The sequence below is a fragment of the Psychrobacter immobilis genome, from assembly GCF_904846225.1.
Lineage (GTDB): Bacteria > Pseudomonadota > Gammaproteobacteria > Pseudomonadales > Moraxellaceae > Psychrobacter > Psychrobacter immobilis_F.
In genome coordinates this window covers 1-57,671 of record NZ_CAJGZJ010000016.1, presented here as the reverse complement: position 1 = coordinate 57,671, position 57,671 = coordinate 1, and the positions used below count along the sequence as shown (strand labels likewise).

The following is a 57,671-nucleotide window of genomic DNA, read 5'->3' as shown; positions in this document are numbered from 1 at the left end:
AGCAAGGCCTTGATTTAGCACCGCAATCAAATGCACCTGAGTTAAATGGTGATTGAGGTGATATACCGATTGATAATTTGGATTGCGACAAGGCAAATACAGAGTAAAAGTGCTGCCTTTATCTATCGTACTTTTTAACTCGATAAAACCGCCCAGCAGTTGAGCGAAGCTATTGGCGTTATTTAGACCCATGCCTGTCGCCGTCATGCTTTGATCGGGCTGAGCATTGGCTTGACTATTATTTTGATGAAACTTAGTCAGTAGCTGGTTTTGTTTATCAACGGCTATACCAATTCCAGTATCTCTTATACTAAAACGTACCCAGTGAGCGCACTCTTCTGCCACTTTATTGTGACTAAAAGGAAGCAGATGATCGCCATTTATTTGTGTGATCTGCGCTTTGGTCACGCAATCGATAGTAAGGGCGACATAGCCTGAGGTGGTAAATTTTATGGCATTTTTTAATAAATCTAATAGTATTTGACGCAGACGAATGTCATCGGTGTCAATACAACGCGGAGAGTCTGGCGCAAAGAAGTAGATCAGCTCCAACCCTTGCTGTCTAGTATCGTTAATGAGTAAATGACTCATTTCTTGCCCAAGCTTATAAATATCAACAGGCTCAATATGAAGGCGAGTTTTTCTCACTTCTATTTCCCCTATATTTAGCGTGTCATTGAGCATCGTCAACATACTCTGGCTGGCTGTAATTAACGATTTTAAGACTTCACTACGCTCGGCAGTCAAGGTGGCAGGATCGATTGGTTCAAGTAAGTCAATCATCGTCTCTAGCGGTATGCGCAGCTGATATCCCATCAAAGAACGGACTTTGTTTAATTCGTCAAGTTTTTGCTTCATCTTTTGGTTTTTTTGCTGCAATTGCTCGGTTTGATTGGCAAGCTCATTGATATTATTAAGAAGTACCGTAAAACCATGAACTTGACCATGTTCACTAAACCACGGTGTGATATGAAGCTGATAAACCTGTTTGTTTTTTAATTCATAGACCGTTAAGGTTCGAGTGAGGCGTAAGTTTGATAGATTTTGCAGCAGTAGTTGAGTGGATTCATCTTTACCAACAAAAAAATCCGTCAATTCATAGTTGCTGTCTTTTTGAGAAAAAGAGATAAAAGCTTGCTCAAAACGTGGGTTAAAAAAGCTAATCTGACCATGACGCATAATCATTAGCATCGGTAACGGTGATTGGTTAACCAAACGCTCGATACGGTGTGTGAGGGTTTTGATACGGCGATAATCACTGTGCAGCTGATAACTAATACGGCTCAGCGCATAACCCAAATGCAAGAATTCCGTCGTAGACTTTTTATGCAAAAATGGCGGCGGCCTATAGGCTGCCTTAGCATGGCTACTCAAGTCATCGGTATAACGTAACAGCTGTTCCCAATTGGTGCGACGAGTGAGCATATAAATTAAAGCAATGAGAAAAAGTATCATTGCTGTCACTAATGGTAGCCAATAACGATAAGATATCCATTCAAACGCAATCGGTTTATGACGCAATATAATATAAATATGATGGCCACTTTTGAGCCTGATGGTGCCTGTCAAGTTGCGACTATTGATTGTATAAGCACTATGACTGTTGTCATTAAAGGACGAGGAGCCAATGATCGGAAAGTTAACGGTCGCAAAAGCAGACTCATTCGGACGCGCATAGCGATGGATATGGGTTTGCCCAGAAGGCATCATAAAAATCAGTTGATAGCTTATGCCCTCAAATATAGGCTTGTCTAAAATCTCTGTGATTTCAGTGTCCAGTGGCGCAGCATGTTTATTGATTTCATGTTGTAAGGAATAAAAAACGTCGATACTTTGTTGTTCACTGTTGTTTTTTATCTCGTAAAATAGGGTGAAATAATATAGCGATAGCATCACCAGCAACGTCAGTGCATGAAATAGGAGTAAGCGCTGTAAGGACTGAAACTGTTGCATGGAAGCAGGGTCCTATATCGATACAAGACAGAATAGTGAATAAACAATCAGTTTGGCATAGAATGGTTTGCTCACGCTATGCCAATATTTACGTCCTGCTTTTATGCTGTAATTGGTTCAAAATAAAAGAAATCTAATTGGAAGGCTATTTTTAGGGTGGATTTCTCTCGCCTGTTTTTATTATAAAGATAAATCGTGTCATTAGTCACGTCCGATTGCCACTATTACAATCATGGCACAACATCGCAAACTCCCCTATAATGAGCAAATCAACCATATATAATGCATCATTATGACTACAATTGCTTCGAACGCCAATCTATCTATGCCTTCTACTGCTAATAATGAACAATCGAGCCAGCGTTTAAGGGTGGTGTTTGCTGGTACGCCTGAGTTTGCTGGTATTAGTCTAGAGTCACTTATCGTTCAGCAAGACGCATTGAATATAGATATCGTCGCTGTGTACACGCAGCCGGATCGTAAAGCAGGTCGAGGTCAAAAACTGTCTGCTTCGGCGGTCAAACAAGTCGCATTAAACCATGACATTGCCGTTGAGCAACCAGCCACCTTCAAAAAATCGAGCATGGAGGGCATGGCGGCACGGCAAACATTGCGTACCTATCAACCAGACGTCATGGTTGTCGCTGCTTACGGACTGATTTTGCCGATCGGTGTATTGACCACGCCCACTCATGGCTGCCTAAATATTCATGGCTCGTTATTGCCACGCTGGCGCGGTGCAGCGCCTATCCATCGCGCGCTATTAGCTGGCGATGCTGAGACAGGCATTACTATTATGCAAATGGATAAGGGCTTGGATACGGGCGATATGCTTTATAAAGTCAGCTGCGCTATTGAAGCAGAAGAGACAGCGACAAGCCTGCATGATAAATTGGCGAAACTTGGCGCGGCGGCCATCACCACTGTGCTAAAAGATTTACCCCATTATCAAGCGCAGGCGAGTGCTCAAGATGACAGACAAGCAAATTACGCAGAAAAGCTCGTAAAAACCGAAGGCGAAATTGACTGGACGCAACCTGCTACTACTATTGAACGTCAGATTCGCGGATTGACACCATGGCCAGGTGCTTACACTTTTTTAAAAGGGCAGCGTGTCAAAATATTGGCCAGCTTGCCAGTGAATACATCGCAGCAAACTCACGAGCCAGCTGGCACCGTCATCAGCGTCGGTCGTAAAGCAATCTTGGTAGCTTGTGGTAAACCAGATGATACCAAACAAGAGCGTAAAGCAGAAAACTCTGAGCAATCAGCCAGTACATTAGCTATCATGCATTTGCAGTTTGCGGGTGGTAAACCGATGACCGCTGAGCAAATTTGCCAAGGTAATCAGCTAAACGATGGCGATCAATTTACTGGCGAAACAAACTAATTTAACTGAACTGAACTGAACCTCATTTAATAATGAGTCACTTATCTATAAATATTCTATTGATAAATACCCTAACTTGCACAAGACGCTATCGATGATGCGTCAAGGAAATAAAACTTAATGAGACAAACCAGCACTGCGCCAAGAAACAATAAGCTCAAACCGTCAAGTAACCTCATCATGAACGGCAGCGTACGCGTGCGTGTGATTCGTACCTTATTAGCGATTCAGAATGGTCAATCGCTCTCAAGCGTTCTTGACCCACTATTGAATAGCCTGCATGACGGTGATAAAGGTTTTGCTCATGCGTTGCTACTAACGACCTTGCGCCAATGGTATGCCCTTGAGCGCCTACTGGATAGTCTGGCTGATAACTCCATTGATGAAAAAGAAGTACGTACGACTATTCAAGTAGGCTTGGTACAGTTGTTGTATTTGGAAGTGGCCGATCATGCGGCGATTCACGAAACGGTTGAAGCGGCCAAAGAAATTGAGTTCGCACATGCGACTGGTTTAATCAACGCGATCTTGCGCAAAGTCGCTAAGAACCCAAGTAAGTTTCGTAAGAAATGTGATAAAAAGCACAGCTTACCCAATTGGCTTGCTTATCAGCTTAAGCAAGATTGGAGTGAAGAGTATGACGATCTGATGCAGGGTTTACGTCAACCTGCACCGATGTTTTTACGCGTAAATACAGCGGTTACCTCGATAGAAGATTATCAACAAGCCTTGAATGAGGCGGAGATTGAAGCCGATTTGGTTGAGCTTACGAGTGGCTTACAACTTGAGAACTCGTCGGATACAGCGACATCTAATAGTATATTAACCAAAGGACTAAGATTACATCAAAGCACCGCAGTAAATGCCTTACCGCAATTCGCTGAAGGGGCTGCTAGTGTACAAGATATGCACGCTCAGCTTGCAGCGCCGCTTATTCATAACGCGCTACTCAATAAGTTGAGCGTTAAAAACGATGATGTAGACCTTGATACAGACACGAATAACAATAATAGTAACAACGAAGTCCGCATTTTAGATGCTTGTGCAGCGCCGGGTGGTAAGCTTGCACATTGGTTAGAATTAATTAGTTCAAATGAATATTCGCTGTTTCACGTGAAACAAAACGATGAATCCGTTTCTATGGTTTCGAAAGTGAAGCTAACTGCGATTGATAATGAAGCGCCACGTATCGAGCGTATTCATACTAATTTACAGCGCTTGAATTTAAGTCAGCACGACTTGCAGCAAGCTGAAAAAAATATTGAGCTTAACATTGTCTGTGCGGATGCAACCACATGGCAAGGGGCTGGTAAGAAAAAGAGCAAACTCGTATTTGACGCTATATTGCTAGATTCTCCTTGTACAGCGACGGGTGTGATTCGTCGTCATCCCGATATCAGTATCTTGCGTACTGAAGAAGACATCGAGCAAACGGCACTGTTGCAAGCCGATATATTGCATAATCTATGGCCACAGCTTAAAGTTGGTGGTTATCTGTTGTATGTCACGTGCTCTATCTTAAAGCAAGAAAACGTCGAGCAAATGCAGGATTTCATGACTCACTATACTAATGTAGCAGCCGTTGAATTTAGCGACGATTGCAATTGGGGTATCGAACAAGCGATCGGTCGTCAGTGCTTGCCGATTGATAGCGAGAGCGGCGACGGCTTTTATTATGCGTTGCTACAAAAAACTGCTGAATAAACTGTTTTAATTAATCATCTCATTGTAGACAGGACACTCAAATGAAATATATCAGTACCCGTGGTCAAACTGAGCCGATGGATTTTAGTGATGTGCTTTTGATGGGTCTGGCACCAGATGGCGGGTTGATGCTGCCTGAGCATTATCCAAACATTGATAGCACTGTACTCGATGAATGGCGCACGCTTAGCTATCCAAAACTTGCGATGGCAATCATGCAACGCTTTGCGACCGATATTCCTGCGGCTGATTTGCAAGATATCATTGAGCGTACTTACACCGCTGATGTTTTCGGTTCTGATGAGATTGTGCCTGTCCGCAAGCTTGAAGATGACTTATATATTTTAGGATTGTCAAACGGTCCAACGCTGGCGTTTAAAGACGTTGCCATGCAGTTTTTGGGCAATGCTTTTGAATACGTGCTCAAAAGAAAAGACGCGCGTATCACCATTATCGGTGCAACCAGTGGTGACACGGGTAGTGCGGCAGAGTATGCACTGCGCGGCAAAGAAAATATCGAAGTCTTTATGCTGTCACCGCATGGCAAAATGAGCGAGTTCCAGCGCGCGCAGATGTATAGCTTGACTGACGACAATATCCATAATATCGCGATTGATGGCATGTTTGATGATTGTCAGGATATTGTCAAAGCGCTACAGCAAGACGCGACGTTCAAAGCGTCTTATAATCTAGGCACTGTGAATTCTATCAACTGGGGTCGCATACTGGCGCAGATTGTTTATTACTTCAAAGCTTACTTTGCCGTCACCAGCAGTAATGATGAAAAAGTCAGTTTTAGTATACCGTCAGGCAATTTTGGTAATATTTGCGCCGGTCACATCGCCCGTGAAATGGGCTTGCCAATTCAGCGTTTAATCGTTGCCACCAACGAAAACGACGTGCTCAATGACTTCTTTAACCAAGGCGCGTATCAGCCACGCCCGACTGCAAAAACCTATATCACCTCAAGCCCGTCAATGGATATCTCCAAGGCTTCTAACTTTGAGCGTTTTGTTTATCTATTGCTAGAAAAAGACAGCGCCCGCGTTCATGAGTTATTTGAAGGCGTCAAATCAGGTCAAGGTTTTGATTTAGCGGATTTGATGGAGGCGGTCAACACGCGTTATGGTTTTGCAGCAGGCAAATCTACCCACAGTGACCGTTTACAGACCATTAAAGCGCTGTATGAGCAGCATGGTGAGTTGGTTGATCCACATACCGCTGATGGCATTAAAGTCGCTAAAGCATTACAGTTAGAGAATGAGATTATCATTTGTGCAGAGACGGCATTGCCCGTTAAATTCGCCGATACGATCGTTGAAGCCATCGGTCACATCGATATCGCTCGTCCTGCGCATACCGAAGGATTGGAGAGCTTACCGCAGCACGTCGTGATATTGGACAACAATGCTGAGCTAGTCGCTGAGCAAATACGTCAGCATGTCACGGCAAACCCAGCGTGAATAACATAGGGTTATAAAGTCCTTTCTTAAAAAAATCTCAAAGAAAGTATCCACATAAAGGTTACACTATTGTAATAAATTGTTTATGATTGTGTTATGGTAGATATGATTGTAATATTAGAAACAGCGTCGGCAAGTCATCATTGTGCTAGACGCTTTTTTAGCACTACCACCAGCCAAAATAGCCGTATATATTGTGGATATAATAATGAAGATGCGCTTAAAAAAGATAGTAAAAGCCCTGCTAATCACAACATTTAGCAGTGCAATGCTGATGACTACTGCCTATGCTAACAATCCACCACCAGCTATCAAAGCGGATGCGCCCAATCGCTATATCGTCAAAAAGGGCGATACATTGTGGGACATCTCAGGTCGTTATTTGGACAGTCCATGGCGCTGGAAAGAAATTTGGGCGACCAACAAACAAATCAAAAACCCCAATCTTATTTATCCCAATGACATTCTGATCTTGTGTGTAATCCAAGGAAAGACGCTCATTGGTGTGGATACTGGTGAAGGCTGCGCTGGGATTGAAAAACAATTAGTAGGTAATGTGGTTGCTAGTTCAGTGACGGTAACTTCCACTGCTAACAGCATTCCACCTATCCCATTGTCTGCTATTCAGCATTGGCTAGATAAGACAATCATCGTCAATCCACAAGATTTCAACACCACACCTTATATTTTAGCGTCCAAAAACCGCAACTTAATTACGGCTGCTGGTGATAAAGTTTATGCCAAAGGCGTGCCCCTTATCGTCGGTCAGCGCTATGGCATCTACCGTGAGGGTGAGCGCTATGTCGATCCCAAAACGCAAGCAGTTATCGGTTTAGAAGTCTCGCAAGTGGCAACAGGATTGGTTACTTCGACAGAAACCAATGGTGTCACTAGTTTGCAGCTCACGGACAGTTATGGTAAAGAAGTGCGCGAAGGTGATCGCGTATTTGTAGAGCTAAATAACTCTATCCCGCCCGTGTTTTATCCAGCCCCTGCCTCTGTCAGTCGCGGTGGCTTGATTGTGCGGATAATGGACTCAATCAGTTCAGCGGCAAAGGGCAGTGTGGTCGCTATTAATCTAGGTAGTGAACAAGGTGCTAAACCTGGTGATGTGTTAACGGTCTATCAAAAAGGGCCGTTGGTACGCGACACCAGAGACAATGACACGCCTGTGCGTTTGCCAAATGAGCCAAGCGGTATGGTTATGGTGTTCAACACTTTTGAGCATATTAGCTACGCTTATGTGTTAGATTCTGAGCTACCGATGAATGTCGGTGATCAGTTACTACCGCCGCCTTATCTATAATATATATAGTCACCAAAAGTATCATAACCTTTTAAGGTCTTTTAACTATAGCGGTTTCATTAAATGAGCCAGTCTACATCCGCCTATCGAGATAACTATTTATGACGGCAGTCTCCTCTTTATTAACCGATGATCAGCGCGCCGTATTGGCACTGTGGTATGAGGTGAATGCGTCATTATCGGCTTATCATAAGCTCATTACCTCTTTTGGCCATGCACAGCTTGCTTGGCAGGCCAAAGTAGAGGCTTGGCGGCAGCTGGGTATTCATCATACTCATCTTAAACGTCATGAGCAGCCCGAGCAAACGAACGCTGATATCGATAAAATTCAACAGGCATTAATAGCAGGAAGCTATGGGCTACTATTCGATGATCAGCCTGACTATCCTGCCCAGCTCCTACATATTTATGATGCGCCGCCTTTGTTATTTTACCGTGGTAATAGTGCACGGTTGCAGCAGGCACAAATCGCTATCGTCGGTAGTCGAAAACCCACCGCCCATGCGCAAAAAACCACTTTTGATATGGCGCAATATTTAGCGCAGGCAGGTTATATTGTCACCAGTGGGCTTGCGATGGGGGTTGATAAACGTGCCCATTTGGGCGCTTTGGCACAGTCGGACGTCGAGTATAAAGGCCGTACGGTTGGTGTGATGGGGACGGGTATCGACATCAATTACCCCAATCATCATGATAAATTGTTTAGCCAGATTATCGAGCAAGGTGGTTGTATTATTAGTGAGTTATTGCCGCATACCCAGCCGCACAAGCATACTTTTCCTCGCCGTAATCGCTTGGTTGCTGGACTGAGTCTTGCGACGATCGTGACAGAAGCAGCGGTTCGAAGCGGTTCGCTGATTACTGCGCGTCTGACCTCTGAGCAGGGCAAGCAAGTCTTTGCGATTCCCAGCCATATCGACAATAGCAACGCAGAAGGTTGTCACCATTTGATTCGTGAGGGCGCGACGTTAATTTATCATCCTCAACAAGTCATCGATGATGTGAATAGCCAGTTGATTCATAATAATTACTCGTATCAATCAGCAAATGACTCTGAAAGCCATGTAGCCAATCACGATGACAGCCAATCAGGTATTCATCAGCCATCTCGTGCGACAGACACCGATAAAGCGATTACACCAAGCACGCCATCTAATATCAATTCGCAGCGCAGCGCTATCGCCGTACCTGAACATTTAACGGTGATTTATCAGCAGCTTGATTGGCATGGGCAGGATTTAGACGCGCTTATCAGTGCCACTGAACTGACCGCGCCGCATCTGATAGGACAGTTGATGGAGCTTGAATTATTAGGCATTGTCAACGTACAGGGTGGACGTTATTTACGCGCTTAACGTTATAATTTTTGCCAAAAATATAATGCTTAGTTTGTCTTATCCACTTTTAATGACTGCTAGCTGAGTCAATGATCCGGCTGTGCTATTATTGACGCTGATTTTTACACCATCACGACTTATTCATACTATGAACCCATCTACTCCTACGACTACCACTTCTGTGATTCAAGCAGCCAACTGTCTAAAAGCTGGGCAACTGCTTGCTTACCCAACCGAGAGCGTGTGGGGAATAGGTTGTGACCCCTATGACGAAGAAGCCGTTCAGCGCATTTTAGCCATCAAACAGCGGCCACAAGCCAAAGGTATGATTGTCATTACTGACAGTGTAGAACGCTTGGCATCTTTGCTAGTAGCGTTAGATGAGGCGCAGCGTGACTCTATTTTAAAGAGCTGGCAAACAGACAGTAAAAATGTAGATTTGCAATATAAGCAAGCCCATACTTGGCTAATCGCTATTCCGCAGACACTGGCTATCACTATTCCGCCTTGGATTACAGGGCAGCATCAGACGGTCGCGGTGAGGGTGATTGCTCATCCTATTATCCGTGAGCTTTGCCAACAGCTGGTCAGCGTCCATAACCCATTTGGATTACTGGTTTCTACCAGTTGTAACCCGTCAGGACAACCGCCTGCCAGTACATTTTCTGAAGCCTATAATTATTTCGGTGAGCAAATCAGCTACTTGCAAGCTGAAACATTAGGCTATACGTTGCCCAGTCAAATTTGTGATGCGAAAACAGGATCAATTATCCGTTAACACTGATTGTCCGCTAGAGAAGTCATATTTTTTAATAACTGATTTTATATTTATTTCTGTATTGACAGAAATTAAAGAATAGCGCAAGATGGTTTAAACAGTAAATTAAATATTCAGTTGATAATTAGCCAATCGAAATTTTATAAATAATTAAATGGGTAGCAATTATGAAACTTAATCCCGTCACCGAAAAATTTATCTTACATTGGGGTGAAATGGGTTCGCAGTGGGGCGTTAACCGCACTATGTCACAGATTCACGCGTTGTTATTTATTATCGGTAAACCACTAAATGCTGAGGAAATTACCGACACGCTGGGAGTGGCGCGTTCTAACGTTTCAAACAGTATCAAAGAGCTACAGCACTGGGGTTTGGTACAAAAGGTTTCAATATTGGGTGATCGTCGCGACCACTTTACGACCAATACCGATGTTTGGGAATTGGCACGTATTATTGTGGTAGAGCGTCAGAAGCGCGAACTTGAGCCAACCGTTCAGTTTTTACAGGAGCTGATGGACAGTCCTGAGTTTGCACACGAAAACAATGAGGTAAAAGCTCGTATCCGTGACACACAAGAGTTCGTTGAAACGCTTACCACTTGGTCATCTGAGATGCTCAAACTACCCACAAGCATCCTTAAAAAAGTCCTCAAATTGGGCGCTAGTATCAAAAAGGTTTTACGCTAGTAACAAGAGTTATTAATTGAAAATAAGAAATTTAAGTAGTAATTTCTGTTTAAACAGAAATTTATGTAATGAAGATAATCATCAACTGAGATTTATTACTGACTATAAAAAACGGATGTGTAATATGAAAGCGAATAACACACAGGGTAATAAAAACATAGCGATGAAAAATACGATCAGCGTAGTGGATTGGCAAGACTTGCGCCAGTTAACGCGCCGTCAAATCGCTTATAACGTTATGTTGCCTTATCCATTTTTATTGTTGTCGTGGTGGTTTGCCAGTCAATCATGGTATGTCTTAGCATGCGGCGCTTCTTATTTATTTTTTGCGGCCGCTTTCCGCCAAGCACACGATGGTTACCATCATAGTTTGGGTACAGGTAAACGTACGATTACCGCGTTATTATTACTGCTTAGTGTGTTATTGATGACCAGTTTGCACAACATTCGAGCCACTCACATGGAACATCATCGTAACCCGTTAGGCGATAGCGATGTTGAGGGCAGTCTGGCAAAAGTGTCGTGGTGGCGCGCGATGTTAGGTGGCGTGAGCTATCGATTGGATATCTATCGTCAAGGATTACGCCTAAGTAGCCGTCGTAATCAACGTATCATTTGGTTAGAGTTTGGTTTGATTGCTTTGGTCATTATCGTCGCAATCATATTGACCGTGTTTCCTGTCTCTGCTCTTGCGATGACAGCGCAAGTACTGGTCTATCATATATCGACGATGATGTTGGCAAATGCCAGTGTCGGTATTATCGCAGTGTGGGGCGTGCATCATGATTGTGATGAAACGATTGCTCGAACTGAGCGCAACCCATTGGTCAACTTGCTGACGTTTAACTTACTCTATCACGTAGAGCATCATCTATTTCCTGCTGTACCATCCAATCATTTACCGGAGCTGGCCAAGCGTTTAGATACGGTAGCGCCGCACCTGACCAAAGCACATGTATTGCCAACCATAGCTAACATCATGGATTTTATAAATAATCGTTGGAATAATATAAAAAATAACTATCGCTATAATCACGATGAAAATGACTGTCCTATTCGTAAGCATTTTGTCTAATAGTTATGCTAAATAACATTGAGACACTTATCCACCAATTATCCACAGCAAATTCATTGGCTTTACTAACGCCCTATTTATACTTAATTAACGATAAATGTTAATAGGATAAATATCATGAAAACGAATAATAATGTCGCTGCTTACCCTTATTTATCAGTGATTATTTTGTTTGCAGGTCTGGGCAGTGTGGTTGGTGGATTGATTGCAGAGCTGGCTTTATTGTTTGTTTTTAGGCATGCAGATTTTGCTCAGATTGGTTATCAACCATTACTATACGTTGGTTTATTGGGTTTTATCCCCGCATTATTAACGGGCTTTATCGTCTCCTTTAAAAATATATGGCGGGGTAATCATAAAAGTATAAGCACAACCTTTGTAATTGGCTTTATAACCTCAGCAGGTTACATGGGTGCAATTATCTTATATTTAGGCATCAACTCATGGTTAGAAGTGGGCGTGCTACTGGCCTTTATGATGGGTGTCGGGTTATTTGGCGCGATCAATTCAGCTATCGCCAGCTGCATAGCTTTACCAAAACCATGTAAAAGTCGTTTTGATATATGCGCTAAAAAAGCAGACGATGGCTATAACAGGTTAATTTTTACCGAATGATAATTATGAAAAATAATGTACATAGGGAGTAGGGCATGAACATTTTAATCAGTGGCGGCTCAGGATTTTTAGGAAGTGCATTCAGCCAAGAGATTATGGCGCGTTACCGTGCAGAAAATAAAACGGTGCATATTACTTGGCTGACGCGTGATAGCAGTCAGGCGCATCCTAACGATATTGACATGATGACTTATGATGAGCTGACAAACTCCGATAAACGCTTCGATGTGATTTTAAATCTAGCAGGTGCAGGTATTGCTGACGCACGTTGGAGCGATGCGCGCAAAGAGCAACTGCTTGCCAGCCGTGTTAAGCCCACCGAAGCATTATTGGCGTTTATCGCTCGTACGATTACTAAGCCCACGCTAATGGTCAGTGGATCTGCCATTGGTTGGTATGGTACTCAAGGTGATAAACCATTGACCGAGAGCAGTGACTTCCAAACGGATTTTTCTCATCAATTATGTGATAAATGGGAAAAATTGGCGTTAACCGCAACCAAATATGGTGTACCTGTGGCTATCGTGCGCACTGGCGTGGTGATGCACCCTGAAGGCGGTATGCTCGGCAAACTATTAACGCCCTTTAAAATGGGTGTCGGTGGTCAATTGGGTGATGGCAAACAAATCATGAGCTGGGTCAGCCGTGAGGATTGGGTAGGGGCGGCGATATTCATTATTGAGCAGCATCTTGCTGGTAAAGCTAGCATTGAACAAGTTGAGACTACGCACGTTGAGCGCGCCAGCATAGATGAAAACACCTTGCAGACGGCAAATGACAAATCAGCGGTCATCTACAACCTCACTGCACCCAATCCTGTGACCAATCACACGTTTACCAAAACCCTAGGCGCATGGCTACACCGTCCAACATTTTTTACTTTACCAGATTTTTTACTCAAGCTAATGTTTGGTGAGATGTCTACATTACTCATTGATGGACAAAAAGTATTGCCGCAAGCACTACAGGACGCAGGCTATGAATTTAAACAGCCAACGCTTAAACAAGCATTAGAAGAGCAGAAATCGTAAATGATGCCGTTATCAATGTACTGATTGTTTCATGTGAAACTTCGTTCTTATTTATATGGTACTTTGTTTCATGTGAAACCTAAATGGAGCTGGTTATGAATAATCTAGATAGAGATATCGTTGCTAATAAGTATAGTCAGTCCTAAATAAAATAAGATCAAATCTGATCACGCGCTACTGGGACGAACTTTCCTTACTTGCTGTGTCTGCACAAATAGAGGCAACGCAAAACTTATCCCAGTAGCACTTTGCTTGTTTTATAGTGGATTGGCTAGGGCTTGAAGACATCGCCGTATAACCTATGCAGGATCAATCACATGACTATTCAAAATCATATCAATAGCAGTATAGAACACAAATAAGATTTAACTTTTAATTTCACTTTTGACAGAAATAAAGTAAACTAAAATCATTGTTACTGAACAAGCGGTTGCTTAATCTGAGTCGCTACTGCTTATAACAAAGCAAGGAGAACCCCATGCGTCATCCTTCGTTAGCCAATATTGAATGGCAAGATTTGCGTCAGCTCAAGCCCACTGAGACCGTTTACAATATCTTTTTATCATTACCTTTTTTATTGTTGTCATGGTGGAGCGCGTGGCAGGGGTTTTGGCTACTTGCTCTTGTTGCGACTTTTTTCTTTTTTACCGCAGCGCTCAGACAGGCGCATGATTGCTATCACCGCACTTTAGGTGTGAGTAAAGTCACCACAGAGCTAATGCTATTTATGCTGAGTATCACTATGCTTTGTAGTACGCATGCCATTCGGCACACTCATCTCAATCATCACCGCGATCCGCTGGGAGACAGCGATGTTGAGGGTAATTGGGCACGCCTGCCGTGGTATCAAGCGATATTGGGCGGTGGGCTATTTTCAATGGCAATTCAGTGGTTTGGCTTAACGCATGGTAGTCGCCGCAATCATATTTTCGTTGCCTTTGATATGCTGCTTATTTTTGCAGTGATTGCCAGCGCTTTTATTACGATGCATCCAGTATTGATGTATCACGTATTGGTAATGATATTGGCCAATACGATGGTGGGATTTTTTGCAGTATGGAGCGTCCATCATGGTTGTGATGATGTGGTATATGCCCGCAGTGAGCGTCATCCATTGATTAATTTACTGACCTTTAACTTGCTCTATCACATCGAGCATCATCTGTTTCCAGCGGTGCCGACCAACCATCTACCGATACTGGCCAAGCGTTTAGATGCTAGCGCTCCGCAGTGGACGCAGCAGCCAGTAATTCCTCTTTTATCCTCAGTCAATCAGTATCAACAATCTAGAGTGACTGAAAAATCCCATTCCCATCACCTTGATATTTAGCTATTACTCAAAAAGGAGTCGTAAGATGATTATTCAAAATCATATCAACAGCTATAGAGAAGAAGCGCATTTATCCATCACCATGTACTACGATGATGCTTGCGTCATATGCAGTACTGAGGCGCATAATATGCAACTGCGCCAGCCGCAGAGGATACACCTAGTTCCTGTGGACGAGGGGCTTGATAAGTTGGCCGCCGCAGGGTTCAGTCGTGAGGATGCGATGACTTATATGTGTGTGCAAGACAGCTACGATAACTGGTATACGCACATGGATGCCGTGCGACTGCTGTATAAGACAAGCGGTGTCAAATGGTCATCGTTATTGTTCTTGCCAGTGGTTAAACAAATGGGTGATTTTGTGTATCCGTATGTCGCACGCAATCGTTATAGAATTCCGAACTGGGTGACCAAACTGGTTTATGGCAAAGCAATAATGCAAGCTTGCGAAAATGGTGTTTGCAAAATTGCTCCTGACAAACGTTAAATACTTTTTATTATGGGTACTTATTCGTAGTTGATACTATTTTATTTGGCTTTGCGACACTATAGTCAGTGAAAAATTAAATCGATACATTAGTAATGAGCACTACGACAGTAAATCAGAGTAAATAAAACTGATAGATTTTCATTAATGAAGTTTTTGTGGAAAAGAAGGCCCCCTGTTCAGAGCATTAGGTTTTTAACGTAAGATAGCGTTATCTTTATCTGATTAGACTTTTTTATGTGGTCCTTTATCGTTTTCACTCAGTTGCTGGCTATTATGACCAGCGTTCTTTTCTGGTGGTTAATAAAACCAAAAACGACTGCTGCAAAAATCGCGCTGATAGCGACTGTCTTTGTTATCAATAATGTTGCTCTCATTTATGGCTTGAGTGAGTTTTGGGGCGAGCGCTTTCATGTCTATTTGGTCGTTAGTATTTTGCAAGGGTTTATGCTTTATGCTGGCCTGATAGCTGCTGGGGTTGCACTAATTGTCTATCAGCTCTTTAAGCGAAAACCTCGTCCAATACTTTTGCGCGTATTTGCTATCGTTACTTATATCGCTATTGTTAGCTTAGCGGTATTTAATGCCTACTCGCCCATCGTACATCATCTGACAGTTACGATTGATAAGCCGCTAGATAAGCCAATGAACATCGCACTTGTCTCCGATACGCATTTGGGTAGATGGTTTGGCAATCGGCAGATAAAGAAAATGGTGAACCTCATCGATGCAGAGCACCCCGATGTGGTGGTTATCGCTGGTGACATTATGAATGACACGACGATTGCTTATGATAATACAAATATGCATGAGCAATTATCGAAGCTAACAGCACCGCTTGGCGTCTATGCGACTTTGGGCAATCACGATTATTTCGGTTATGACAAGCAGATCACTCAGGCGGTGGAAGCAGCAGGTATCAACGCCCTTGATAACGAGAGTGTGCTATTAGATGACTCAGTATGGCTGGTGGGACGCTCTGATGACATCGATCGTACCAGACTATCAGCGGATGAGTTATTGACGCAAGTGGAGACAGACAAACCAATTATATTTTTGGAACACCGTCCTAGCGCCATGGATGAGATTGGTGCTCTACCCGTTGATTTGCATCTGTCTGGTCATACCCATGGCGGGCAGATATTCCCGTTAACGATATTAATGGATTGGTTGACACCGCTAAACTATGGCACCAAAAAAATAGCCGATACGCAGTTTTTGGTAACCTCTGGTTATGGTATTGGGGCAGTGCCGTTTAGACTGGGTACGCGTTCTGAGATTTGGATAATTACGTTACAATCTAGTGTATGAGTCATTTAAATAAATAATATCATCCCTATGATAAAGCCTCTACCATATCTAAATGGTAGAGGTTTTTATTTGCTGTTAGGCTGATTAATAGATGCTTTGCTCGTCTTGTTAGCTGAAAACATACTGCATTGACGCCATCATACTCAAGGATTCTTCATGCGCTATACCTTTTTTATCACCATTTTTGCGCTGTTGCAGCTTTTTAGTTTTGGCGCTGCGCTAAGCTTGCAATGGTGGTTACAGCCTTGGCAGACAGCAGCGCTACGAATTACCGTATGGATCGCCGTATTCGTCATTACTAACGGCTTGCTATTATTGAGTGTCAAAAGAGCCTTTGCCAATAGCTATCGCTGGATCAGTGGTTGGATGTTGGTCATGCATTTTATGTTATTGACCGCTTTAATAACCAGTCTGCTATATGGCGGGTATTGGTTAACTCTTTCGCTAATGGGCGGTGTCGCAAACACTTCCTCAATCGATCTTGGGTTGCGCGTGCTGGCATTGGTGATATTTGCAGGACTGTTCGTCTACGCGCTATATAGCGCTTACGTTCCTGTCGTACGCAAATTATCGATTCACATCGACAAGCCATTGGCTAAGCCGCTACGTATTGCAATAGCCAGTGATTTACACCTAGGGCGATTGTTTGGTAGTGGGGCGATAGATAGGTTGCAACGTCTTGTCGTGCAGCATAAAGCAGACATACTGCTAATGCCGGGCGATATTATGGATGACAACACGCAAGCATTTGCTGATTATCAGATGGCAGGAAACTTGGCTAAGTTATGTAAAAGCTTACCGTATGGCGTCTATGCGACGTTGGGCAATCATGATTTATATGGTCACGAGCAGCCGATTAGTGAAGCGCTAATTGATGCCGGTGTCCGTTTATTAAATGATGACGTATGGTGTATAGATCATGAGGGTACGTCCATTTGGCTGGTTGGTCGCTTTGATAATCACAAGCAGCAGCGCGTTCAGACCACTGAGCTGTTGGCGCAGGTGGATATAGAAAAGCCCGTTATATTGATGGATCATAGACCGAGTGATATCACGGCACACAGTCAGTTGCCAATCGATTTACAAGTATCAGGACATACGCATAATGGCCAAGTATTTCCCGCCAATTTTGTCGTAAGCGCCATTAATCGATTGGGTTACGGTTATGAAGCCATTGGAAAAGGTCACTTTGTGGTGTCCTCCGGTTATGGCTTTTGGGGTATTCCATTTCGTTTAGGCTCGCGCTCAGAGGTTTGGTTCATTAGTCTGACGGGTAACTAAAACCGTCAGCAAAAACCTCCGAGATACTGGCAACCTAAGGCACTGGCAACCTAAGGTACTGATAAACTAAGTCACTAACAAATACCTATGCGGCTAACTGGGATTGCGCCTCAATAATGTTATGTACGAAATAAACAAATTCATCAATCATATCTCTTGTTTCTTGACCAAGACCTTCGTGAATATTCATAAAATGAATAAAACCATGCGGTGCACCCAGTACCGTATTTGTTCTAACTAAAACACCATGATTTTTTAGCTGCTCTGCATAAGCAAACGCTTCATCGCGCAACACGTCCAATTCAGAAACGACAATATAAGTCGGGCATACCTGACTGTTATCACCCAGCATAGGTGAACTAAGCACATGCTGGCGTGGCAATGGGCTGTTTTGGAAACAAGCGGCATCAAAGACTGCCACATCGGCATGATCTAATAGCAAACCTTCACCATACAAATCCCAGCTTGGATAATTTGTCTCGACATCAGTCACCGGATACAAAGGCATTTGTGCCAATGGCTTGGGTAAGCCTTGTAACAAATCAAAAATCTTCTGACCATCGATACCCAAATCCAACCATGCATTTTCGGTGGGGGCAGTGATTTGCTGCGTCACCAGCGCGCACAATCCACCACCCGCACTATCACCTGCTAGGACAATACGTGACGGTGAAGCCTTTAGCGTGTGGCAATGCTCAGCCAGCCAAGCATAAGCAGTGATACAATCTCTCAATGCAGTCGGAGCAGGGTTCTCAGGCGCTAAGCGATAATCAACGCTGACGACTGGCCAGCCCGTTTGCTCGCAGATGGCATGGCAAAACTCATGGTGAGTGTCGACATCACCAAGACAAAATCCGCCCCCGTGAAAGAACAACAACACCATTTCATCAGGATTATGAGTATGGCGTTTATTAAGACCAATGTGCTTAAAACCAAGTTGATTTGAGCCAACGCTTGCTTGATAGCAGCGAATGGTCATGTCGCCCTCGTCAGCATTGGCAATCACTTCATCTTCCCAGCGAACAGGTCTCTCGCCTTTTTTGGTAAAACGTTTGATATTGCTGAGCATGGTGTCACTGGCTTGCTTCCATACTTTTGGCGCTTGCATTGCCACTGCATCGACGGCAAATCTTTTACGCAGCTCAGGCATTGGCGTGAGCTCTAACGGCGATTTGAACTTACTATTGACAGCGAGTATCAAACGCAGATGAGCATCAGCATACAGATACTGTTTTGACGTAGCGCCTTTTAAATAACCGACCAACCTCTCTAATATAGGGTTTGGCAGATAGCCCACGCTTTTCATCGCATAATGCAAGGTATGGGGTTGACGACTGGCGATTGGCTTGTAGCTAAATATTTTTTCTTTCACACTCAGACGCTTTTCGTGATTGTCATTTTCACTGTCACTTTTTTCGACGTCATTATCTACTTGGTCTGTCGATACCAGTTTTAACGTCATCAATGCTTTGTTCATTAAAGTATTGATTGATAATGGGGTTGAATTAGACATAATAATTCTCATAAATGATGGTCAGTATTCGCCATCCTGCATTGGCGTTTACTTCAATGTGCTTAAGCTATTGATAACCATCATAAAGTAAGCCCACATAATAATAAGTGTTTCTTTAGTAAGGCTTCGACTACTAATGGTAAGTCATTTGCAATCGATCACGTTTTTTAATGGATTTTACTATTAATTTTCGTACAAGGTTTAACGGCAAATATCACGAGCCAACCGCAAAGATAATAGGCGTTGTGGGCAAAGAAAAGTGTCTTTTACGCCTTTTCATTCGTATTTAGCCTGCATTTGTTGTAAATGAGAAAAATTCCTACGATTTAGGCTTGAAATTTATCCTTGTCACCTTTATCAAGCAGCTAGTAAAGCGCATTAATAAAAACAATGAGTAACAACGGTTAAGTAGCCAATAAATCAGAGCGCAGTCTCAGCATAAATAGCGACTAGCGGATTTATGTTGTGCTATATCAATCGTCATTATTAACATTCTAAGGAGCCATCATGAGCGAGCAAAATACCAACAACGAATCCCCTGAGCAAAATCTGGCACATGATAATGTTGAACACAGTGCCAGTATTTTAGAAGAAACCATCAATGAGTTTGATCCACAACATAACTCAGGTGAAGATTTGACCATCGATACTGAAATCGATCTTGATACTTTTAAAGCGCGTATTGCTGAGCTAGAAGGTGAAGTCAAGCAAGCAAAAGAAGGTACAGCTCGTGCCAATGCAGAAGCTTACAACGCCCAAAAACGTATGGAACAAGAAGCCGACAAGAGCAAAAAGTTCGCCCTGCAAAAATTCGCTAAAGAGTTACTAGAGATCGTTGATAACTTAGAGCGTGCCATTGAAAATGCGGATGCCAATGATCCAGTCGCTGAAGGTGTACAACTGACTCATAAAGCATTAGTGGCCGTATTGAATAAAAATGGTGTAGAAACAGTTGATCCACAAGGCGAAAAGTTCAACGCTGATTTGCATGAAGCAGTCGGTATTGACGAAGAAGCGGAAGCAGATACAGTCGGTACGGTATTGCAAAAAGGCTATAGTCTGAATGGTCGTTTATTGCGCCCAGCCATGGTACGTGTTGGACAGTAGTTTTTAGATCAGCAATATTTTTGAGGTGATAAACCCTACTAATATTAAGGTTTTTCACAAAAAGTCACATGAAACACCGTTTTTGCTTGGTTATTGACTTGAAAAATTAATAAGCAAACCGATATAAAGCAACAAGTGACCGACTATGGTCCGAACATTTATATTTAAAACAATTAGGAGCAATTAATTATGGGTAAAGTAATTGGTATTGATCTAGGTACAACCAACTCATGTGTCGCAGTAATGGAAGGTGACAAAGTTAAAGTCATCGAGAATGCTGAAGGTACTCGTACCACGCCATCAATCGTGGCGTATAAGAATGATGAAATTTTGGTTGGACAATCAGCCAAGCGTCAAGCAGTCACCAACCCAAACAATACGTTATTTGCTATCAAGCGTTTGATCGGTCGTCGTTTTGATGACAAAGTCGTGCAAAAAGATATTGGCATGGTTCCTTACAAGATTGCCAAAGCTGACAACGGTGATGCTTGGGTAGAAATCAACGGCAAAAAACTAGCGCCACCACAGGTTTCTGCTGAAATCTTGAAAAAAATGAAAAAAACAGCAGAAGATTATCTTGGTGAAAGCGTCACAGAAGCTGTTGTAACGGTACCTGCTTACTTCAATGACTCACAGCGCCAAGCAACCAAAGATGCGGGTAAAATTGCGGGTCTTGATGTAAAACGTATCATCAACGAGCCAACTGCCGCCGCCCTTGCCTATGGCATGGACAAAAAGAAAGGCGATAGCACCGTTGCTGTTTATGACTTGGGCGGTGGTACCTTTGATATCTCAATCATCGAAATCGCTGATGTTGATGGCGAGCAGCAATTTGAAGTATTGGCGACCAATGGCGATACATTCCTTGGTGGTGAAGATTTCGACTCAGCGTTGATTGATTTCTTAGTAGACGAGTTTAAGAAAGACCAAGACGTTAACCTAAAAGGTGACTCATTGGCGATGCAGCGTCTAAAAGAAGCGGCAGAAAAAGCGAAAATTGAGTTATCAAGCGCGCAAAGTACTGAAGTGAACTTGCCATATATCACCGCTGACAGCAGTGGTCCTAAGCATTTGGTTGTGACTATCAGTCGCTCAAAATTAGAAAGTTTAACCGAAGCATTGGTACAACGCACCATGGGTCCTTGTAAAATTGCCCTTGAAGATGCTGGCCTAAAAATCGGCGATATCGATGACGTCATCTTAGTTGGTGGTCAGACTCGTATGCCACTTGTACAACAAAACGTACAAGAATTCTTCGGTCAAGAGCCACGTAAAGACGTGAACCCTGACGAAGCAGTAGCAGCAGGTGCCGCGATTCAAGGGGCAGTATTGTCTGGTGAAAAAACCGACGTATTATTACTTGACGTGACACCATTGACACTAGGTATCGAAACGATGGGCGGTGTCATGACGCCAGTTATCGAGAAAAACACCATGATTCCTACCAAGAAATCACAGGTATTCTCAACAGCTGAAGACAACCAGCCAGCCGTGACCATTCAGGTTTATCAAGGTGAGCGTAAAATCGCTAACCAAAACAAACAGCTTGGTCGTTTTGATTTGACGGATATTCCACCAGCACCACGTGGCCTACCACAGATCGAAGTATCTTTTGACATCAATGCTGATGGTATTATGAACATTTCAGCTACCGATAAGGGCACTGGTAAAGCACAAAGTATCCAGATTAAAGCAGATTCTGGTTTGTCGGACGAAGAAGTTGAACAAATGGTTCGTGATGCTGAAGCGAATGCGGCAGAAGATGAAAAATTCGCTAATCTTGCGCAAGTACGTAACGAAGCAGATGGCCGTATCCATGCAGTACAAAAAGCGTTGAAAGAAGCCGCAGATAAAGTGACTGACGAAGAAAAAGCAACGGTAGAAACGGCTATCACTGAGCTTGAGACAGCAGCTAAAGAAGACGATCACGAAGACATCAAAGCCAAGCTTGAAGCGTTAGACAATGCTTTCTTACCCGTTAGCCAAAAGATTTATGCGGATAGCGGCGCTGGTGCAGAAGGTATGGATCCGAGCCAGTTCCAACAAGGCGCGGATGCAGCAGAGAGCAACCAAGCTGATGATGATGTCGTTGATGCTGAGTTCACTGAAGTAGACGAAGACAAAAAATAATACCAAACTCAAAAGCGCGATTAGCTGTGTTAAACTCGCTTAGTCTACTAACTAGTAGTACTTACGCTCGTTTTCCTTCCTAATCAAGCTTTTGAAAATGGTAAAAACGATAAGTAGTTAAGTTAGAAAAACGCACCTTTCGAGGTGCGTTTTTTTATGGCTGATGGTTTTGTATAGTTAGTAAAAAGTAATGTCGATACATCGTGCACTGCTGATATCAATTTTCTTGCTTGCTGTGCCTGCGCAGACAGAGGCTGTAAAAATTGATATCAGCAGTACTGTGGCGCTTTTAAGATATTTTATAAGCGTCGATGATCAGTACTTCATAGGTTAGATAGACACAAGGCTGTCCATTGTCATCTTTTCCTGAAAACTGTTCCCAGTATGCGCGCTCAAACTGTTGCAAACGCGCCTTTGTCCAAGTAAAAGGTGCTGTGCTTTGATCGCTTCCTATGTTTTGCAATTGAGTTTGATTGGTCGATACGCCCGTTAATTTCATATGTTTTAGCACATCATAGGGTCGCGCAAACGGGATATCAAAGCGCTGAGTAGACAGCTGAATTCGATTGAGTTTGGCCTCATCTAATGCTGATTGCCACGCTACAATCTCTGGATAATGTAATCCTTGTCCAGTGAGTGCTTTGATTTGCAAAAAATTATTAGATGTAAAAGTGCTGAGTAGTAGCTGTCCGCCTGCTGTTAGCCGCGTTGCTGACTGCGATATAAACTGTAGAGGATTATCAAACCACTGTATGGCATTGGCGCTAATAATTAAGCTATGGTTTGCATCCAAATCCATTGTTTCTGCATCGCCAATACGCACTTGAGCCGTTGGCAGTATAGACTGTAAATTCGTCTTTTGCTGCGTGCACAGCTCGTTAACGATCCAGCGTTTGCTTTGTAGCGTTGCCGCTAGTAACTGGGTCATTTGCCCAGTACCTGCGCCCACTTCAAGCACGCTATCTTGGGATTGATGCGCGATACAATTGAGCAGGCGCTGACAGATATGTTGTTGGATATGAGCATGCTGAGCATAGTCGTTGGCTTGTGCAAAATGACGGGCGATGGTCTGCTTTCGAGTGCTCAGATCAGACAGTGAAGTAGGATTTTTCATAACGTTTTCTTTAATCCAAAATATCTTAAGTATGTGCGTGAGCTATATTAATGAAACGTTTTTTAGGGCACGTTCTCATTGTTAGTCCATTTATATAGGATCGCTTGAATTGAGGACACGCCCTAGTATAAGTGCTCCATCAAACGTTGACAGTCAGCCTCACTTATACGGGCATTCATTACCAATCGAATACGGGCAGTATTGGCAGGAACGGTCGGCGGTCTGATGGGTAAAGCATAAAATCCAGCGGCCTGTAGCTGCGCCGCTTTGGCAATGGTTCGGGCATTATCACCCAATATATAAGGCACGATAGGTGATTGATAAGCCATCTCTTGTGATTCTGATGGAACGCGATGCACGGGGCTGATGGCTTGGCTAAGCTGTAATGATATCTGTGCCAAATGTTGTCTACGCGACTGCAATTCTGGCATTTTTGCCAAAATAAAACGTGTCCATGCATGGTTCAGTGGCGGTAAAGCGGTACTAAAAATAAGAGGTCGCATGTGATTGACCAGCCATGACTTAACCGTATCATCGCACAAAACATAGGCGCCGATTGAGGCAAACGCTTTACCTAACGTCCCCACCAGATAATCGATATCAGCAAGGGTTTGTGTTTCTTCTGCCAGCCCGCAACCTTGATGACCAAGTACGCCGACCGCATGCGCTTCATCCACATAGAGCTCGATACGACTATCTAGTACTTTTAGGCGTACTAAGGTAGGTAAATCTGCGCGGTCGCCATCCATACTAAAAATACTTTCGGTGATGATAATAATACGCTCAACGTTATCTTCAACTTGCGCCAATAACGTTGCCAAATGCTCATAATCATTATGACGATACCGACGATAAGCGCACCATTTATTTTGGCTGAGGCGAATACCATCAATGATACTGGCATGTACCAGTTTATCTGCCAACATAAGGGTTTTAACAGGTAAGGCCGTTAGGGCAGGTAACAGACCAATATTGGCATGATAGCCACTGTTCATGACTAACGCTGATTTTGGCGCGGTGCTGTTTTTTTCGCCTGCCGCCATTTGATACCAGTGTTGTAATTCATCTTCGAGCATTTGTAGTTGGGCATCATTCCCTGTCAAAAGACGCGAAGAGGCGGCACTCATTTTGGGCAGCTGCGCTGTCGGTAGCTGTTGCATCTGCTCAAAAAACTCATATTGTAGTGCTGTGTCACTACTTAATCCAAGATAGTCATTACTAGCGATATTCAGTAGAGTTTTGCTCTTACTAATCACGTAGCGTCCTTGATGTTCAATATCTGGTAGTTGACGGTATTGCTGCTTGTCTTTTAATTGGACAAGTTCTGCTTGTAATCGTTTATGGATGGACGTGGATATCATGAATTATCCTTCAACCTATTTTAAATTGATGAGGGTAGGGGGTATAGCGAGTAGGAAGTATTGCACAAAATCAAGAGATGTAACAGAAAGTTTCATATCTCGGTCTTTGTTACCCACACGCTGATAAATACTTTCAAATCTTAACTGTCATACCATCAAACACTGACAGATCCCTTGAAATAGTTTGTTACTATATCCTCATCGTTAGCAAACAAGGCGATCGGGCCAAAAGGCCAACATAAAATACATAACTTGTTTGTCCATATATCCTCTAAGGAGCTAATAATGAAAACTCTACAAAAAACTCTACTTGCCCTAGCAGCAGGTTCTTTATTAACAGTAACTGCTCAAGCAGCTGTTGGTTATGGTAACGGTTATACAGGTCAGCCATACGTTGGTGCAAAAGTCGGTCAATTCGATTTAGACATTGATGGCGCTGATGATCCAACTGCTTATGGTGTCTATGCTGGCTATAACTTTGATCCTAACTTCGGTATCGAAGCCGAATATGTCGGTTCAGATGATGCTGACTATAGAGGCGGTGACATCGATGCCAAAACTTATGGCGCTTATGGTACTTACCATTATGCCTTCCCAAACACTGGCTTATATGCCAAAGGTAAGTTAGGTGTTGCTAAAACTGAAGTAGAAGCTGATTACAATGTTGGGGCGCTCAAAGTGTCACGTTCAGACGACGATACCAGTCTTGCTGGTGGTGTAGGTCTTGGCTATAACGTCAACCCTAACTTCGGCGTTGAAGCAGAATATGACATGCTAGGTAGCGACACAGACCTAATGACTGTTGGTGCTAACTTAAAATTCTAAATAGCTAATTAGGTATTTGTTAAATAAAAAACGATCGCTTCGGCGGTCGTTTTTTTTGCTTTAAATTTTAGTAAATTTTCTTAAGCCTGTCTAATGTAGATATACCCTATACTGATGATTTTTAAGAAATTATAAAGTCTAAAAGTGTGTTACATTAAAACTATGATCTTAAAGAATAAGAGGGGAGGTAGCAATTATGGAGACGCTATGGATGATTGAACCTTGGCATTGGCTAGTATTAGGGTTTGCGCTGATGATTGCCGAAATATTCATTCCCACTTTTGCTAGTTTATGGTTTGGTGCTGCCGCTATTATTGTTGCGGCTATAGCATGGCTATTACCGGTTCCTATCTTATTCCAAGTATTGATTTGGCTGACCCTATCCGTACTCTTTATGTTTGCTTGGGTCAAGTATATCAAGCCGCTATCGATAGACCGTACCAAAGCCGGACTCGGCGGCAGCGTGATCATTGGCGAGACGGGTATGATCATAATTAAGCCGCAAGGTAGCGCGCTTGGGCTTGTACGTTTTAGCGTACCGATCGTTGGCGCTGATGAATGGTCTTGTCGTACCCAAGGTGACGTCGTTGAAATAGGTGATAGAGTCGTCGTCACAGATATCGTTGGTAATGAGCTGATTGTTGCCTTGACTAAACGTATTGCTGCCCCTAGCGCTACAGTTGCTCAATCAGATATTACTCCTACTATCGAGAGTCGTCCTGTCACGCATGATATTAAGAACAATCGATTAAATCTTAATAAACCCAATTTAGATAGAGTTCGCCTCAAAAACAAGTTCACTGATAAGTAACTTGCTGAAGCTTCATTTAGCTTAGTAGCGACTTGTAGTATCCCCTCAAGTAATAAAGCGTAAACACATACGACATTGCTGCACCATTGAAAGCAATGGCTCAAGGAGAGCGTTATGAACAGCATCTTAAATAGCCTGAATGGCGTTAGTATCGTTATGTTGGTACTAATAGCATTGATTGCTTTCACTGTATTCAAAGGGGTGCGCATCGTCCCTCAAGGTTATAAATGGATCGTCCAGCGTCTCGGTAAATATAATCAAACGCTTGAGCCTGGCTTGAGCCTAATTATTCCTTTTATCGATACCGTTGCTTATAAAATCACGACCAAAGACATCGTACTTGATATTCCCTCGCAAGAGGTCATTACTCGCGATAACGTAGTCATCATTGCCAATGCCGTTGCCTATATCAGTATCGTTCGTCCTGATAAGGCGGTTTATGGTATTGAAGACTATGAATATGGTATTCGTAATTTAGTACAGACGTCATTGCGCTCGATCATCGGTGAGATGGATCTGGATAGTGCCTTATCTAGCCGCGATGAGATCAAAGCCAAGCTCAAACACGCGATTTCAGAAGATATTGCGGATTGGGGTATTACTCTAAAAACCGTTGAGATTCAAGACATCAATCCATCGCAAACCATGCAAATGGCGATGGAAGAGCAGGCTGCTGCTGAGCGTCAACGTCGTGCGACAGTGACTCGCGCCGATGGTCAAAAACAAGCCGCTATCTTGGAGGCTGATGGTCGTCTAGAAGCTTCGCGCCGCGATGCTGAAGCGCAAGTGGTGCTTGCCAAAGGTTCAGAAGAGTCTATTCGTCTGATCACGGGCGCTATGGGTACTGAAGAGATGCCGATCGTCTACTTACTAGGTGAGCAGTACATTAAAGCGATTCGTCAGCTAGCAGAGTCTGACAATTCTAAAATGGTGGTTTTACCGGCTGATATTCTGAGTACTGTGAAAGGTATGGTTGGTGATAAGCTAAAGGTTTAAATATAGATAGGGTTTATCACGTTATATAAAAAAGACCTCGCTTGAGGTCTTTTTTATGGTGAATTACTGTCTTAGATACTCATCGCTCTAGATAATTTTATTATTAGATATAGTCAGTGAAAAATTAAATCGATACATCAATAGTCAGATACTACTGGTATCAATTTTTGTGTGGCTTTTCTAAATACGTATCAAACACCATGGCGACGTTGCGCCCGAGTAAGCGGCCTCTCGGTAAGACCCGAATACCTGCCGCATCCATATCGATGAGCTTGTCATTCTGCATCTCTCCCAGCTGTTGAATCTCCTCAATAAAATAAGTAATTGTGTCGATACCGAATTTTTGATTGACGTCTTTGAAGTCAATATAGTCGTGGCACAGTAAATTCATAATCACATATTCACGTAAGCGATCTTTGATTGAGGTTTTGATGTATTTAACCGCAGGCATGACCGTAGTATTGATTTGTGCAGCATCGATATTGGCCTGATAGGCTGATAAGTCCGTGTTGTTTTGGAGGATGTAACGCGTATTGTAATTGGCAATTTGACTGATAGATGACACGCCGAAGCCCAGTAAATCACAGTCTCCCATGATGGTATAACCCTGAGGATTACGATATAGCTTGCCGTCGCGTTGTGCGATGGACATCTCATCATCGGGCTTCGCAAAATGATCAATGCCGATATATTGATAGCCAGCTTCTGTCAGCGCATTGATGGTATTACCGAGCATCGTAAGCTTAGCCGCTGAATTTGGTAAGTCTTCCTTCTGGATTTGATGCTGGGTTTTGAAACGCTCAGGCAGATCCGCGTAATTAAACACTGATAGACGATCTGGCGACATCTCAACGAGGCGGCGCACCATATCATCCAAGGTCGTCAGCGTTTGATGCGGCAGACCATAAATCAGATCAATATTGATAGAATGAAAGCCAAGTTCACGTGCCTCATTTATTACACTTTCGATCAATTCTATTGAATGAACATGGTCGTCGGCGATTTGTACTTTATCATCTAAGTCTTGTACGTTTAAACTGATACGATTAAAACCCAGATTACGTAGCGTTTTTAGTGTGTCATTGCTCAGCTCGCGCGGGTCAATTTCAATAGAATAATCGCCTTGGTCTTCAGGTAAAAATGTAAACTGCGTCTGCAAAAAATTCCACAGCTGAACTATTTCTTCATCACGTAAAAACGTGGGTATAGCACCGCCTAAGTGTAGCTGTTTCACTAAAGGGTTGCTGCTGTCCTCAGACGTAGATAAGAAGCGACGCTTTTGCTTAACCTCGGTGATTAAATGCTGCAAATATTCGCCTGAATCACCATTACTTGGAGCAGTCGTTTCATGATTGGTGTAAATATGATGACAGAATGGAACCTGAAAATATAAGGACAATGGCGCGCGGGCTTCGCGGTTTTGAAGAATTTTTGTCTCAAGACCAGCTGTTCCAAGACTGTCAGGAATTGGCACGAACTCCATCGCCGTCGGATAAGAAGTGTAACGTGGGGCTGAACGATTATACTTACGGATCATGGCTTCGTTAAACGCGGGCAGCTGTTTACTGGTGATACTACCGCGGGTACTGGCATAAGGGCTTTCTGTCTGCATAACAGGGCGTGTGGTCGTCGGCTGCTCTTCGGCACGATTATAGGGCTGCGGATTGTTCTGTTCTGAATTCTCTGTCATGCGGTGTTCCTTGTGTTGATCCTAAGTATTGCTGCTGTTTATAGTCGATTCACTTTAAAAGTGGTACAGGGCGACTGAGAGTGCATATTTTTAGAATAACAGTTTCGTAGCCTCTGTATTAGCAGCAAGCCAGTAAAATTCATAGCAGTAGCGTATTTAAGCTCGTATAACCGTTTTACTTTCGGCTGACTATAGCTCAATTTATAGAAGCCAGTATAGCAAATCCTTATTGGCGGTTAGGTGGTCGGTTAGTTTTCTGCTCTATTTTTTACTGACTAAATTTAAAAGGGCTGATTGCATAAAGCAAAAAACCCCAGAGTATATCTGAGGTTTTTGGTACAACTGATTAGATTCAAATAATAACTATAGTTACTCTCTCAATTCGATCTTATTACCGACTGCTTTGTTAGCCACTTCGCCAGCATTGAAAGGCAAGCGTATCCAATCTTTAGCAGAGTAACGACGGGTCTGATCACGATGGAAAGGACGAGTGGTATCACCCGCTTGCGAGAAGGCCAATAGCGCTTCTACCACAGGGCCTTTACTATCAAACGTTACTGATTGCATGTAGGTTGGACCGTTGGTCACTGGGCCATAAGTGCCATCGCTGTTTTGACTTGAGCTTGCGACATTGAAAACGCCTTCACCACCAAAGCCACCGTGCATAGGGATTTTTTCACCGTTTTTACCCGCGTCAATAACGAACTGCACGCTGCCTAGTGTTGCATCTAAGGCAATATTTTTACTATTGTAATAGGTAATCGAGTCACCTAATGCTCTACGCGTGTTCTCATTAATGATCAGATCACGTGGTGTATTAACTGGATCAGCTTCATTAAAAGGAGTGCTGAATCCTGCATTGGTAAATCCACTGACATTATTAACACCTCCAGAAGGATTAAGGTTAGTCCAGAATTTTCTAAAGACATGAGCGCCTTTGCTATCGAGGTTATCACGACGATCCCAAGTAGCTAAAACATTACAGGCTTGAGTCCCATCGATAGTACTACCACCAGTTACAGGCAATGTCGGTTTGACTTTACAATCTTTTAGGACGTCATCAAGGACCAGTTCAGCCGCATAACTACGATTACCATAAACAACTTGCTGCATATTTTTTAGGTTAAAAGTAGTACCACCTAAACCATCTTTATTATCTAATCGATCCAAGATTTGCGTAAATGCCATGCGAGTTCGCAATGATAATGGAGTGGCTTCAGGCGTTGAGACTCCAGCGAAAGATACTAAATTACGTTGTAGTAGTGGTGAGAATCCAGTTAATGGTTGTTTTGCATTACTGAGCCAATAACTATCGTTAGAATTAAGAGCATAATCATCACGTATTATAAACGGCAAGTTTGAACCACCAAAAATTCCCGCTTGCGGTGAGTCAGCATCATTGCCCCATTCACAGGCAGCACTACTACCATTAAGTGCAGGTAAATCTGAGGCAATTAAAGCACCAAGAGCAGGTCCAAAAGATGGACTACTACAGGCTGCTAACTTTTCTTTAGTGACATTAGGTACAGTTGAAATATCAGCATAAAGCGCTTTACCATTACGGTCGGTAGCGATGGTATTAACAAAGCCAAGGCCTAGAATTTTTTGCATTCTATCGACCAGATCCTCAACGCTAGTGGCCATATTCATACTGCGCCATTGATTGAGCGCGCGTGGATTTTCAGAGGCAGCATCACGGATAGTATAAGCTACATTGTTAGCATCACCCCATGCTGGCAAGCCAGGATTAAGTAGCTGAGCATTTAATATTGGTCCATATTGTGAAACATAGATGTTTCGAACTATGGACGGTTTATTATTTGGCATTTTAACAGTAACTGGAACCGTTTCAATGTCACGTTGTTCAACCACACCCGCGTTGTTTACATAGTTGTATTTAAAAGGATTACCTTTGACTAGGCTAAGCTGATAAAGGGTAAAACGCTTAGCAGTCGATACGGTATGACTCCAAGCCACATCTTTATTAAAGCCGATATTGATAAAAGGTTGCCCTTGCTGAGCGGAACCCATTACATCAAGCTCACCTGGTATCGTTGTATGGAACTCATAAAAACGCTGAACCCCTTCCCATGGTTCATGTGGATTGCCATACATGACGCCACTATCAGTACCTGTTACCTCACTACCGAAGGCATAAGCGTTACTACCGCCATCTAATACATTGATAGTCGTCATATCGAATTTTTCATCTGACTCTGCTATAGGTTCAGGGCTACTCATTCTAGAGCTACCCATAACGATATCTGACACTGGAGGAGTCGCTGCTACGATTTGTCTGACGAAGTTAGAGAGCCCACCACGTAAGTTGGCTTTGCCATAGACCGTCAACAAATCATCTAGTGTGATCTCACGCACCCATTCAGCATTGGCACAAGTAGGATCGATATTAGCCACACCTTTATCACGTAAATATCGACTATAACCCGCCGCATAACCTGTGACTGCATCAATAGTTTCAGGGTCTTGAGCCGCCAAGAACTCAGCTTTTCTCTCAGGCGAGTTGTACCACGTGTAAAAAACGTCACTTCCTTCGTTACCTTGAGCACCTAAATAAAGCATGCTTTCACCTCTAGCAACGACCACTTCACGCGCTAGTGAACATAAATTATCTTCGGCAAAAGCATAGCCGACACCATAGCCCAGCCCTTTATAATCCTTCGCAGTAATATGAGGTATACCAAACTCGGTACGTTGAATATCTGCGGAGTAAGTCTGTTTAGGAGTAGACGAGCTATTGTCGTCGTCTCCGAAACAACCAGACAGTCCTACTGAGACTGCCACCGTCAGTAGCGCGAGCCGAGGCACACGCCGATTAAGCATTTTGATGCTCATAAGCTTATCCATCCATGGTTAATTGGGGTTACATAAAGCCATATGAAAACAGCACTCATTGAGCTTTATATGATCAATAAAATCCTTTTATTGCCAATGCTCTTGCTGATCTTGTGTGTCTTATAATGAGGCTGTATTAATGAGTCACCACATAAGACTGAAAGTAAAAGCATCGGTTTATCATATAACAATTTTTGATATTTATGCCAGTAAATAAACGGCATAATAAAAACACGACATTTGCGCACTGATTGATAATACTTTATCATCAGGCCCTACCTATATTAGGAAGCAATAATGTCGTTTGCCCAAGTCTATACCCGTTCGGTCGTCGGTCTGCATGCACCCAAAGTAATTATTGAGGTACATTTATCACAAGGTTTGCCTGCATTGACCATTGTCGGCTTGCCTGAGGCGGCGGTGCGAGAAAGCAAAGACCGTGTACGTTCCGCGATTCTTAACTCAGGTTTCCAGTTTCCCAATCGGCGTCTGACGATTAATTTAGCGCCTGCGGATTTGCCAAAAGATGGTGCGCGTCTTGATTTGCCTATTGCGATAGGCATATTGGCCGCAAGCGGACAGCTCGAACCAGATGTGCTATCGGGGTTTGAGTTTATTGGTGAGTTGGCGCTCAATGGCGAGCTTAGGCAGGTGACAGGTAGCCTAGCAGTCGCACGAGCAATCAAAGCTGAAGGATTGGCGCTAAAGATATCTCAGGCAGTAGAGGATAGTGGACGAGAACTAAGTGATCAATCATCTGCACCGCAGTCTACTCCGCAACTAATCGTACCCATCAAGAACGGTGCTGAGGCCAGTCGTGTGGAAGGCGTGACGATATTAGCCGCCCAAAGCCTAAAGAGCGTTTGTAATCACTTGCAGTCACTGGCAGATTCTGGTGATATAGAGGCACGTTTAGAGGTTGTGCAGCCCAGTCCTGCCCCGCAGCAGATTGGTTATCAAGTGGATTTGGCGGATGTTAAAGGTCAGCATCATGCGAGGCGTGCGCTGGAGATTGCCGCAGCGGGTGGTCATTCGTTATTATTTACTGGGCCGCCCGGTTCTGGCAAGACGTTAATGGCCTCGCGACTGCCGACTATTTTGCCAGACTTGAGCGCTGAGGATGCGTTAGAAGTTGCCAGTACATATTCGGTGGCAGACAGTGATTATGATTATGGCACACGGCCTTTTAGACAAGTGCATCACACCATATCAGCGGTGGCATTGGTCGGTGGTGGCTGTCAATTCCAACAATTAATGTCAAATTCCAAGAATAGATGTCAAAAACGTATCTTCATCTTTCTTGTCTCACTCAAAATACCTCTCAAAAAAATAGCTGACTCGCTACCTAGATTAAGTATTCTGGGGGTGAGTTATGTTTGATGCATTGTTCGATGCTAACGGCAAAAAAGTTAAGTTCATGGGTATGGTTGATATCCGAAAATACTTTAAGGCATGTTTGAGGGGCAGTTATAAGCCAAAGACTGAGTATGTCGTACTGTGGTATGGGCCAATACGCTATCGTAATAGACGTAGGGTTGTTCAAGTGCATTTCTTAGACTCTGATACTAAATATCAGGTTGTAGTTGAAGTATCAATCAAATTAATACCAAGGTTACCCATAGGGTCAATTTGGGTCAACGGGAAGTGCGAAGAAAAGTACGAATTTGAAATCTTATATACCACATTAGATGCGCATGACGATAATAAAGACGAGCGCCCAAACCTTACCTATACTAGCCATTATAGTATCTCAGAGAAAAAGGGTGAGTATATTCTTAAGCCTGATAGCTATCCCGTTAATAAAATCAAGACAGACGCTAATAGCAATCTCGTTGTACAGACTGATGCCACTAGAATAATCATCCCAGCGGTTTTATTTTTTGTTGCACACTATGGGGTGTCTAAAGAGATCAATACAGCCCTTATTAGTTGGCATAAGCAGGAAGTCGAAAAGAGACTTAATCTAAATGATGATTGTGGTGGTCTAATTACCATTCCTGATCGATGCGTGATCGCCGACGCTGTATTTTTATGGCATCTAAAAATAGACTCTTATACCAAAAAAGTAGTTTGGGAGCTTAATAGGAAAATGCTTAGGAGTAACCTAGCTTATCTTCCTTTAAGAGCCGAGCCTTATCACAAGCAAGAAATCCACCTTAAAATAGCAGGTTTGAGAATTGATGAGCAGACCTTGCTTTGTACCGAAATTTTAGGTATCTCTATGCCGCAAGGACAGCCAATAGAATACAGGATAGACAAACCTAATTCTGCCACATACGGCGATGGTACCATCCCTCATACCTCAAGAATCAAACCCCTCTATAACACCGTTGAGTCTGATGAGATTTTACTAGAGGCTGAAAGGGACGCTAACAACATAGTTACCGCTGTAATCAGGCATAGAGTAGAGCAGATAGGCACTATACGGGCGCTCATAAAGGGTGAGAATTTGACTTTGGACGAGGTTGTAGATAGATGTAACACGGTCATACGGCTGCCTCAAAACGAGCCTGACGCTTTTGCAGATGGGGAGGGCGGTAATTCTAATGGCGACATTGGCAGGATACAAACAGTATTGGATAGCGATGCAGCCACCTCCCTACAGAATAACTTTGAACGTCTTTTACGCTATGCTCAAGACCTTAAGGTCACTTTGGGTTATGCTCCCGTAGTCATAGACTGCGTAAACCTTGCTGGCGAAAATATATTTATCGGTGAGACAGTGCGTGGTATGCGCAGTAGACAACGTGATCTTAGTGTAGAGGTGATATTCGTCATGCGCCTGATTACTAATCTTGGACTTTTTTATTTATTTGATTGCAAGAAAGAGGGCGCCCAAACCAGCGGTCTTGTTATAAAAGTAATAGATCAAGATGCTTTGACAGCAGACGTTATAAGACAAGTTGTAGGTCAGTTATTTAGGGGTAATGGTCGTCTGTCTGATGTAAGCGCAATATCTAAATTTGGCATCATCCAATACTTTAAACACACCAACGGTGAGGGTGTTAATTGGGTTAAGACAGCTATAGATAATCTGAAAAATGGGGTTTCAGATGAGTAAATTAATAGCAAGTTTAACTTTATTGTTAATAACAGCTTGTGCCCCTGCAACACCAGAATACGATGAATACTATGGTGCAGGTTACATCGGCGTAAATGAAGCGTTGTGGCCTACTGAGTACACAACACCTTATCCATTCACTGTGCCCTATGGTGAGATTTCATGCGGATCTCATCCTGCCTTTGGGCGTGAGGTATATTTTGAGCCTAAAGGGTATACCGATGAGTCTTATATCGGTACGCCGCTCAATAAGTCAGCGGTAGACTCTTTAAGGCAAAGCAATATGATCTCAAACGTACCCTATAGTATTAAGGAGGGTGCCGATCTTAATGAGGCTATAGAGGTAGGTTTGAGGGTATGTGATGAGTATCAAGAAAAGCTAGATTTCAATAATAACCTTTAGCCTTAGTAACTCATAATTAATGTATATATAAAATAGTTCTTATTGTATTACGATATTAAGCTAAACTAATGTAAATTTACAACTAAAGGAGTTTGCAAAATGATTAAATTAACTAACAGTCATATGAGTAGTAAGTTTCAACCTTTTAAAGACCAAGTTATTAGTCATTTTAGGGTAAAGCCAGTAGTACAAGATATTGATTTAATTAAGATTTCTGAAAACAATATAAGTCAGCTAATTGAAGTAAAAAAATCTAAAAAGACAAATTACATTTGGAAACCATTTACTAAAAGAAATTATCCAAATCTTGGTTATGATCGTCTCGATGATTATAATTATAAAGCCTTATACGCTTTAGGCGAGGCGTTAGATGTTAAGGTATGGGTATACCACTACACACAAGACCACTTGGTTGATGAGGGTATAAACTTTTATAGAATATTAGACTCTAGCTTAAATATGACTGACCGCCTTACATGCTCTTTACAGGATTTTGAGTCCAAAATTCTAGGTAATCAATCTTCCAAATGTGAGCAAAGAAATAGTAATAAGGTAAAAGATTTTGATAATCCCAACATAGCTGCTAATCAGAACAATTTATTTTATGTTTTTCAAACAAATCAGGTTTTAAAAAACCATTATTATGTAGAGTATGGTGGTATCTGGACTATGCTTGTATCTAACCCTAGGACATATCAACCCTTATGGCTTTATATTGAGGTTGATATAGAGGCTAGCGGTATTGATCTAGACCAGATAATATTGAAAGATGAGTTTTATCCTCAAATTGAGATACATGAAAAAACCAATACGCCTCTATCCATAATTTCTTATAACCATGATATGACTAAATTTATAGTATATGAATATAATAATGACAGGTTCAATAGGATGGAAATGGACTCTAGTGAAATAAAAAACTACTACGGTTCATATATTCAGTTATTAAATTAATCACTGTGACACTGTATACTTATTATATTAGATCGAAAATTTAATATAGTAAGTACACATTACTAACTCATGGTTTTGACGTTATTTTCAATAAAGCTTATGTCCGTGACATCTAAGTTGTATTTTAAGTATAGCTGCTTGTCGATATCTGAGATACTTGCTGTCCAGTCAATATCGGAACTAGGCGTGAAGTCTTGTAGAGGTATCTTTGACCATGTTTCTTTTGTGGCATTATCTTGGGTTATTTTCTTGATACTAAGTAATAAACGTAAGAATTTACTCTTTAGATACTTCAACAGAGCTTCAGCTTCCCCTTCAGTTTCAAATTTACCAAAAGAAATAAATGTTTGTGTATGACCAGTTTTTGGCGGTGCTACTACAGGTGTACTTAATACTTCACCTACTTTACCTCCACCATTCGTCTTTGGAAGAAAGACCTTCCATCCGTTAAGGTTACCACCATCCTTAACATAGTCAGCATCGATATATTTATAAACTCGCTCATTGTTTTCTCTACCAAATATCTGTACTTGTTGATCGCTTTTTTTATGATCAGAAAAAACTTCAGGATATCTATCAAATATGTTGGAGCCCATCGATAATGCTTCGCTTTGCTTTGCCCGACCTTTTAAATTAGGGTGCTCCTCAAGTAGTTTTGGCATAAGTTTATAGGAACTACGTACATAAATAATCTCACCTAACTCTACAAAACCATTAAAGTTAATTACTTTACGCATAATACTGTCTAGCTCTGGAAGGCTAACGAATGTTTTGATAGCACCAAAATCTTTATCTTCGTCACGATATAAAACGGATACCCCTCCTTTAAAGCCAGTATCAGGAAAAACTCTAGATGCTTCTGGATTATAATAAACAACTTTTACATGCTTATCATTCAGGATTTTTTTGTTCCATTCTTTCGGGGTCTGTCCTGCATTAAACAAGAATCTTGCTGGAGAAATTAAACAGTAAGTGAAGCTACATTTTTCTGCTAAATCATAAAAATTTTGATAAATTGGGGTACTACGATTATTGTTAGAGTTATCCTCTTGATAAGGTGGATTACCAACTACAACATCAAATTTCATTATTTCTTATCTCCAAATAGTTCATTGCACTTACTCTTGAAATCATCATCACCTTTAGCATATGGAGTTGTATCTAAGCAAACGATATGCGAGCTATTGATAACTTTGGCTGACTCATCAAAACCAAAAACAAAATTGCGGGCAATATTGTAAATTATTTCACTAGGGGCGAAACCATAAATTTGGTTTTCTAAGATGTGCTTGAGGCGTACATTATCATCTGGAATCTCATTTGCTAGACCAACATATAAACGCCTTACAATTTCCGTCAGGTATAGACCAGACTTAACATACAGATCAGCAAAGGTTTTGCTAGAGTCACTAAAAATATCTGGATTTTCTTCTTCCAATATATCCACCATCATTTTTACGACTTTCCTTGGAGTGAATATCTGATTGGTTTGTTGAGGAGGAATATAATCAAATATATCCTCATCTTGACTTTCATCAAAGTAATTGGCAAGTTGAGTGCGTTTTTTTAAAAACTCTTGCACAGATTCGTTAAATACTGTTTCATCAAAAAAGTTAAATTTATCTCGCAGAGTTCTAAATTGATCTAAGGTAATACCAGTCACTTCTTTAAAAACATTTTCGCTGATGCGCTTATCAAAATTCTCAATTACAGTGTCAATTTCACCATACGCCATTAAGAATGAGGGTATGGTACGAGCAAAGCCACGTAAACGGGCACGCACATCATCTTCAACGGTATTTTTCTTTTTATCCTCAGCTTTTTGCAAAATAGCATGGTTTGACGCTTGTATTTGCTCTTGTGTCTTAGCGGCAACTTTAGCTGCTACCTCTTTTTGATAGTCCTCTTGTATTTGTATTTGTTTTGCTTCATAAGCCGCTTTAGCATCAGCTATTTTCACTTCATCAAGATGAGACCTTGATACTTCTTGCTCGTACTCAACTTCCGCTTCTTTTTGTTTGATATCAGTTTGTCTTTGTGAAATCTCAACCTCACGAGCGACTGCTTTGGCTGCATTATTCACAATATTTTCAGCAAAATTTTGAGTAACACCATTGTCTTTAGCAGCCTCTTTGATACCCTGTGCCACATTATCAATAAAGCTTTTTTCAATTGCCTTCGCATGGTTGTCTTGAGATTGTTCGCTAAAGGTGTCTACTGTACTTTGAATATTAGCATAAGTCTTTTCACCAAAGCGTGCTTCGGTTTCTGAGATCACAATATCTGCATCGACTTGAGCCTCACCTTCACTATCAACTGTAACATCTTGCGTATCAATGGGGTCTTGAGTTTTTCGAAGAACATTTTTACCAACCTCTACAGGATTAAGGTTTTCAAGGATTTCTCGCACTTCTTGTGACGCAAAAATACCGGACACATTCTTAAAGAGTAGGTTTGACATAAAGCCACGACGTACCACCTCTTGAGCCTTGATAGCTTTTGGTATAGTCAATACTTGAGTAGCATCAAGCTCAACCATACTGCCATCACTATCCTCTGCAATGACTGGGAAGAAGTTTAAAAGGTGCTTAATATTCTCTTTACGATCATCGCTTGTACCGCCACCGTTTACCGTCCTACGAGATAAATCGTTAGCAAACTCTTCATAGATGATTAATGTGCGTTCAGGTGCAAAATCAAACACGTAGGCATTTTCTTTTTGATATACCTGATCATCTATCTTATACTCCCAAGGATTTTGCGCACGGAAGGCGGCTTGCATATACAGGCTAGGTGACTTTATGTTTGATAACATCAATACCGCTGTCCATTCAGGAATAGTGATGCCTGTGGTTAGCTGACCCACAGATAGCGTAATGGTTTTATCGTGTGATTGAACAGCCTCTCTTACTCGAACAAGCGATTTATCACTAATAATTTCGGCGCTATCATGACCTTGACCATCCCCTGCGGCAAGGATGATCTCATAATTTTCAAAGACAGGGTGTTCTCTTAATAGCTTTTGCAGTGCTTTGGCACTAGCTATGCGGTTTAATAGCCAAAAGGTGTGTTTAAGCTCATCACGCAACGCCTTGGTTGAAAATGGATACTTCTCATTACGAGACAATGAATCTAGCCATTTCTTAACATCTGCTTCATGGACAAACTTGCCATTATCTTGTGTTTCAAAGAACTCATTAAGATCGAAAGCATAGTCAATGTTCTCGCCCTCAATTTTTGCCCCTTTATTTACCTCATCAGTGATAGCTTGACCCATTTGATAAGAAAATAGATTTAAACGAGGTAATTTTTCATAAGGATTGTGTTCGTCTGGATTGTCCCAAGTAGCTTTAGCGTTCTGCTCATCTGCATAGCTCCAATTATAAATCTCATCTTCATTAAATATACCGGCAGCAACGGCTTTGAAGGGTGTGCCAGATAAGTGTAGAGTAAAGTCACGGTCAATATTATCAAAAGCTAAATCCGTTTTAAGGGTATCAACCCCTTCATGAGCCTCATCAATGACTAGCATGTCCCATGTCATGTCTTTGACCCAACCAAGCTTATTGTAGTTACCACCAAAACTAATTGCTCCCTTTAGATCTTGTAGGGATATAAAGGCAATCATGTTTTTTTTACCAGAGGCCGTCTGTGATAAAAATTGCTCTCTTGTCAAGACAGGGCGCTCACTTAAGGAGTCGCTGGTAGAGACAAATGCAAAATCAGATTGCCACGCAATAAACTTCTCAAAATCATCAAACCAAGAGTTAGCGATACTCGGTCTGTTTGTTACAATAAGTACTTTGGTTGCATCTATTTGACGAGCTAAATCATAGGTTGTTAGCGTCTTCCCAAATCTTGGTTTAGCGTTCCATAAAAACTCACCTTTGGGATAAGATTTTATATAATGCATAGTTTGGGCCACTGCAGCAGCTTGCTCATCTCTAAGTTGATACTGAGCTTTCTCCTTTGCTTGATCATAAGAGTTTGCCAAAAAGCTTTCATAATCAGCATAAGATCTTTGTTTTAAATTATGCTCATAAAAAAACCACTCAGAGTTCTCAAAACGTTTAATTTGCTTATGTTTGATTAGATAATCATGAAGCCTTTTGTCTGTGAACTGCTCGCCTGATTCAATAAATATAGCAGGTGCATCCCATAACTTTTCATAGGTAAGTCGGGCTGTAAGTGTTTGCTCTTTGATGCGATCATCAACGTTCTTACGCTCGGTATAACCTATTTTTACCCAACCATCCTTTTTTGGAACTTCTGGTAAGGTATAAGCGTAAATTTGCGGATAAATAGGTTTTGCAGTTTTTATTTTGGGGGAATTACTCATTATTATCTTAATCCTTTATCAAAGAGTTCCATCTTGTTTTTATCCCAATTCATTATTCTGACACGCTTACCTAGTTTTTTTGAGCTTTCTTCACTATCAAGGTTCTCATCAAAAAGTTTCAACTGACTTTTAGTAGGTTTTTTTCGTATATCGGATAACGGGATAATATACTTCAAACCATCCATCTGAAATAGATTGTAGCTAATAATATTAGCTATGACAGCAAGGTGCTCATAGGTTGGCTTATCTTGCCACTTAGCAACATGGTAATCGTAGTAAGTGTATAGTAGGTTCTCGCGTGCCAATAACAGTGAATCACCGTTCCATTCAAAGCCATAACTGGCTTTATAGGCTTGCTCTACCAATTGATGCCATTCAGATTCTTTATCTACCTCAGAATTGATACGTGCCAATTTACGATCAACAAAGCCTACGCGATCAGGCAGAGGTACTTTATTACCTGTCTCCATATCATAGCGCGTTGCCATATAAGGCGCTTCACCACAAGTAATCTCTAACCACTTACGGTTAATATAGGTTTGTAAGTCATCATCACGATAGCTGGCATCAATCACATCATTTTGTTTTTTAACAATCCAAGTAGGGGTAAATACCTCTGCTTTAGATTTAGTGCGCTCTTTTTGAACATATTGCAGTTTTAAAGCACGAGGTACAATAAGGTTTCCCCTGTGCCCTGTTATTAACTTAGGCTTGATCTGATAAGAGGCACCATAGCTCCTACCATATTTTATATAGTTCTCATTTGCCCAAATAATATTGCGAGGTTTTTTAAAAGTGGATGTGGTGCGATCAATCAATAACATATCAAGTATGTCTGGTATTTGCTCAAGAATATCATTCTCAGAGATATCAGCAGAACCAAATCGCATTTTAATTTTTTTATCCCGACATATATTTTTAATTTTTGGACTGTATGGCTTTTGACCAAAAAGACCGTATTTCTCTATATATGTCATACGCTTTCTACTATTAGTAATAAGATTCATATTATCTCCTGTGTCTTTATAACCTAATCTAATCAAGATATCTCTATTTAATTGCAAGCTTCTAAAAATTAACTTAGATGTATACTAAGTAGTGAATAACTATTATATTTTCGGTAACCAATACTCTTTGTCATTAAATATTATTTTTGACATTTCCTCATTGCATGGCTGGATAGTTAACGTCTTGAGCGCCTTTAATTGAATATTTATCTTATGAAAATACGCCATCCCAAGTTGTAACCATAACAATTCATCCTTGTCTGATAACGGTTGAGGTTGGTTGTAGAGTAACATCAGTTGCCTTTCAATCTCACCTTTCTTGGCTTTTAAGACAGCATCTTTAGAGGGCTTCATGCAGACTAAGCCCAAACCATACTCTCTATTCAAAAACATTGCGAAACCATATAGCGCGCTGTACTGACCGTGCTTAACTAGCAAATACCCCTCTATTTGTTCCTGATTGGGCGTATTTGAGGTCTCAATGCTGTATTGAGTACATAGGTCTATTGCGGGTTGCAGAGCTAACCTGATCGATTTAAGCGAGGTTTTACCATTAAGCAGTTTTTGCTCTAAGTATTGATGGTAATCATTGATGCAGCGAGGCGCTTTACCATCAAATTTAGCCAACAGATTAATAATGCGCTCTTCTTCTGCAATCTGCTCTTTAATCTTAGTATCTACTACAACTTGCTTGGTCTTTATCAGCCACCGCAGCACGGTTAGATGCTCGCGTAGACCGTTTGGCTTGAACTCATTTACCAATGACTCGTAGCTTGGTATCTTGCTCCATAGCTCATCACAGCGAACAAAGAAGTCAATATAATTATTATGTTTAAGAGTAGCGGTCATGCTACCTTTGTTGATCATGAACCATTCAGTAAAGTCGATATAGGCTTGTCTCATTAGGATTGTGGACAATAAGTAACTATTAACCTTCGCCTCATGCTTAAGTCTTTGTGACCAGTAGCAGTCATTACATCGCCTGCCCATACCAGCAGGCATAAGTTTATGACAACTCTCGCAAGGTATATCACCAAAGTCATGACACTTTTGACACATAGGCCCTTTATCGCTATCGACAAGCTCTCTGTACCTATAGCATAAGGGACAGCTTTGCATAAAATGACTCTGATAACAGCTTGTACATACCGCATGATCATGAGATAGCTTTGAATATCGACTAATATCCCTTTTAAACTCACCACACTCAAAACATTCTTTCTTGGCCTTAAAATACCCCTGATAGCAGGTTTGACACACGCGCCCGTATTCAGTGTTGGCTCCATCTTTAACCGCCGAACCACCACAACGAGTACAGGGCTGATTCATGCGGCAACTACTACAGACAGCGAAATCTTCTTTTTTATGCAAACGGTTTATCTCACCGCACTGACTGCAAGGCTTTTTGATAAACCATATGCGATAGCAATTAGCACAATAGGTATCGCCTTTATAGCGTCTTTTAATTTTGACGTTTTTATTAGCACAAGAGTCGCATCGATGCTTAGTCTTCTTTATGCTTATCATAATTCTCCCTCATCTGCATCTTGCGCTTAAGCCTGTTCCAAGCCGCCATTACCGCTTTTGGTGAGGTTGGCTGCATATCTTCTGACTGTGCAGTGTAGCGACGCGCTGGTACGTGGGGTAGTTGATCATAAACTTGAGCAAAGGCTTTAGGGATAACCGTGTATTTTGACCACTGGAAGCTGTTTTGGGTGATATTAAGAACTGTACAAGCTTTGATCCAATCATCACCGTCAATTTGCAATAGGTGATAGGCGCATTCAAGTAATGCAGTGCGTTCCTCTATCGGTAAATAATCAAACCTGAGTGCTGTTTTAGGTAGCGATAAATCACTCGTATCAAGCTCTAATGTGGTTAAGAGCTTGCCAAACATATAGTTAGGGTTTTGCAGACCTCGCCTGACTAAATTAATTAAAAATAGCAGGTACTCAAACCACTGAGCCATACTGACCACTTGCCCTAAAACCATGCCTTGCCTACTCAAAAAAGCCTGATCAGCAAGCTGTTGGAACTCATTAAGCGCCTTGCTAGGCGATGTGTCCAAAATTGCCTTGTCCATCTTGCCCAAACAAGAATGACAGCGATTGATATACCGCTGCTCTGGGCTTAACATCTGGGGCTGGTAGGGCTGATTACAGTGAGCGCAGTCTACCTGTAAGAATGTCTTGTGCTTCGTGCAGCAGACAGACCACGTAAAGCGCCATTGCAGTTTAAGATAAGCCTCTTTATCGTCACTCATACAGTCAGGGCAGTAGGGATAACCCAGCCTTGAGTATCGATTGCGTTTTGACAAAGGAGTTGTCCATTGCAAGGGTGTCTTACTATCCGACTTAATAGACGTATCCTCTGAGAAATCGATCAATATCTGATCATCAAAAGTATCGACGTTATGACCAGTTAATATCGCGATATCCGAGGTGATTTGTCCATCGAAGTGATTAAAGCCTTTGTCAGCATCATAAGTCCATATACGGTACTTGGGCCAATAGTAGTAGGTAAAGGTCAAAGGGCTACAGCCATGCTTAAGCGCGGCACGCACTAGCCAAGACGTTAAGCTTTCACCACTTATAAAAGGTGTAGCAAAAGCTAGTGGTTTTACCCAATAATTTTGCGAAGTCCCTTGGTTGGTTTTAAACATGATTTGCCCTTAATGTTCTCAACAGTGATTTCTTCTTCACCTGATTCAATGGCGCTAATAGCGCAATCATTAATCAAGCGCTTCACATCGCCAAGGTTGCCTGTACTAATGCTATAAATTAGATTAACTTTTTCAGTTTCAATAAGCTTGGATGGCTTTTTGAGTGGTAAAATCTTCTCAAAACTGCCAACCAGACGTTTAAACTCTTTATCATTGCGCCATAGAGACAGTTCAGCCACATCAAAGCGACTAGCGTGTTGCGGGTCTGTGTGTAGAATACGAATAGCGTCTTTAGTGCCACAAAGCACGATAGGCATGAGCAATTCATTGCATAGGAATTTGATGACATTCATAATGGCTCGTTGCTGTCTTGCAGTACCCGTGAGCATTGAATGAACTTCATCGATAATGAGCATTTTGCCGTTGGTGTGCCTAAAGGCATTGACGACTTGGTATCTTAATTTATTAGTCGCATCGGTGGGTCTGTATGGCAATTGAAACGCCTCAATGATAGAGATATACAGATCCTTTTCACTGGCAGTTGGGGGCGCTTGTATCTTGATTATAGGGATAACTAATTCTTCATCAACCGTATAATTCTCTCCGAACTTGTCATAAAAACGATTTATGATTGTGGTTTTACCATTGTTGGAATCTCCAATAAGCAATAGGTTTGGCATACGATGTTGCTTTACATGGTTCATCAGTCCTTGCATAACATCAATAACTTGATTAGCAGTGTCGTAACCCACCCAACGCGGAGAATGGATAAATTCAATCCTCTCTTTATCAGGTAGATGAGCGATATGCCTAAATTTCTCATGAATGTGGGTGTATAAAGGGTCGCTCATCAGTCAATATCCTCAAAGTATAGGTCATCGCCATTCTCATTGTCATCATCACTCTCAAGGCTTACCTCTACCGCCTTTTTGTTTAATATCCTAGTTGATTCTGGCAAGGTATCTAATATATCTACTTCCTTATCTTCATCTAATTTCAACTTGTCATACATTACCTGCGATTTAGTATGGGCTTTTTTACGCTGCTCACTTCTACGCATCTTTTTAGTTGCACTTTTAGACTCTTCAACTAGGATTTGCATATCTTGTAATGCTTGATATATCAGCGCCTCGTTAACGGTTCCTGACTCCTGTTTAACTTGCCTATAAATACTCCTGTACTCCCACAGGCTAATTGGTGGCAGAACTTGATTTGCTAGTGGCACAGGAAAGTATTGCAGTAACTCAGGGTCATAAAACCATACTCTAGTAATGTCCCTTGGATCTTGTCTAAAGATAAACTTAGTCTTATTGCCATTATCATCAGTATGATTAATGAAGTTGTTTAAACAAGCATCGTAATACTGCAAGCCATCTATTGTTGCGCCATTTCTTTGAATAGTGCGCTCAATACTAGGCATGAAATCCAGTACTAGTGTATGAGGGTCTGATGGAATGGACGGCAACCCAACACCGCTCTCAAAGCCATCACCAAATATCCCTATGCGCCATTGCTCTTTAGGACTGCGATCAATACTTGAGTGTATACTTTCGTGATAATCCATCGTGACATAGGTAAGGAACCATCTTTCAAACTCATGCAAGGTTAAACTGGCATGCTTTTCAGAGTTATATTCGTCCTTCTCTCTAATATTAGAGAAGGTGGTACCGGGTAATTCATGGACACGTTTCATCATAGTGCCAATCAATCGTTCAATATGACCACCATACTCAGGTCTTGCTACTGGTCTAAACTCAAGATTGATACCATGAAAAGCGCAAGATTTTTGCAGACTTTGGGCCCTAAAGTCAGAGCCATTATCAACATGGATTTTTTTTGGCACCCCAAAGACATTCCATTTAATATCGGATAATCCAAACTCAAGCAACAACTCATCTTTTGGCAAGATGCTTCGTGAGATGCACATGCTAACTGAGGTAACAGACGGTGCATCTAGTGAGATGTAGTAGCCTGTGACCATGCGACTGTAAACATCAATAGCCACTGTAATGAATGGCCTACCAATAGGCTTTCTGTGCTTGTCATCAACCAGTATTAAATCTACTGGTGTATGGTCGATCTGAATAACACTAAGAGGGTAGTTGGCATCAGGGAATTGACCCGCTTTAGGGGTGAATTTTTGTTTTGCACGTTTTCTTTGACCACGCCCGCGCAACAAGTCTTTCTCTTTAATCTCACTGATACGGTTACGGATGGTGTTCTTACTAGGCTTCTCAATCCCTTCTAAGTGACAACGCCTAAAGATTTCTCTAATAGCAGCTTGTACATTAGGTCTTTGAACCGTAAGGTAGAAGTTATTGATGACATCGCTGATGATATTTTCCATATCGTCATCTAAACGTTTGGCTCCTTTTCGCCAACCCCTTTTTTGGTCAATTAAAGAGCCAATTGATCCTGTTGATTGATAAGCATCAACCCATCGTCTAAGAGTACGAGTAGAAACACCTACTTCCTCAGCTCTTCTTATATAGCCTTGCTCACCTCGATAGTGATCCTCACCAAACCAATCGTTTTCCAAAATGAGTGGGGTGATAGCTAGGTGCTTCTTTTGGGCTTCTTGCCATTCATCATCACCAATGTCATTAAGGTCAATGACAAACGAGCTATTTGCACCATCGGTCACATTATCAAAGTCATGGATAGATAAAACCTGATTACTCAGGCTTTTCAAGTTTTTAAATACCGCTTGATTTAGATCATCAAGATACTCAATAAGCTGGTACTCATCATTGTCGCTTTTATTACGATAAATCCCGCCAAGTACCATTTGAATATGATTGCGGCTATATGGGCTGCTAGTATCGAAATGAGTGCTCATTCTTAACCCTATTGGTTTGGTTACTACTTCGTTATTCAACATGCCAGACCTCCATTTGCGGGTCTTTAATGTCACCCCAAACATCAAACCCTATTTGCTTACTTGCCATTAAGTGCCAAACTAGTGCATGTCCATCAGGTCGATAAAGTGCCGACTTAAAGTATCTTGCCAAGATATAGTCAACAGTAGTAATACCACGTTGCTTGATATCAGCAAGTATTACCTTAACCTCTTGCTTACTAACACTTACGGTCTCATAAGCCCTTAAAAAGTTGATATTATCAAGCGCTTCATGCCGAATCCTATCCTCATCAAATATGATGAACCTAATACCTTTTTCTTTGCAGTATTGCCTAGCTGCTTTCCACTTATCAGACCAGTCCCGCCAGTTTAGTTGCCACTCACTTTTTGGCTTAACCTCTGCAATAAACGACTTACCTGATTTGGCGTCTAGCTCCACGTAGTAGTCAGGTGTGTAGTGGTAGGTTCTACCATTTTTAGTAAAAGGTATTTTTACAGGCTGAGGGGTTATGTTCTTAACATCCTCTCGAAAAGCATGATAAATAATAAAATCTCTTTCTAAAGTCGATTCGTAAGCAAGGGGCTTTTTCTTATAAGAAATGACACCTGAAACACTCCGTCTTGTCGGTTTTATTTTACGGGTTTGATGTTTGAACATTATGACACCTATTTCTGGTAATTTGTAAGAAGTTGACACCTATTACTGGTAATATCTGACATTTATTGTAGGTAATAATATGCTACAGGCAAAAAAATAAGGCCTTATTATGACACTTATTGTTGGAATTGACAGTGGCTCACGTCCCAAACCTGGTGAGATTACGCTGGCCAATAAAGGCGTTTTGTTTCTTGACGAGTTGCCAGAGTTTGATCGTACGGTGTTAGAGGTGCTGCGCCAACCATTAGAAGCCAAGCAAATTACGATTAGCCGTGCCAATTCACAGATGACCTTTCCAGCCAACTTTCAACTGGTCGCGGCGATGAATCCTTGCCCGTGTGGCTATGATGGTGACGGTTCAGCAAGATGTCGCTGTCGTCCCGAGCAGATTAAGCGCTATCAAGACAAATTATCAGGGCCGCTGTTAGATCGCATTGATTTGCATATTACCGTCCCTGCGTTGCCGATTGCCGATCTACAAAATGCTCAAGCTGGAGAAACCTCTGAGCAAGTGCGGATTCGGGTCGCTGCTGCCCACAAATATCAATTAAAACGGCAACAGAAAGTAAATAACGAGCTTAGTCCTAGCGAGATTGATCAATATATTCAGCTAGGAGAAGGCGAGCAGCAATTATTACAGCTCGCTCAGCAACGCTTGAACTTATCAGCACGCGGCTATCATCGAGTATTGCGAGTCGCACGGACCATTGCTGACCTTGCGGCTAGCGTTGATATCACTAGCGTCCATGTGTCCGAAGCGCTCAGTTATCGCAGTAAATAACTGGCTTTGTGTTGAATTATTTATCATTTATCCTTTTAAAATATAATCAACCAATGCGGCAAAGTCATCAAACACTTTAGTAGGATTTAGCTCACGAATATCTTGCCCGTAGTTATAGCCGTAAGATAACCCCAGTGTATCCATATTGGCATTTTGTCCTGCCAATATGTCGTTCTTTGAATCGCCAATCATCACCGCCTTATCTGCGCTGATCCCGAGGGCATCACAGACATGCAATAGTGGGGCGGGGTCTGGTTTTTTGACAGGCAAACTATCGCCGCCCAGCACTTCAGTGAATAAATCTTGCCAGCCAAATGATTGTAATATTTTTGGCACAAAGCGAATAGGTTTATTGGTTACGAGTGCCAGTTTAAACCCTGCCGCTTGTAGCTGTCTCAATCCACTATCGACATCTGGATAGGCGACGGTTTTGCTACCGCTAAGATTCTTATAAGCATCAAAAAACACCTGCTCAGCGTGATCGGCTTCCTCGACCGTCAATTCACCTTCTAACACGTCCACCTTACCGACCAATGCGCGCTCGACCAGCATCCTTGAGCCATTGCCTACCCAATTCCGTATGCTAGCGATAGGGTAGGGTTCTTTGCCAAGCGTGGTCAGCATCGAGTTAGTCGCATCCGCCAAATCTGGCACGCTATCGATCAAAGTACCATCAAAATCAAAAATTAAAAGTTGTTTATTATTGTTTGTCATTATTGGTTGTCCATGTGATAAATGGTTTGGAATACTGGGGTTGGTTCTCATTACCTTACGTGACAAGTCGTTTAATCGGCTTATTTTGTAGGCGGCTATTGTCATTTTTTTTGCTTTTCAAGTTGAGAGATATTATGCATTAGTGAATTTAAAGTCTACTCGATATCTTTATAACGGTCGCGATGCGCTTTTTTCATCGTTAGATACTGCTGGTTTTCGCGGCACAAATCCCATTTTTGTTTAAAAATACGCGCAGATTCTGCCTTAATCACGTCTTCCTCTTGTCTTGGCAGCTCTTCGCGCCCATGTGCACCGCTTTGGCCTTTTTTATCATCAGGGACGGCTCCTTTGTACTTCTTGCCACCTTTATGATTGGCATAGCGTCGGGCACGTGTATAGCCCATCTGAATAAACTTACGCGCCATATCCGCACCGACGAAGTCATCAGCCGTCAGATAATCTAAAAACATTTGATAAATCGTCTCGCTGCTTTCTGTGGCAATGTCAGGGGTCGCAAAGCGCCAATGCGGCAATATTTCAGACTTATAAGGCTCTACCAATAATACGCCTTGCTCACCGCGACCGACACGATATAATTCAGGCTGCGCCCGCAAATCTAAATGTTGATAGTCTAAATCGTAATCAAACTCTCTCATAGCGTTATCTGTAAAAGGTATTATTATTTAGTATACTGAGTCCAGTAGTTTAAAAAATAGTCTAAAAATGTTGTTCAGCTGTGAAGATGTGATATTTATACGCTATAGCCAGTCCTAGGGCGTGTCCTAGATAAAAGGTATACAAATATTATCACGAGCTATTGGGATAAACGTTACTTGCTTGCTGTGCCTGCGCAGACAGAGGCTATGCGAAATTCATACCAGTGGCTCTGTGTCCGTTTCATAATGAATCGACGTTATTTGCAGACGATTTATTATAAAATGCTCAGAACGCGCCAGTACCACTACTTGTCGGGAGTTCAATTATCGTGAATAAAAGGCTTATCCCTTGCTTGAGCTTTATAGTGTCGTTAAAAAATACGGTCACTATAACCGCATTGCTAATGATGGGAATATTGACCACCTCCATGGCTCATAGCGCGTGGTTTGAAAACCTGATACCACAAGGTGAGACTTATACAGTGCGAGAAATAGATCGTGATTTGGCATTTGTCATCGATGGTTTTATCTATGATGCCCGTACTTCTTGCTTTTTAGCAGTGGGCGATCGCGTGGTGTTTTTTGAGGGGCGTCACGGTACGGATTATCGCGCAACGATTTATGATCTGGACTCGCGTGAACGTTGTCAGCTATTATTGAGAGGGCGTTTGTCTTAACGAAACGCCTGTTATGACAATGCTTTCAGACATAAGGTTTTTTAGGTATAAAAGATTTCAGACATAAAAAAAGCCCCAAACATTGCTGTTCGGGGCTTTTAGAATGCTATAAACAAATGGTGGCTCGAGGCAGGTTCGAACTGCCGACACACGGATTTTCAATCCGTTGCTCTACCGACTGAGCTATCGAGCCGTCTTCGTTGAGGACGCTATTAAACTAAATATACGACCTGCTGTCAAGTTGTTTTTGCATTATATATGATAAAAAACCATAAATAATCTGATAGTGATGAAATCAAAGGGTTTAATAGCTTTTTAATCTTTCACCCGCAGCAGCTCGTATTCTCTCATGATGCGATGAATATTGGCATCAACAGGCACAAACTCACGTACGCCTTTTCTTACTTCGGCGTCATAGACCAATTTAATAAACTTGGCATCAATGGCGCGTTTGCGGTTTTCTGTATGGACAGTGAGGTATTGCAAACGTTTGGCATTGGTTTGTCCGTCATCAAAGCAAGCAACCGCGGCGATCGGTTTGTCATTGAACATACCGACATAGAGGCATTGCCCTCGTTTAAAGCCTTGCTCAACGAGACTTAATACCTCGAAACCGCTAGGCTGCTCATCATCGCTATCATATAAGGCATGCAAGCGCTCGGACAGCTCATTATCGCGGGCAGGCTTTTTAATCAGGGGTGTATCCAAGCTATTGATGGCGATCGCTTCTAAAGGCATAGCAGTTCCTATAAACAGACGGTTTCTAGCGTCAGGTCAATATAAAAAAGAGACAACGGGGCTGGGATAAATTTTTTGTCGCCTCTGTCTAGATAATCACAGTAAGCAAAAAAATTTGTCCCAGTCACGCAGGATAGTGTCGTGTATCCATTTTATTCAGTATCGACTATATAAGATAATATAGCGCGGTGCTGTAAAGTTGTCGATGGTAACGATTAATAATGCTGGTAACGATTAATAATATTGAACGTAATATTTTAGCAGAATGGCAAAAATTTGTGCGTGGTTTATGGCTTGGTCGTGGCAGTAAATGTTAGGGTTTGTTATGATGAGTACAGACAGTGTCACCGATGCTAAAAACCCGATGCTTTAGTGTCTTGTGTAAACACAGCTTTCTTTGAGAAATTTTTTAGAGCTAATTTATTATTAACTGATTTAGACGCTAGCAAAATGTATTGGGTGCTTTTCTGCCCTATTTTATTGACCGCTTTTTATTGATAGAGAGTCGCCATGACAGCCAATGCCTCTGAGCAAAACCCTTCACCAAATGCAAACTTATATGGTCGCCCTGAGCGTATCGCGACTGTCGAACGCAATACGGCTGAAACGCAAATCACTTGTACCGTAAACCTTGATGGTACGGGTCAAGGCACGGTGGATACGGGCGTACCATTTTTGGATCATATGATTGATCAAATCAAGCGTCACGGTTTGTTTGATTTGGATATCAAATGCAACGGCGATACCTTCATTGATGACCACCATAGCGTCGAAGATACGGGCATTACGCTTGGGCAAGCATTTAACAAAGCGCTTGGCGACAAGAAAGGTATCCATCGTTACGGACATTTTTATGCGCCATTAGATGAAGCATTGACACGCGCCGTCGTTGATCTGTCAGGTCGTCCAGGTCTGCATATGGACATTCCATTTACGCGCTCGCATGTGGGCCGCTTCGATGTTGATTTGTTTAGCGAGTTCTTCTATGGCTTCGTCAATCACTCATGGATGACGGTGCATTTGGACAATCTTAAAGGCAAAAACAGTCATCACCAAATTGAGTCAACTTTTAAAGCCTTTGCTCGTGCGCTACGTATGGCCTGTGAGTACGATGAGCGCGCATTGAACACCTTGCCATCGACCAAAGAGGCGTTTTAAAATGAATTTAAGGCTCTGCTACGGTGTTAGTCAAACTTGGCGTACTAACCAGTTGTACAGCCTGCACTTGGCTTCCTTGTAGCAGAGCCTTATCTACACGTTATCAATAAGATTTGATTGTGTGCTATTTAAAGCGATTCAAAATGAGAACTAATTAATGACCAAAATTGCACTATTAGATTATGGCATGGGTAACTTGCACTCAGCCAGCAAGGCGCTATCAGCGGTAGGGGCGGAAGTCTCTATCACCAATGACCCAAAAGTCGTCGCGGCGGCGGATAAGATTGTCTTTCCGGGTGTCGGTGCCATGCGTGACTGTATCGCTGGCATGCACGAGGCAGGCATTGACGAGGTGATACGTCAGGCGATATTTAACAAGCCTGTCATGGCTATCTGCGTCGGTATGCAAGCATTGTTTGAGCAATCTACTGAAAATGGCGGCACAGACTGCTTGGGTATCTTAAAAGGCCAAGTAAAAGCGTTCGATCCCACATGGACGGACGAGCAAGGCGCGACGATCAAAGTACCACACATGGGCTGGAATACCGTCAGTGGCATGGATTTTGACCATCCATTATGGCAAGGTATCGAGGACAATTCGCATTTTTACTTCGTTCACAGCTATTACTGTGAGCCTAGCGACAGCTCGCAAGTGGCTGCCATTTGTGACTATGGACAGCCGTTTTGTGCCAGTATTATCCAAGACAATTTATTTGCGACCCAGTTCCATCCAGAAAAAAGCCATACTGATGGCTTGCAACTGTTAAAGAATTTCGTCGAGTGGAATGTATAAATAGGCGATAATAGTGAAATGACCATTTGATTTAGTAGTAGGGTAGGTTATCAATTGTATAATCTACCTTTTTTATTCTCAGCAATAACTTTCTAGCTATCATTGTCTATATTCTGTCCTAAATAAAATCAGGTCAAATACTATCACGCGCTACTGGGATAAATTTTCCTTGGTTGCTGTGCCTTCGCAGACAGAGGCGGCGCAAAACTTATCCCAGTAGCACGGTGTTTGTTTTATAGTAGCTCGAATATAGTTATACTCTCAGTTTTTTCTACTCGCTTATACTTGGAATACTCTAGTGGACTTTACCGCTTTTAAAATGAATGTTGTTGAAACAACTGGCCTTGCCAAAGATGCGCTGCATATCTATGTTGGCATCGGCATTTATCTGCTTTGCCTGATGGTGTTACGCCCTATCATCAAACGCCAAGGTATTCGATCGTTTATCGCCTTAATCATCGTGACTGGCGTTGCGTTATTGGGAGAGTATTTGGATAATCGAGAGACGATTGAAGCGCTAGGCTTAGCTGGTTTAAGTCGTGAACAGCTGGTTGCGAGTATCCGCGATTTGATTAATACCTGCCTGCTATCTTATGTGCTTTTTGCGTTGAATAAATGGACAACCATTTTTCGTCCCACTGCAGCCGAACCAACAGCTAAGTTATTAAAAAAACGATCTTAGGCTTTTACTCATAACAACCAGTTAGCGTTCAAAGTGTGATTACTCAATTTCTAATACAAAGTTACGAATACTATGACCATACCTAAACGCGTCTCATATAGTCTTTTTTTAATGACTGGCTTATTTATTATAAACAGCTATCACTCAGCAATGGCAGGTCAAAATGCCAGTATTGATTTGAGTAAGCCTATTTCTGAAGCGCTGCTGGCTCAGTATAATCGTGACGGTATCGAGCTCGACTATGACAACACGCCCGTATTGAAGCAAGTTTTCGTAACGAATAACAATGGCGCGGTCGCACGCCAATTACCAAGTGGTGCCGCTAGAAAACTAAAAGACTATACCTTTGGTGAGAAGTTAGAGGTTATCGAAGAGCAAAAAGACTGGTATGGGGTTCGAGATAGAATTTATAGAGAAGATAATGACGGCGTTACAAAGACAGACGTTGTCAAATGGGAAAAAGTCTATGTCAAAAAAGCGCAAACAGGCGCTATTGATAAGATAGCTTTGACTCCCGAGGACTTAAACATCATATCGTATTTATCAGTTGATAAAGACTATGAGCATTTGGAAGAAGATAAAGTACTTAACGATTACCTAAAAATTGAGCTGATTGATAAGGCTTTGTTTGAGAAAAAACGTCCACTTGCTGTTAATTTTTTATCAAAAGATAAAAGTATTAAGAAGAAAAATGGTGTGCTATCAATTGCAACCGCTGGCAAGGTAGTAACGTTCACTGATAAGGACGTAGATAATGATGGGTATCAGATTTTTGAGTACGTAGGTCAGATTGCCCCGTTAAATCAGTATCTAGTCAGTGGAGGTTACTGGGAAAGCGGTGACTATAAGATGATTGATAAGGATACAGGTGAGACGACGCAGACGTTTATAGAGTATCCTTATATTTCACCCGATAAAAAATATATCATCTCAGCCTATACCAATCCGTATGAACAAACTACCGACTTGCAGTTATATAAAATTGACGGCAAAAAAATCACACCTATCATGAGTGCAGGTTTTAAAAACTGGATGCCAGCTATCGAACCAGAAGATATGTTTTGGGCAAGAGATGGCTATCTTTATCTAGCTGTTAATCACAGTGCTGCTTTTTGGGCAGTGGATGGCAATATTAATAAACAGCATCAATATATTAGAATAAAGGTGGATCTATAGAGACTCCACCCAGATTTATATAAATCTATCGCCCGTCATATAACGCGCGAACCACGTCACCGATCACTTTAATACCATCAGTCAGCGTTTGCTCATCAGCGGCGATACTCATACGGATACATTCATGTGCGTGCTTATAATCGCTCACATCGACACCGGGGAAGAAGTGTTCGCTTGGCACAATAAGCGTGCCTTTTTCTTTTAATATCTCATAAAGCTCACCGGTAGTAATCGGTAAATCTTTAAACCACAACCATAAGAATATCGCCCCTTCTGGCTTGTGAATCACTAGTGGATAATCACCCAATGCTTCTTTTAACAGCTTCACGGCGAGAGTCGCCTGCTTTTGATAAAACGGCTTAATCTCATTATCTGATAATTGCTTGATACGATCGTCTGCGACCAATGGTGTGGCAATCGCTGCGCCAAATCGTGTCGGCGCTAGATTCACCACCGCATTCATCGCGCTGACCGCTTCGATCACTTTCGCATCAGCAACGATGATACCCGTACGCATACCGGGCAGGCCAATTTTGGACAAGCTAAAGCAAAGAATCGTGTTGTTATCCCAATTCAGATGCGCGTCAGAGTAGATGATATTTGGGAAAGGCATACCGTAGGCGTTATCGATAATCAGCGGTATGTCATAGCGTTTGGCAATCTCGGCCAGATGCGCCATTTCCTCATCGGTCAGCACGTTGCCCGTTGGATTGGTCGGGCGCGAGCAACAGATAGCCCCGATACGACCTTCTTTTAACGCTGGCAAGTTCTCTAACGCTTCAAAATCAACACGATATTTAAAGAAACCTTCCTCACCATTATGCGTCACTTCATCGATATGCGGTAATACGGCTGCGAAATGCTTCCCTTCCACATGCACATCACTATAGCCAATATACTCAGGGGTCAATGGCAGTAGAATGGATTTGTCGACAGACTGGCTTTCTTCATCTTGGTTCTGTTCATCTTTAAAAGCACCGCCAAATAGATTAAACAGATAGAAAAACGCATTTTGTGAGCCATTGGTCAGGGCGATGTTTTCTGAGGTCAGGTTCCAATCGTAATGACGGTTAAAGAAGCCAACCAACGCATCGATAAAGCCTGCATCCCCTTGCGGATTAGAGTAATTCGCCATACTGATAATCGCGCTACTATTCGCTTCACCTGTATCATTGTCATTGCCAAGCGCCTTATAAGTTTCCAAAAACAGCTCATTGACGGCATCAATTTTGGCAGGGTTACCACCGCCCAGCATGTTGACAGGCTGATCGCTTTTTAGCGCGTCACCCAAATCGTCCATCAATTGTGAGATGCCAGTGGGCTGGGTAAATTTTTGACCGAACTTTGAGAATTTCATAAGGCTACCATGCTGTTTTGGAGAGAGAGTTATAAGTTGGTATTGAACCGATAAAGTTGGGCTAGTATAGCAAATGAGGGCTAGGTAATCCCCTCAATAAATAAGCAAACTGCATGGCTAATATTGGTTTATATATCTATACACTTTATGAAGCAAAAAACGCCTTCTAGGTGAATAGAAGACGTTTTGGGTTTGATGTTTTAGGAAATTGGTATTCTGGAGCTAATCTCGCCATTCTCTCACATCTTATATGCCCGCTACTGTCAAGGATAAAAGCCATGCTGTAGCGAAATCCATTATGACAATCAAAGAAATTGCTCAAGTTAGGAGTAGGTTGCTTTCCAAGCACATGTAAATTAGATAAACTAATAGAGTAAAGTTTTTATTAACAAACGATGTCTAAGTATGAAAATAGTATTTTCAATGATACTATAAACTAATTTAAGTCTCAGTAACCATATTAATTAGATATTTTCTTATCTATATTTTTATTATTGTGAAATGTCTGTAAATCATAGAATTTTTTATGATTATAATATTTTATTTCTTCTAATAATTTTTTATACTCATTACATAGCTCGTCGACATAGTCAACTTTTCTTCCTGCACTATCAATATAGTATCTTCTGAAACTATCAATATTAAATGATCCTTCGTCGTTTTCACTAGCACAATAAGAAAAGTTCATATTATCAAATAAGCTTTTAACTATGGATAAGTCAGTTTCATTAGCAAGCTTATCTACTTCTTCAATTATAATTGTATCTATAATATAGTCAGTTCAAAATAAAACTGTTATGGTCAGGACAAATATCATAAAACAATTTGGATAAGTCATTTTCCATCCA

Annotated in this window: 44 protein-coding genes, 1 tRNA gene and 3 pseudogenes (1 of these 48 running past the window's edge); 29 read left to right on the top strand and 19 right to left on the bottom strand. The window is 41.9% G+C overall.

Annotated features, from left to right (window positions below; translation table 11 throughout):
* Window positions 1–1,953 carry the 5' portion of a response regulator gene (locus JMX48_RS10805; RefSeq protein WP_201537630.1) on the bottom strand. Its footprint begins 846 nt before the window's first position, so the window shows 1,953 of its 2,799 coding nt (coding positions 1–1,953); its start codon is at window positions 1,951–1,953; the stop codon falls past the left edge of the window.
* Window positions 1,954–2,278: 325 nt separating this feature from the next.
* Here JMX48_RS10805 and fmt point away from each other — a divergent pair, with 325 nt between their 5' ends.
* The 14 genes from fmt (at window position 2,279) to JMX48_RS10735 (ending at window position 17,747) form a co-directional block, all read left to right on the top strand.
* On the top strand, window positions 2,279–3,343 hold the full coding sequence (gene fmt / locus JMX48_RS10800) for a methionyl-tRNA formyltransferase (RefSeq protein ID WP_413786363.1): 1,065 nt from the start codon (window positions 2,279–2,281) through the stop codon (window positions 3,341–3,343).
* A 120-nt stretch (window positions 3,344–3,463) separates the two neighbouring features.
* Window positions 3,464–5,047 (top strand): transcription antitermination factor NusB, encoded by a 1,584-nt coding sequence (locus JMX48_RS10795; protein WP_201537626.1) that lies wholly within the window; start codon window positions 3,464–3,466, stop codon window positions 5,045–5,047.
* Window positions 5,048–5,088: 41 nt separating this feature from the next.
* Window positions 5,089–6,510, top strand: coding sequence for a threonine synthase (gene thrC / locus JMX48_RS10790; RefSeq protein ID WP_201537624.1), 1,422 nt, complete (start codon window positions 5,089–5,091; stop codon window positions 6,508–6,510).
* A 208-nt stretch (window positions 6,511–6,718) separates the two neighbouring features.
* Complete coding sequence (locus JMX48_RS10785; protein WP_201537622.1) at window positions 6,719–7,816, top strand: LysM peptidoglycan-binding domain-containing protein; 1,098 nt, start codon at window positions 6,719–6,721, stop codon at window positions 7,814–7,816.
* Between the two features lie 101 nt (window positions 7,817–7,917).
* A complete protein-coding gene (dprA, locus tag JMX48_RS10780; RefSeq protein WP_201537620.1) occupies window positions 7,918–9,171 on the top strand; it encodes a DNA-processing protein DprA in 1,254 nt (417 codons plus the stop codon).
* Window positions 9,172–9,301: 130 nt separating this feature from the next.
* Complete coding sequence (locus tag JMX48_RS10775) at window positions 9,302–9,931, top strand: L-threonylcarbamoyladenylate synthase (RefSeq protein WP_201537618.1); 630 nt, start codon at window positions 9,302–9,304, stop codon at window positions 9,929–9,931.
* Window positions 9,932–10,098: 167 nt separating this feature from the next.
* On the top strand, window positions 10,099–10,617 hold the full coding sequence (locus JMX48_RS10770) for a GbsR/MarR family transcriptional regulator (RefSeq protein WP_201537615.1): 519 nt from the start codon (window positions 10,099–10,101) through the stop codon (window positions 10,615–10,617).
* A 124-nt stretch (window positions 10,618–10,741) separates the two neighbouring features.
* Window positions 10,742–11,692 carry a fatty acid desaturase gene (locus JMX48_RS10765; RefSeq protein ID WP_201537613.1) on the top strand — a complete coding sequence of 317 codons (951 nt, stop codon included), beginning with the start codon at window positions 10,742–10,744 and terminating at the stop codon, window positions 11,690–11,692.
* Between the two features lie 117 nt (window positions 11,693–11,809).
* On the top strand, window positions 11,810–12,307 hold the full coding sequence (locus JMX48_RS10760) for a hypothetical protein (protein ID WP_201537611.1): 498 nt from the start codon (window positions 11,810–11,812) through the stop codon (window positions 12,305–12,307).
* 35 nt (window positions 12,308–12,342) lie between these two features.
* Complete coding sequence (locus JMX48_RS10755) at window positions 12,343–13,338, top strand: epimerase (protein WP_201537609.1); 996 nt, start codon at window positions 12,343–12,345, stop codon at window positions 13,336–13,338.
* Window positions 13,339–13,816: 478 nt separating this feature from the next.
* Window positions 13,817–14,668: a fatty acid desaturase family protein gene (locus JMX48_RS10750; RefSeq protein ID WP_201537607.1), complete on the top strand. Its 852-nt coding sequence runs from the start codon at window positions 13,817–13,819 to the stop codon at window positions 14,666–14,668.
* A 25-nt stretch (window positions 14,669–14,693) separates the two neighbouring features.
* Window positions 14,694–15,155 carry a thiol-disulfide oxidoreductase DCC family protein gene (locus tag JMX48_RS10745; protein ID WP_201537605.1) on the top strand — a complete coding sequence of 154 codons (462 nt, stop codon included), beginning with the start codon at window positions 14,694–14,696 and terminating at the stop codon, window positions 15,153–15,155.
* Window positions 15,156–15,392: 237 nt separating this feature from the next.
* Window positions 15,393–16,466, top strand: coding sequence for a metallophosphoesterase (locus tag JMX48_RS10740; protein ID WP_201537603.1), 1,074 nt, complete (start codon window positions 15,393–15,395; stop codon window positions 16,464–16,466).
* Between the two features lie 156 nt (window positions 16,467–16,622).
* Window positions 16,623–17,747, top strand: coding sequence for a metallophosphoesterase (locus JMX48_RS10735; protein WP_201537601.1), 1,125 nt, complete (start codon window positions 16,623–16,625; stop codon window positions 17,745–17,747).
* 85 nt (window positions 17,748–17,832) lie between these two features.
* On the opposite strand, the gene JMX48_RS10730 is transcribed toward JMX48_RS10735, so the two are convergent.
* Window positions 17,833–19,260, bottom strand: a complete 1,428-nt coding sequence (locus tag JMX48_RS10730; RefSeq protein ID WP_201537599.1) for an alpha/beta hydrolase — start codon at window positions 19,258–19,260, stop codon at window positions 17,833–17,835.
* Window positions 19,261–19,767: 507 nt separating this feature from the next.
* Between JMX48_RS10730 and grpE the strand changes: the two genes are divergently transcribed.
* Both grpE and dnaK read left to right on the top strand, forming a co-directional pair.
* Complete coding sequence (grpE, locus tag JMX48_RS10725; protein ID WP_201537597.1) at window positions 19,768–20,367, top strand: nucleotide exchange factor GrpE; 600 nt, start codon at window positions 19,768–19,770, stop codon at window positions 20,365–20,367.
* A 189-nt stretch (window positions 20,368–20,556) separates the two neighbouring features.
* Window positions 20,557–22,497, top strand: a complete 1,941-nt coding sequence (dnaK, locus tag JMX48_RS10720) for a molecular chaperone DnaK (protein WP_201537595.1) — start codon at window positions 20,557–20,559, stop codon at window positions 22,495–22,497.
* A 289-nt stretch (window positions 22,498–22,786) separates the two neighbouring features.
* On the opposite strand, the gene JMX48_RS10715 is transcribed toward dnaK, so the two are convergent.
* Window positions 22,787–23,611, bottom strand: a complete 825-nt coding sequence (locus JMX48_RS10715) for a methyltransferase domain-containing protein (protein ID WP_201537593.1) — start codon at window positions 23,609–23,611, stop codon at window positions 22,787–22,789.
* Window positions 23,612–23,733: 122 nt separating this feature from the next.
* Window positions 23,734–24,969 (bottom strand): 8-amino-7-oxononanoate synthase, encoded by a 1,236-nt coding sequence (locus JMX48_RS10710; RefSeq protein ID WP_413786362.1) that lies wholly within the window; start codon window positions 24,967–24,969, stop codon window positions 23,734–23,736.
* Window positions 24,970–25,257: 288 nt separating this feature from the next.
* Here JMX48_RS10710 and JMX48_RS10705 point away from each other — a divergent pair, with 288 nt between their 5' ends.
* The 3 genes and pseudogenes from JMX48_RS10705 to JMX48_RS10695 all read left to right on the top strand — a co-directional run bounded on the left by JMX48_RS10705 (window position 25,258) and on the right by JMX48_RS10695 (window position 27,604).
* The gene (locus tag JMX48_RS10705; RefSeq protein WP_201537590.1) at window positions 25,258–25,797 is read left to right on the top strand and encodes a porin family protein; all 540 of its coding nucleotides are present in this window, start codon (window positions 25,258–25,260) and stop codon (window positions 25,795–25,797) included.
* A 211-nt stretch (window positions 25,798–26,008) separates the two neighbouring features.
* Window positions 26,009–26,443 (top strand): annotated as a pseudogene (locus JMX48_RS10700) (NfeD family protein); the annotation flags it as partial.
* 321 nt (window positions 26,444–26,764) lie between these two features.
* Window positions 26,765–27,604: an SPFH domain-containing protein gene (locus tag JMX48_RS10695; protein ID WP_413786361.1), complete on the top strand. Its 840-nt coding sequence runs from the start codon at window positions 26,765–26,767 to the stop codon at window positions 27,602–27,604.
* Between the two features lie 160 nt (window positions 27,605–27,764).
* Here JMX48_RS10695 and hemN read toward each other — a convergent pair whose 3' ends face one another.
* Window positions 27,765–29,216 carry an oxygen-independent coproporphyrinogen III oxidase gene (hemN, locus tag JMX48_RS10690; protein ID WP_413786360.1) on the bottom strand — a complete coding sequence of 484 codons (1,452 nt, stop codon included), beginning with the start codon at window positions 29,214–29,216 and terminating at the stop codon, window positions 27,765–27,767.
* 447 nt (window positions 29,217–29,663) lie between these two features.
* Window positions 29,664–32,147, bottom strand: a complete 2,484-nt coding sequence (locus tag JMX48_RS10685) for a penicillin acylase family protein (RefSeq protein ID WP_201537584.1) — start codon at window positions 32,145–32,147, stop codon at window positions 29,664–29,666.
* Window positions 32,148–32,444: 297 nt separating this feature from the next.
* On the opposite strand from JMX48_RS10685, the pseudogene JMX48_RS10680 reads away from it, so the two are divergent.
* The 4 genes and pseudogenes from JMX48_RS10680 to JMX48_RS10665 all read left to right on the top strand — a co-directional run.
* Window positions 32,445–33,383: pseudogene (locus JMX48_RS10680) on the top strand (YifB family Mg chelatase-like AAA ATPase); the annotation flags it as partial.
* Window positions 33,384–33,519: 136 nt separating this feature from the next.
* Window positions 33,520–35,208, top strand: coding sequence for a hypothetical protein (locus JMX48_RS10675; protein WP_201537580.1), 1,689 nt, complete (start codon window positions 33,520–33,522; stop codon window positions 35,206–35,208).
* Window positions 35,201–35,611 carry a hypothetical protein gene (locus tag JMX48_RS10670; RefSeq protein WP_227687990.1) on the top strand — a complete coding sequence of 137 codons (411 nt, stop codon included), beginning with the start codon at window positions 35,201–35,203 and terminating at the stop codon, window positions 35,609–35,611. Before JMX48_RS10675 ends, JMX48_RS10670 begins: the two co-directional genes overlap by 8 nt.
* 99 nt (window positions 35,612–35,710) lie before the next feature.
* The gene (locus tag JMX48_RS10665; protein ID WP_201537576.1) at window positions 35,711–36,565 is read left to right on the top strand and encodes a hypothetical protein; all 855 of its coding nucleotides are present in this window, start codon (window positions 35,711–35,713) and stop codon (window positions 36,563–36,565) included.
* Between the two features lie 62 nt (window positions 36,566–36,627).
* Here JMX48_RS10665 and JMX48_RS14175 read toward each other — a convergent pair whose 3' ends face one another.
* From JMX48_RS14175 to JMX48_RS10625, 8 genes are all read right to left on the bottom strand, one after another.
* On the bottom strand, window positions 36,628–37,653 hold the full coding sequence (locus JMX48_RS14175) for an Eco57I restriction-modification methylase domain-containing protein (RefSeq protein WP_201537574.1): 1,026 nt from the start codon (window positions 37,651–37,653) through the stop codon (window positions 36,628–36,630).
* Window positions 37,653–40,904 carry a DEAD/DEAH box helicase gene (locus JMX48_RS10655; RefSeq protein WP_201537572.1) on the bottom strand — a complete coding sequence of 1,084 codons (3,252 nt, stop codon included), beginning with the start codon at window positions 40,902–40,904 and terminating at the stop codon, window positions 37,653–37,655. The genes JMX48_RS14175 and JMX48_RS10655 overlap by 1 nt, the downstream gene beginning before the upstream one ends.
* 2 nt (window positions 40,905–40,906) lie before the next feature.
* On the bottom strand, window positions 40,907–41,794 hold the full coding sequence (locus JMX48_RS10650) for a restriction endonuclease (protein WP_201537570.1): 888 nt from the start codon (window positions 41,792–41,794) through the stop codon (window positions 40,907–40,909).
* Between the two features lie 219 nt (window positions 41,795–42,013).
* Window positions 42,014–43,240, bottom strand: coding sequence for a hypothetical protein (locus JMX48_RS14115; protein WP_227687989.1), 1,227 nt, complete (start codon window positions 43,238–43,240; stop codon window positions 42,014–42,016).
* Between the two features lie 175 nt (window positions 43,241–43,415).
* Entirely contained in the window at window positions 43,416–44,573 is a 1,158-nt protein-coding gene (locus JMX48_RS10640) for a TniQ family protein (protein WP_201537566.1), read from the bottom strand.
* Window positions 44,531–45,424: a TniB family NTP-binding protein gene (locus JMX48_RS10635; RefSeq protein ID WP_201537564.1), complete on the bottom strand. Its 894-nt coding sequence runs from the start codon at window positions 45,422–45,424 to the stop codon at window positions 44,531–44,533. Before JMX48_RS10635 ends, JMX48_RS10640 begins: the two co-directional genes overlap by 43 nt.
* Window positions 45,424–47,454, bottom strand: coding sequence for a Mu transposase C-terminal domain-containing protein (locus tag JMX48_RS10630; RefSeq protein ID WP_201537562.1), 2,031 nt, complete (start codon window positions 47,452–47,454; stop codon window positions 45,424–45,426). The genes JMX48_RS10635 and JMX48_RS10630 overlap by 1 nt, the downstream gene beginning before the upstream one ends.
* Complete coding sequence (locus JMX48_RS10625) at window positions 47,444–48,091, bottom strand: TnsA endonuclease N-terminal domain-containing protein (protein WP_201537560.1); 648 nt, start codon at window positions 48,089–48,091, stop codon at window positions 47,444–47,446. The genes JMX48_RS10630 and JMX48_RS10625 overlap by 11 nt, the downstream gene beginning before the upstream one ends.
* 127 nt (window positions 48,092–48,218) lie before the next feature.
* On the opposite strand from JMX48_RS10625, the pseudogene JMX48_RS10620 reads away from it, so the two are divergent.
* Window positions 48,219–48,872: pseudogene (locus JMX48_RS10620) on the top strand (ATP-binding protein); the annotation flags it as partial.
* Window positions 48,873–48,899: 27 nt separating this feature from the next.
* Here the strand turns inward: JMX48_RS10620 and JMX48_RS10615 are convergent.
* The gene (locus JMX48_RS10615) at window positions 48,900–49,586 is read right to left on the bottom strand and encodes a phosphoglycolate phosphatase (protein ID WP_201537558.1); all 687 of its coding nucleotides are present in this window, start codon (window positions 49,584–49,586) and stop codon (window positions 48,900–48,902) included.
* Window positions 49,587–49,741: 155 nt separating this feature from the next.
* Window positions 49,742–50,242, bottom strand: a complete 501-nt coding sequence (locus tag JMX48_RS10610) for a DUF4385 domain-containing protein (RefSeq protein ID WP_201537556.1) — start codon at window positions 50,240–50,242, stop codon at window positions 49,742–49,744.
* Window positions 50,243–50,607: 365 nt separating this feature from the next.
* Here JMX48_RS10610 and JMX48_RS10605 point away from each other — a divergent pair, with 365 nt between their 5' ends.
* The gene (locus JMX48_RS10605; RefSeq protein ID WP_201537554.1) at window positions 50,608–50,919 is read left to right on the top strand and encodes a hypothetical protein; all 312 of its coding nucleotides are present in this window, start codon (window positions 50,608–50,610) and stop codon (window positions 50,917–50,919) included.
* 117 nt (window positions 50,920–51,036) lie between these two features.
* Here the strand turns inward: JMX48_RS10605 and JMX48_RS10600 are convergent.
* Together JMX48_RS10600 and JMX48_RS10595 are read right to left on the bottom strand one after the other, a co-directional pair.
* Window positions 51,037–51,112: transfer RNA gene (locus JMX48_RS10600), tRNA-Phe, on the bottom strand.
* 122 nt (window positions 51,113–51,234) lie between these two features.
* Window positions 51,235–51,657: a hypothetical protein gene (locus tag JMX48_RS10595; RefSeq protein WP_201537552.1), complete on the bottom strand. Its 423-nt coding sequence runs from the start codon at window positions 51,655–51,657 to the stop codon at window positions 51,235–51,237.
* 510 nt (window positions 51,658–52,167) lie between these two features.
* Here JMX48_RS10595 and hisB point away from each other — a divergent pair.
* The 4 genes from hisB (at window position 52,168) to JMX48_RS10575 (ending at window position 55,466) form a co-directional block, all read left to right on the top strand.
* On the top strand, window positions 52,168–52,815 hold the full coding sequence (hisB, locus tag JMX48_RS10590) for an imidazoleglycerol-phosphate dehydratase HisB (RefSeq protein ID WP_201537550.1): 648 nt from the start codon (window positions 52,168–52,170) through the stop codon (window positions 52,813–52,815).
* A 157-nt stretch (window positions 52,816–52,972) separates the two neighbouring features.
* On the top strand, window positions 52,973–53,608 hold the full coding sequence (gene hisH, locus JMX48_RS10585) for an imidazole glycerol phosphate synthase subunit HisH (RefSeq protein WP_201537548.1): 636 nt from the start codon (window positions 52,973–52,975) through the stop codon (window positions 53,606–53,608).
* 319 nt (window positions 53,609–53,927) lie between these two features.
* Window positions 53,928–54,290 (top strand): hypothetical protein, encoded by a 363-nt coding sequence (locus JMX48_RS10580; protein WP_227687988.1) that lies wholly within the window; start codon window positions 53,928–53,930, stop codon window positions 54,288–54,290.
* 111 nt (window positions 54,291–54,401) lie between these two features.
* On the top strand, window positions 54,402–55,466 hold the full coding sequence (locus JMX48_RS10575; protein ID WP_201537544.1) for a hypothetical protein: 1,065 nt from the start codon (window positions 54,402–54,404) through the stop codon (window positions 55,464–55,466).
* Window positions 55,467–55,491: 25 nt separating this feature from the next.
* On the opposite strand, the gene JMX48_RS10570 is transcribed toward JMX48_RS10575, so the two are convergent.
* A complete protein-coding gene (locus tag JMX48_RS10570; protein WP_201537542.1) occupies window positions 55,492–56,823 on the bottom strand; it encodes a valine--pyruvate transaminase in 1,332 nt (443 codons plus the stop codon).
* Window positions 56,824–57,671 lie beyond the last annotated feature (848 nt).

Bases quoted from the DNA above. Each gene is read 5' to 3' on its own strand.
- fmt (WP_413786363.1), top strand. From the start codon at position 2,279: ATGCCTTCTACTGCTAATAATGAACAATCGAGCCAGCGTTTAAGGGTG.
- JMX48_RS10795 (WP_201537626.1), top strand. From the start codon at position 3,464: ATGAGACAAACCAGCACTGCGCCAAGAAACAATAAGCTCAAACCGTCA.
- thrC (WP_201537624.1), top strand. From the start codon at position 5,089: ATGAAATATATCAGTACCCGTGGTCAAACTGAGCCGATGGATTTTAGT.
- JMX48_RS10785 (WP_201537622.1), top strand. From the start codon at position 6,719: ATGAAGATGCGCTTAAAAAAGATAGTAAAAGCCCTGCTAATCACAACA.
- dprA (WP_201537620.1), top strand. From the start codon at position 7,918: ATGACGGCAGTCTCCTCTTTATTAACCGATGATCAGCGCGCCGTATTG.
- JMX48_RS10775 (WP_201537618.1), top strand. From the start codon at position 9,302: ATGAACCCATCTACTCCTACGACTACCACTTCTGTGATTCAAGCAGCC.
- JMX48_RS10770 (WP_201537615.1), top strand. From the start codon at position 10,099: ATGAAACTTAATCCCGTCACCGAAAAATTTATCTTACATTGGGGTGAA.
- JMX48_RS10765 (WP_201537613.1), top strand. From the start codon at position 10,742: ATGAAAGCGAATAACACACAGGGTAATAAAAACATAGCGATGAAAAAT.
- JMX48_RS10760 (WP_201537611.1), top strand. From the start codon at position 11,810: ATGAAAACGAATAATAATGTCGCTGCTTACCCTTATTTATCAGTGATT.
- JMX48_RS10755 (WP_201537609.1), top strand. From the start codon at position 12,343: ATGAACATTTTAATCAGTGGCGGCTCAGGATTTTTAGGAAGTGCATTC.
- JMX48_RS10750 (WP_201537607.1), top strand. From the start codon at position 13,817: ATGCGTCATCCTTCGTTAGCCAATATTGAATGGCAAGATTTGCGTCAG.
- JMX48_RS10745 (WP_201537605.1), top strand. From the start codon at position 14,694: ATGATTATTCAAAATCATATCAACAGCTATAGAGAAGAAGCGCATTTA.
- JMX48_RS10740 (WP_201537603.1), top strand. From the start codon at position 15,393: ATGTGGTCCTTTATCGTTTTCACTCAGTTGCTGGCTATTATGACCAGC.
- JMX48_RS10735 (WP_201537601.1), top strand. From the start codon at position 16,623: ATGCGCTATACCTTTTTTATCACCATTTTTGCGCTGTTGCAGCTTTTT.
- JMX48_RS10730 (WP_201537599.1), bottom strand. From the start codon at position 19,260: ATGTCTAATTCAACCCCATTATCAATCAATACTTTAATGAACAAAGCA.
- grpE (WP_201537597.1), top strand. From the start codon at position 19,768: ATGAGCGAGCAAAATACCAACAACGAATCCCCTGAGCAAAATCTGGCA.
- dnaK (WP_201537595.1), top strand. From the start codon at position 20,557: ATGGGTAAAGTAATTGGTATTGATCTAGGTACAACCAACTCATGTGTC.
- JMX48_RS10715 (WP_201537593.1), bottom strand. From the start codon at position 23,611: ATGAAAAATCCTACTTCACTGTCTGATCTGAGCACTCGAAAGCAGACC.
- JMX48_RS10705 (WP_201537590.1), top strand. From the start codon at position 25,258: ATGAAAACTCTACAAAAAACTCTACTTGCCCTAGCAGCAGGTTCTTTA.
- JMX48_RS10695 (WP_413786361.1), top strand. From the start codon at position 26,765: ATGTTGGTACTAATAGCATTGATTGCTTTCACTGTATTCAAAGGGGTG.
- hemN (WP_413786360.1), bottom strand. From the start codon at position 29,216: ATGCAGACAGAAAGCCCTTATGCCAGTACCCGCGGTAGTATCACCAGT.
- JMX48_RS10685 (WP_201537584.1), bottom strand. From the start codon at position 32,147: ATGAGCATCAAAATGCTTAATCGGCGTGTGCCTCGGCTCGCGCTACTG.
- JMX48_RS10675 (WP_201537580.1), top strand. From the start codon at position 33,520: ATGTTTGATGCATTGTTCGATGCTAACGGCAAAAAAGTTAAGTTCATG.
- JMX48_RS10670 (WP_227687990.1), top strand. From the start codon at position 35,201: ATGAGTAAATTAATAGCAAGTTTAACTTTATTGTTAATAACAGCTTGT.
- JMX48_RS10665 (WP_201537576.1), top strand. From the start codon at position 35,711: ATGATTAAATTAACTAACAGTCATATGAGTAGTAAGTTTCAACCTTTT.
- JMX48_RS14175 (WP_201537574.1), bottom strand. From the start codon at position 37,653: ATGAAATTTGATGTTGTAGTTGGTAATCCACCTTATCAAGAGGATAAC.
- JMX48_RS10655 (WP_201537572.1), bottom strand. From the start codon at position 40,904: ATGAGTAATTCCCCCAAAATAAAAACTGCAAAACCTATTTATCCGCAA.
- JMX48_RS10650 (WP_201537570.1), bottom strand. From the start codon at position 41,794: ATGCGATTTGGTTCTGCTGATATCTCTGAGAATGATATTCTTGAGCAA.
- JMX48_RS14115 (WP_227687989.1), bottom strand. From the start codon at position 43,240: ATGAATCAGCCCTGTACTCGTTGTGGTGGTTCGGCGGTTAAAGATGGA.
- JMX48_RS10640 (WP_201537566.1), bottom strand. From the start codon at position 44,573: ATGTTTAAAACCAACCAAGGGACTTCGCAAAATTATTGGGTAAAACCA.
- JMX48_RS10635 (WP_201537564.1), bottom strand. From the start codon at position 45,424: ATGAGCGACCCTTTATACACCCACATTCATGAGAAATTTAGGCATATC.
- JMX48_RS10630 (WP_201537562.1), bottom strand. From the start codon at position 47,454: ATGTTGAATAACGAAGTAGTAACCAAACCAATAGGGTTAAGAATGAGC.
- JMX48_RS10625 (WP_201537560.1), bottom strand. From the start codon at position 48,091: ATGTTCAAACATCAAACCCGTAAAATAAAACCGACAAGACGGAGTGTT.
- JMX48_RS10615 (WP_201537558.1), bottom strand. From the start codon at position 49,586: ATGACAAACAATAATAAACAACTTTTAATTTTTGATTTTGATGGTACT.
- JMX48_RS10610 (WP_201537556.1), bottom strand. From the start codon at position 50,242: ATGAGAGAGTTTGATTACGATTTAGACTATCAACATTTAGATTTGCGG.
- JMX48_RS10595 (WP_201537552.1), bottom strand. From the start codon at position 51,657: ATGCCTTTAGAAGCGATCGCCATCAATAGCTTGGATACACCCCTGATT.
- hisB (WP_201537550.1), top strand. From the start codon at position 52,168: ATGACAGCCAATGCCTCTGAGCAAAACCCTTCACCAAATGCAAACTTA.
- hisH (WP_201537548.1), top strand. From the start codon at position 52,973: ATGACCAAAATTGCACTATTAGATTATGGCATGGGTAACTTGCACTCA.
- JMX48_RS10580 (WP_227687988.1), top strand. From the start codon at position 53,928: ATGAATGTTGTTGAAACAACTGGCCTTGCCAAAGATGCGCTGCATATC.
- JMX48_RS10575 (WP_201537544.1), top strand. From the start codon at position 54,402: ATGACTGGCTTATTTATTATAAACAGCTATCACTCAGCAATGGCAGGT.
- JMX48_RS10570 (WP_201537542.1), bottom strand. From the start codon at position 56,823: ATGAAATTCTCAAAGTTCGGTCAAAAATTTACCCAGCCCACTGGCATC.